Raw genomic sequence first — 57,671 nt, 5'->3', positions numbered from 1 at the left:
ATTATTTTTAGTTATATGCCCTGTTGTTATATCAACAGGAAGTTGTATGCCGAACAAATAAACATCCCCTTATCTAACACTATACTTATATTTTATTCAAGGTGATGAATAAGGTTAATGGAGAATTTAGTATATTTTTTAGATTTTCATTTATTATAAACATAATAGATTAAGGTTAGGTGAATCATAATATCATAATAAAAAATATAGAAGGTAGCAAAATTGGGAAGAAGATTAAATGTTACAAAAAAGTAAGCTATAATTTAAGAATTACAAAATTATAATCTTAAATTATAGCTTATTTTTGTTATATATAACCAAGTATTTCAGATACTTTTAGAATGTTAACTCCTATGTTTTCTAGTTCTGTAATCCCCTTAGGGTATGTGCCTGACATTGCATCAGAAGCCAGCACCACTTTAAAATCTCTTTCGCTTGCTTCATATATGCTTGTTCTAGGACAATTAGGGAAATTGCATCCAGTAAACACTAAGGTGTCAATATTTTGCTCATTAAGAAAGTATTCAAGTTTAGTTTCATAGAATGCCCCCCAACGTGGTTTATACATCAACCATTCGCTATTACTAATTTGTTGGAAGTTTCCTTGCAGCAACTCAGTATAATTGAAATTGTTGGTACAATTTTCAGGCTTTATTAAGCTGACTAATTCAGCTCCATAAGTACCAGGTATAACAATTTTTAAACCTTTCTCAAGGGATTTTTTACGGCATAAATCCGCATTTGAACCATCTTCCTTGTATAGTCGAATTACATGGATTATAGGTAAAGATTTTTTACGATAAGCATCTAATAACCTATTTATATTTGGCAAAATATCTAATGTTCCTTTTATTTCTGAAATGGACCCAGGAAGAGAGAAGTCATTTTGAGTATCAATTGTAATTAAGGCAGAACTGGACCAGTTTGGCGAAGTGTATAAACTCAATTTATTACCCCCTTTCACATTTATTCCATTATATTATAATTTATACGGCTATATTTTTTAATATATTTTTTCTATTTTTATATTATTATAATAGGTATTAAGTATAGTCCTAAAATTTTGTTTGTTTTCACTAAGATACATAGCACCATATTGACTCATACCAACTCCGTGGCCATAGCCTCCACCGTATAGTATAAATTTATCATCATTTTTTTCTATGGAAAAAAATGATGAAGGAAGGGTAGACCAGTTTTCTATAGGTTTTCCACTATGGCGATTTATATATATTTTTTTTATACTTGTACTATTACCAAAGGATCTCCTAATGTAGGAATCTTTCCTTAGATTTACAATTGCATTTTCAAATATAAAGGATAGTTCTAGAAGATTGCCACCACTACTTCTCTTTATAACCTTTATGTCTTTTAAATTTTTAAGCCTTTTGGGGAATCTTTTAAGTTTTTTTTGCTTATCTGTATTTGTATACAAAGTAATATATTCAGGTGATGTTTTAAATATTTTTTCTAAATTTATATTTAGGTTTTCTGTTAAAGTTCTATTATCAAAGGATACATTCCATCTAAAATATGGAGATTTGTTGTCAAAAGATTTAATATTTATGTCTTTATAAAACTTAAGCCAATCTTCTTCAGAAGAGGGAAGAGGAAGTGTATCCTCTAAGTAACTTGATGTTTTAAGATATGGCTTATAATCACTATTACCATCTGCAGTAAACCAAATATCTTTGTAATTAACTCCAGTACCACAGGAGGTAGAGTAGTATTTAGCATCTATTGGCTGATTATTAAAGGTCATTATAAGACCAGAAGTCTCCTTTACTGCTTGGTTAGAAATTTCTTCTGGTTTTGTATTGTTGTAAACTTGACTTTTAGTACTATCATCTACATAAAAGCCTAAGTTTGCATATCGATTTCCTAACATATCAGATATAGCGTATGTTCTTGCAGATACGGCTTGACATTTTAGAGCTTCAAGTCCTCCCCAAATAGGCATTTCAGAAGGAACTACCTTAGTAAGATAATCCTCTATACTAACTTCATTAATAAGTATAATTCCATTCTTAGTTGGATATAGTTCCAAAATACCATTGTAAGTAGGAGAAAAACTAGGATAGCCTCTAGTTATATTTATTATAGTAAAAGGACCACCTTTTAGATAAATTCTTTCTTTAAAGGTTTTCTTTTTAGATCCGATATTTATAAATAATTCACCCTTATGTGAGGTGAATGTTATAGTAGAATTTGCAGGAATATCTAAGGAAAATTTATTAATTAAAGTATAAAGGGTGGAGGGAGAGGTACAACTTATTTTTATATCATTATGATATATTGACTGAAAGTTTGTATCTGATATAGCAACTCTAGTATCCGAATAATCCAATGGATATATAATAAAGGTTTGTAGCTTGTTCTTGTCTATAAAGGAGTGTACATTATTTTTACCAACTATTATATCTTTACTAGAAGCAAGATGTATAGTATTGTTTTTATCAATTTTGTAGTAGACTGTTTTATTTGACAGCGATTTATCGCCAGTAGCTTCTAAATCATAATAGTCATTTTTTTTAATCATAATTCTATTAGTTAAGGGTTTTACTTCTTTAATGCTATGAATTCCGAAGATATTATATCTAAAGTTAACTACTGTGTATTTATTTAATTTCAAGTTGGAAACGTTAATTTTCTTAAGTTTGCCATTTATATACATTATAGAATGGGTTGGATAAGTTTTAACAAATACAGCATGAGTTATTCTTCTGGGATATAGGAGAATTAAAAAGATAACTATAACAGATAAAGATATTAAAAATTTTTTCATGATTCTAACCTCGTTAAACTTATAATTATATTAAAATGATATCCATATAATGTAATATTTATTACAGCTTAATTCTATATAAAATAAATTTTATAATAGGGCAATTAACAAAACAATTGTAATGATATATAATATAGAGTAAGATGTAATTCGTAGAATAGATTGTAAATTTATCCACTTATTTAGGAGGGATGACAATGAAAGGAACTGTAGTTGCTACATGGCTTAAGACATGTAGAAAGATATATAATGATGATGTAGTAAGTGACGCAATGAATTCTGTAGGTTGGAAATCAGGAAGAATTTTTTCACCAGCTGAAAATGTTGATGATGGTGAGGTTAGAAAAGTAATTGGATATATTGCAAAAGAGCAAGATATGTCCATAAATGAACTTTGGAGAACAATAGGAAAGGATAATATATTGTCTTTTTTTAATGATTTTCCAGCATTTTTTGATCATGAAAACCTATATTCTTTTCTTAAATCATTATTCGACATACATGTTGAAATGGTTAAAAAGTTTCCAGGAGCTAAACCTCCAATTGTAGATATTAAGCCTATATCAAGTAACAAGGCTATATTTACCTATAATTCAAACAGAGAAATGTTTGATTATTGTTTAGGATTAATAGATGGAAGTGCAGAATTTTTTAAGGAAAAGTTAGAAGTTAAGGAAGTTGAAAAAAGAGAAGGAATATTGAAGCTAGAATTTACTTTTGAAAAAGAAATATTCTATAAAAAAGTATATAAATTTAATAAGTTTTTATCATTTGGATTTATAAAGAATGTTCCTGGAAAAGTTGGGGTATTTACGGCAATAATCACTGCTTTAATTAACATTCCAGTATTAGGTTTCGGTGATATTCCAAAATACATAATTGTATCTATAGTTCCAGCAGTTATATCTTATTTTGCTACAGCAATGCTAATAAGGCCTAGAAATATTATTGAAAAAGAAATTAAAAAAATAAATACAAATAATTACACAGAAGATGGACAAATAGTCACAGGTGACTTCTTTGAAAACATATATGATCTTCTAAAAGATCATAGAAAAGTTGTTAGAGCTGATTTTGTCGGCTTCAAAGGTGTAACAGATGAAATGAATACTTTTGTTCGTAATATAAATATTATATCAGACTCTATGAAGAGAACATCAGAAGAAATTTCGGGGGTTGTTGAACAGGTAGCTAATGGAGCTGTAAGCCAAGCTGAAAACACACAGAACGCAGCATCCATACTTAATGGAAATATTGAAACTTTAAAAGGTATTGTTGATAGTGAGAATACTAATAAAGAAGAACTTGAAGCTGCACTTGGGAAAATTAATAATAGCTATGAAAATGTTGAAAGTACAAGTAAAAACATTGTAGATAGTCTTCAAAAATTCCAAGAAGTTAAGGATAAGGGCATACAATTAGAAGAGAAGGCAAATAATATTACAAATATTGTATCAATAGTTTCTCAAATTTCAGAGCAAACAAACCTTTTAGCATTAAATGCTTCTATTGAAGCAGCCCGAGCTGGTGAAGCTGGAAGAGGATTTTCAGTAGTCGCAGAGGAAGTTAGAAAGCTTGCAGAACAAACTCAAGGAGCAGTAGAAGAAATTAATTCTAATTTAGCTCAATTTGTAAATGAAATAAATGTACTAGTAGATAGAATAGGAATACAGTATAATATACTTGAGAATGAAACTACTAACCTTGAAAAAGTTAGAGATATAAGCTTAGATGCTACAAAATCAGTTCAAACCGTTGCAGCTTCAATGATAAAAACTATAAATGAACTAGATAAAGAAGCTGATTCTATATCAAAAATATATGAAAATATTGAATCATTATCAGCTATTGCAGAAGAAAATTCTGCATCATCAGAAGAAGTTAGTGCTAATGTTTCAAATTATACTAATGAAATTATGAATTTAATTGGAAATATTGCTGAGTTTAAGAAGCTAACAGAAGAATTTAAGATGGAGTTATCTAAGTATAAGATTTAGTAATAAAGTAACTACTTACTAGGGGGAAAAGTTTATGCAGCAATTAAAAAAAGAAAAAGGTTGTGAATTGCTAGAAATATTAAAGAGGCTATCTTTGTGTCTTGCAATACCTATAGTGAGTATGATATACCCTATATTAAATAGGTATAGAGGAAATCTGCATATTTTAAAACTTCCAATAGATGATTTAATACCCTTTAGTAAGATATTTATACTACCATATGCCTCGTGGTATCCTTTTGTAGCTACATTCTTGATTATTTTATGTATTTTAGATAAGGAAAAGTACTTTAAACTTTTATCTAGCCTAGTTATAGGAATGCTTATTTGTTATTTAATATATTATATTTATCCTACTTATGTTGAAAGACCTTTTGTAGAAAATAGGGATTTTCTAGATAAAGTTGTTTTATGGGTTTATGGAAGAGATAACCCTTATAATTGCTGGCCTAGCATACATGTTTTAAATTCTTTTCTAGTGGCTATGTATACATCTAGTTCAAAGAAGATAAATATACTAGGAAAGACTATTTGTATAACAATAGCTATACTTATAATATTAGGAACTATGTTTGTAAAACAACATTATTTATTAGACGTGGTAGCAGGCATAGCATTAGGAAGTGGCTTATATTTTGGATTAGAAGTGTTTGTAAATTATGTTTTAAGAGATAAGATTAAAGAAAAAGTAAAAACCTTAGCAGAATAATCTGCTAAGGTTTTTTGCTGAATTTTATATACCTCTTAAATCAAAGTCGGGGATAAAGCTTTCAGATGCAGTTCCCTCTTCCTGAATAAAGGCGTTAGTTATTCCAAGAGATAGACAATAGTTTATAAGGGTCTCATAGTGTTTAGAGTTTACAGGACGATTAATTTCTGGGTATTTATATACTTTATTAGTCGGTGTGTATTGATTCATAATACTAATAAAAATTGAATCTCCAAATGTATTATATAGATAATCTATTATTTTTTTTGAATCAAAGAGAAGTCCAGGAAGCAGCATGTGCCTTACTATAACTCCTTTTTTCATCAATCCATTTTCATAAAATTCAGCTTCACCAACCTGCGAAAACATCTCATTAATTGCTTTTGAAGCTTTCTCAAAGTAACCAGGAGCATTAGAATATTTTATGGCATATTCATCTTTATAATATTTAAGATCTGGGAGATATATATCTACATGTCCTTTTAATAATTTAATAGTCTCTATGTTTTCATAACTATTTGTATTATATACAATTGGAATTTTTAATCCATTAAGCTTCGATAGTTTTAGAGCTTCAATTATTTGAGGGACAAAGTGAGTAGGAGTAACCAAATTTATATTATGGGCACCTCTGTACTGTTGCTCTAAGAAAATTTCACTTAGTCTTTCAATAGAAATTTCTTTGCCTATACCATCGTTACTTATAACATGATTCTGACAAAAAATGCATTTAAGGTTGCAATTTGAAAAAAACACTGTTCCAGAACCATTATTTCCAGAGATACAAGGCTCTTCCCAATGATGGAGAGAAACTCTGGCAACCTTTAAATTTTGCGAAGAGTTACAAAAACCAACCTGTCCATTTAATCTATTTACATTACAATTTCTGGGACAAAGAGAGCAGTTATCTAGCATAAATTCACATCCTTCATTAGTACATCCTAATGTTAAATTTAATCTTAATGATTAAGACTGTCAACCATTTAAGGATAGTAGAGTTTATTACTTTGATCTTTCTTTTAATCTAAAAATAATACATTGAAGTATAAAAACTAGACTAATTGCACCAAACGCCGGATAAACATAACTTATTAACTTTACAAAACCTAATCTAGATATTGGTATTGTAAGCAGCATTAATAATATAACACCTACTTTATATGGAATCTTAAATGTATTTTCTAAAGTTTTACTTAGACTGTATATGTCAGAAACTTGTGTTGAGAACATTTCAAGCCACATAATTCCAAGAAGCATTATTTGGAGTAAAGGACCGAATCTATGAGCTATATAAAGTAATGGAATATCATATTTATAGATATTGGGAACACTAAGCAGAAGCATAAAATTAATCATAATTGCTAAGATTGTAAGCCCAATAGCACCTAAAACTATACCAGTTTTTAAGGATTTCTTATTCTTAATTTCGCTGCTTAATGGTACAAGAACTCCACTGCAGGATAATATATTAAATCCACCATATAATAAACATGATATAAACCAAGTGTTTTTATGCGCGGGAATAGCTTTAAAATAAGAAATACTAACTATTTCTTTAGATAAAGATATAAATAAAATGAAAATAGTAGTAACTATAATTACTAAGCATGGAACTACAAGGGAATTTACTTCAATAAGGCCATTTGTATTTCTTAGGAGCACAAATACCGACATAGAGCACATTAAAACAGTACCTAACCATCTTGAAACATGAAAATACTGGCTGACTAATGATCCGCTTCCAGCTAATATTATGGAAGCACTACAAAGCCAAAAAAAGCATGTTACTATGTCAATAACTTGTCCTAAAAAACCGGGACTTACCATCCTAACATATTCATTATAGGATTTTAGATTATATTTCTTAGTTATATGTATTACATTAAAACCCATAAAAATATATACTCCCATGCATATTAAGATTCCTATAAAGCTTTTGTAACCATATCTAGTGAAAAACAAAGTTATTTCTTCACCAGAAGCTAAACCAGCTCCTACTATAGTACCGATAAATACAGCTGCTAACTGAAAAGTTAGGCTTAAGTTCCTCTTCAAGATAATACCTCCATTATATTGATAATAAGTTTCTTTTTATAAATATATAAAATTTATTAAAAATAATGATTATATAAATTAAATTTTTGTTTAGTGGGAAAATATATTTGGGTAATATTATTTTGAATTATAAATTGTAAAGATAGGTGATAAACGCCATGAAAAAATATATAAGCTGTATTTTGAGTATTGCTATGATATTCCTGTTTATAGGATGTACACAAAAAAAGGCTGAAAATGTTAGAGAAAAAGATAGGTTTGATATTAAAGAAGCAAATAAAATTGTAGATGCTTATATTAAAAGTATTACAGATGAAAAATATGATGAAGCTTCTAGGCTATTAACAGAGAAAGTCAAAAGTAATACTGGTGAAATTAAACCAAATGATTTAAAAATTAAAGGTTATAAAACAGAAGAAATGATTGAAAGCGGAGGAGAGGGAAGCTTTAGAGTAAAAGTTGTAAAATCAAATGCAAGTAATCCAGAAACTCAAGTACTAGATTATAGAATTAAAGTAATTAAAGACGGTATAGATTATAAAATAAATGAGATTAAAACCTCAAATTTTAAAGAGGCATTTAAGGATTTTGATTCAATAAGAATAAGAAAAGAAAACTCTGTTGAGACTTATTTGGTAACTAAATTTGATGGACTTCCTAAATATGCATATTCTAAAGATGATAATGCAAAAATGAAAAGTCAGGTAATACCTAAAGATAATTACGGGATTATAACTCTAGATTATACAGGAGATCTAATAGCATTATCTACTGTTGGTAGCAATAATACATTTGTTGGGATTTTAACTTTTGATGATGCAGTATCTACACAAGGAGGAGCTGGAGGATCTAAAAAAGGTGGAGGAGATCAAGGAGATCAACAAGGAGGAAAAGATCAACAAGGTGGTGCAGAAGGTAAGAATTTAAAGGAAAAACCAATAGGTAAAGAATTAATATCCTGCGATATTATAGAAAACGGAAAGTTAGAAAATATGGTATTTTCTAAAGACGAAAAACTTTTAGCAGTCCAATATACTAAGGGAAATAATAAAAGCATTAAAGTCTACAATGTAGGAAGTGGAGATCTTATAAAAACAAAATTTGAAGAAGAATACCCTTTAGGAAAAGTAGATGTAATCTTTATGAGATTTGAAAAAGAAAAAATGCTTTATAGAGTACTTCCTAAAAATGAACAGGATAAAAACAATGAGTATGTAGGTGATTGGGAATTAGATCTTAAAAGTTTTAAAATAAAAAAAGCTGAGTAGAATTTTAAATAAAAGTGCCTATAGTGTATAATAACTATGGGCATTTTTTATTATAAAGTAGGTGTTCTGGTGTAGAGTTTCAATTAAATGGAGTATGGAAGATATATCAAAAGTGACGAAAGAGCTTTTTTATAGTAAGGAGATATAAATGAAAGAGAATTGGGGAAATAAAAGATATTATAGTTTAAATTATTTTTTGAGACAAAATTTTGGAGAGAAAGTATTTAAAATATCCTTAGATGCGGGTTTTTCTTGTCCTAATAGAGATGGAACAATAAGTAACGGTGGATGCATATATTGCAGTGAAAGAGGCTCAGGAGATTTTGCTGGGGACAGAAACTTCTCTATAGATAGTCAATTTAACGATATAAAAGCTGTAATGAAGAAAAAGTGGAAGAGTGGTAAATATATAGCTTATTTTCAAGCTTACACAAATACTTATGGGAGTATAGAAGAGTTGAGAAGTAAGTATGAAGAAGCTATAAATCAAGAAGGAGTAGTTGCTCTTGCAATAGCCACCAGACCAGATTGTTTAGATGACAATGTAATAGAATTAATAGAGGAATTTAGTCATAAAGTTTATACTTGGGTGGAATTAGGACTTCAAACCATAAATGAAAATACTGCAAAGTTAATAAATAGAGGATATAAGCTTTGTGTATTTGAAGATGCATTAAATAGACTTAGAAATAAAAATATAGATGTTGTAGTGCACACTATATTTGGGCTTCCAGGTGAATCAAAGGAAGAAATGCTTAATACTATTAAGTATCTAAGTAATAAAGATATACAAGGGATAAAGTTACATCTGCTTCATTTATTAAAAGGTACTCCCTTAGTTAAACTTTATGAGCAAGGTAAGTTAAAATTTTTAGAGCAGAACGAATATATAGATCTAATATGTGAAGCAATAACACTGCTCCCACAAAATGTAGTAATACATAGATTAACGGGAGATGCTCCAAGAAGTTTATTGATAGGACCAATGTGGAGTCTTAAAAAATGGGAAGTATTAAATGCTATTGATAATAAGTTAGAGAGAGAAGGCTTATATCAGGGAAAAAATTATAAAAAATAGAGGCTGTCTCAAAATAATTTTTAAAAATTATTTTGAGACAGCCTCTTAAATGGCATCCTTTATAAGTTCTGAATATTCATATACGTATCTATCTGCAATACTTGATATATCATCCATTTGATGTTTAGAATTCTCATCATGAATTCCTATAACTTTCATTCCAGCTGATTTAGCACCTATAACTGCAGGAAGTATGTCTTCAAAAACCATACATTCTTTAGGAGAAACCCCTAATCTTTCTGCTGCAAGGAGGTATACATCAGGAAATTGCTTACCTCTTGATACTTCATCTGTTGTTGTAATTGCATCAAAGTAATGGTAAATCCCATTTTCTTTTAGCGCTGTTTCTAAGAGCAATCGGCAATTGCTTGTAGCTAGTCCTATTTTTATACCTGATGCTTTTAATATGTTCAAATAATTTTTTGCACCTGGCTTAAGTTTAACTCTATTTTTATATTCTTCGAAAGCCATGTTATTCCATTCATCACATATTTCCTGAATACTATCAGACAGACCGAATTTCTTTTTAAAGTATACAGCTGTTTCTTCAAAGCTTAGATGCTCTATTTCTTCCTTTAGGTTGTCAGGGCACTCTATATTTCTTTTTGCAAGAAAATCTATATTTATTTTGATCCATACCCAGATTGAGTCAATCAAGGTTCCATCCATATCAAATATGGCTCCTTTTATATTGTTTAACATTAGATACACCTCGTCTAGTATATTAGTTTCTGGATCTATTTTAAATGAATGTTGATTTTTACATTCATTTAAAACTTTCCATTAGTACGTTAGGCTGTTTTAAAGATTGTTGAGTTCATTATAATTTCTTATTATACAAAATCAACAATCTCTTAAAACATGACCTAGTTTTTGCAAATTAAGGCAACGGATTGTTTTATATAACATTATATAATATTATACACTAAAATTGAAGTAATAGATCCAAGAAAACTTCCGGCTAGTACATCTGTAGGATAATGAACTCCAAGATACATCCTAGATATTCCCACCAAACAAGCAAGAATAATACTTATAATGGCTATATTATGGTAAAATAAAGCTGTAGAAATTGCCATAGAAAAAGCAGCTGTAGTATGACCAGAAGGAAAGGAATAGTCATCTATTCCGATTTTTTTTATATTGAGATTACTTAATTTTAAAAAAGGTCTAATTCTATTAACTGAAGTTTTAATTAAGTTAGATATTAAAGTCGTAACTATTAAAGTTATAGAAGTATTAATTCCTAGTGCATGTACAATCTTATTATTATTTAATAAAGTTGCTAAACAAAATAATATGGAAAAACCTATAGACCCTAAATAAGTTATAGGAGGCATAATAAAGTCTAATGTTCTACACTTCATAGAAGTATTAACTAATTTTAATAATGTTCGATCTCTATCGAGAATTTTCTTTAGTATAGTATTCAAAATGGTACCCCCTCAAAAAGCATCAATACAATTTTAACATATTTACTTAACGTATTATAGTACACATAATTTGGTTTTCATATTAATTCTATAAGGCAAGTTTTAATAATACTTTAAGTAAATGTTAAATTCTAAGTTTTAATTTAGAGGGGGGTTAAGGAGAAGATCATATTAAAAATCTCTAAGGAAAATTTTAATTTTCTCTTTATTATTGAAATCTTCTGTGGAGTTTAAGTCTAGCTTTTTTAGAATATCTTTCATCCATTTATTATCTAGGGAAACCGAAATCTCTGAGTCTTCAGCGAATTTATCTAGAAAGTCCTTTCCCATTTCCTTTGGAATAATTACTTTAGGGCCACCAACACATCCTCCAACGCATCCCATACCCTCAATAAAATTTGCATCTAATTCTTTATTTTTTAGTTTCGTTAGAATTTCTCGGCAATCCTTTACGCCATTTCCTTGAATGACCTTTAATACTTTAGCTTTTTCGGGAAATAAGTTTTCGATAGCTTCAGAAATCGCTATTGAAACGCCACCAGTACGGCCATAAAGTCTACCTTCTCTAGAAGCATATTCGGTGGCTAAGTCTTCTTCCATCTCACTAGGATGTACTTCAAGAGCATCAAAAATATCTTTAAGCTCTTGATAGGTAAGTACATAATCTATAACACCTATTAAATCCTCTTCTTTGGCTTCTGATTTTTTAGCAATACAAGGGCCGATAAAAACAACTTTACAATTAGGATTTAGTCGCTTTAGCACTTTGCCTGCTGCTATCATAGGGGATACAGAAGGAGAGAGATATGGAAGTAAATCACTAAATAACTTCTTTAACATACCTATCCACATGGGGCAGCAGCAAGAAGTTATCATAAAATCGTCTACACTATTTACTAGATGATCAAATTCTATTGCTTCTTTTATTGTTAACATATCTGCAAAAAAAGCTACTTCTACCATATCTGCAAAACCAATTTTTTTAAAAGCAGATCTAAGCTGATCTATAGTTACATCATCTCCAAATTGGCCAATAATTGAAGGAGCTACCGCAGCGATTATCATATTTTCCTTATTGAGTAAGTCTATGAGAGGAATAAATTCAACCTTGTCTAATATGCTGCCAGTAGGACAACCATCTACGCAAAAGCCACAATCTGTACACCTATCAAGAGATAAATAAGTTTTTTTTGTATTTTCATCTACTAATACAGCGTCAAAGGGACAGGATTTTTGGCACATGGTTTTACCGCTTTTATCTGCACAATCCATAGAACAATCATTAATTTTATGAACTATTTTATGACGTATTTCATAGCTTGCAATAGCTTTCTTTAAATTTTGTATAAAGTTATCATCATATTTTATATCAACTCCACAAAGGAAAGAAATGATTTTACCTAAATGTTCTTTTTTTGAACTTTCCCCAGAGAGCAAATTTAGTACAGTTTCTTCAAAAGTGTTATCATAATATGATTTTACTAATGTTTTGAATAAAGCATCGTAATTATTATTCATTGAGCAGTCTCCTTTTTTTAGAATTATTTTTTACGATGCATTCAAGTTATATACCAAAAAACAAAAAAAGAGTTGTTCAAAACAACTCTCTGGTCGGGGTAGCAGGGCTCGAACCCGCGGCCTCATGGTCCCAAACCACGCGCGCTACCATCTGCGCTATACCCCGTCAACGAATAATATTATATAATGCTAGTATAAAAAAGTCAATATAGTAGTTATATTATTTTTTAGCTTAAGAAGCTTTAATAAGAATAAAAACATTACATGATATATTTAGAAACCAAGTTATAATAAATAGAATGCAAACCTTAGACAGGACATTTCTTAACAAATATGATTTAGATATTGTAACTATTATAAATAATAGTACACAAGCTAATGTGCCGATAATGTTCATTCCTAAAAGTATGTTAGCAATTATAGTTATTATATCAAGCATTTTTAGTTCTCCTCATCTCAAGTTTCTTATAAAGAGAAAGATTTTTGTAAGTAGAAAAAATGTCATACAATTTATTGTTATAATTAAAATGGTATATAAATAAATTATATACCATAATAAAGTGTTATGGTATATAATCTTTCAATTTAAGTATATTATTTTCAACAATTTAGTAATGATTGAGTTAAATGTTTTTTTCTTTCTTATCACCTGTACCACGGGTTGGAACTAATGAAATTATAAAACCAACAAAAATAGAAACTAGAGATGGGGCTATTACATTGAGATAAACTATGTAACGTGTTTTGTAAAGAATTAAAGCACTAAGCCCTGTTATCAATAAAGTTATAATAAATGCATATATTACGAATTTTGCGAAAGAGCTTAGGTATTTTTCATATATCCTATGCCTAGTAGGACCACTTATTACAGATCTAAATATATAATATGAAACAAATATTAGAACAACATCTATTAATGCAGAAACTAAAAATGTATACATAATAACATCCGCCTCCTAAAAGTATATCATTAATATTTTTGCCCTATTTTCAATTTTTTACACTTTAATTTTATTAATATCTTAAAGTATTACGTGAAAATATTATTACCAAATAATTTTAATGTAGTAAAACTGAGATTAATTTAGAGGCGTTTTAATAGTAATAATTTTTAGAATGAAATTTAGAATAAAAATATAAAAAAATAGAAGAAGATATATAATTGCTTTTTGCAATTATATATCTTCTTCTATTAAACTGCGTTATTTAAAAACATTTCTCCAACTTTATATACATCTCCAGCTCCAACTGTAATAAGTAAGTCTCCATCCCTTAGTTCAGTTTGCAAAAACTTTGTTATGTCATTAAAGCTGTGGAAATTTTTACAGTCAACACCTTTTTCTCTTATCTTAGTTCCTAATGCATCAGAACTTACAATCCCTAAATCTTTTTCTCTTGCTGCATAAATATCTGCTAACAATAAGGTATCTGCATTAGAGAAGGAATCGACAAATTCATTAAATAAAGTTATAGTTCTAGAATAAGTGTGAGGTTGAAACACACAGAAAATTCTTTTATGAGGGAAATTTTTGGCGGCATTCAATGCTGCCTTAATTTCTGTAGGATGATGAGCGTAATCATCTATTACAGTAATACCATTGGTTTTACCTTTAAATTCAAAACGTCTGTGAGTTCCGTGAAATGTAGAAAGTCCATTTAGTATATACTCTTTGTCTATATTTAGTGCTAAGGAACCACCTATACTTGCTAAAGAGTTAAGAATATTATGATCTCCAGGAACATTTAGTGTTAAAGTGAATAGCTTATCTTCCTTATTATATACATCGAAAGTTGGGCATCCATTATTATAAACAATGTTTTTGGCTCTTATATGGCCATTGTTAATTCCAAAAGTAATTATATTGCAATTAACCTTTTCTGCTACTGATAGACATCTCTTATCATCAGCATTAACTACTAAAAATCCATCTTTAGGTATTATCTTAGCAAATTTTATAAAAGTATTTTGGATATCTTCTATATCTTTGTAAAAATCTAAATGATCAGCTTCGATATTTAGAATAATACCTATATAAGGGTAGAATTTTAAGAAAGATGCTTTATATTCACACGCCTCTGTAATAAAGTATTCACTATTTCCTACACGCACATTTCCGTTTATTGCATCTAAGTTACCACCAACTAGAATAGTAGGATCTAGGTTAGCACTTAATGTTATGTGGGAAATCATAGAAGTAGTTGTTGTTTTACCATGAGTTCCTGAAATGGCTATATTATATTTATGACCGTTCATTACATGACCAAGGAATTCAGCTCTATCCATGATAGGAATATTCAATTCTTTAGCTATTACAAGTTCAGGATTATCTTCAGGAATAGCAGCAGTATAAACTACTAGATCAACATTATTAATGTTATCACTACTATGTCCTATGTATATCTCAGCACCTTTTTTTCTTAGATTATAGGTCAATTCTGACTCATCTCTGTCAGAGCCAGATACTTTATATCCATTATTTAAAAGTATTTCAGCGAGACCGCTCATGCTTATACCGCCTATACCTATAAAGTGTATTTTTTTGTTAGTATCTTTTAAAAAATTAAATGACAAATTAATCAACTCCTTAAAGATTGATAAAAAATAACCCCATTTAACCATTATATACAACTTTTCATAAAATCAATACATTAATTATAAATAATAAAATAAATTTTAGTATAAAATATTAATTAAAAGTTATAATACTGAAAATTGTTGTTGATAATATGAAATAATTGGACTAAAATAATGAATAATAAAAGAATTATTATATTTAAAATTCGTAAAATTTTTATATTAGGAGAGAAACATGCAAAAGTTTAATAGAAATCAAAGAATTACAGCTATAACGAAAATTTTAATAGAAAATCCTAATAAGGTAATTAATTTAAATAGATTCACTGAAATGTTTAATGCGGCTAAGTCTACAATTAGTGAAGACATCGTGGTAGTTAGAGAAACTCTACACAGGCTATCTATGGGTAATATAGAGACTATTTCAGGGGCTGCAGGTGGAATAAAATATATTTGCGGAATTTCTGATGAGACAACAAATAAATTTGCGGAAGAACTATGTATAATTTTACAAGATAAGCAAAGAATAGTACCAGGAGAATTCATGTATATTAGCGATATAATGTATAATCCTCAAATAGTTCAAAAAGCAGCTGTTATATTGGCATCTCAATTTATAGGATTAGGAATAGACTATGTAGTTACAATAGAAACAAAGGGTATACCACTAGCATATGAAGTTGCTAAGATGTTAGGTGTTAATCTTGTAATAGTAAGAAGAGACAATAAGGTTACAGAGGGACCAACTGTTTCAATTAACTATGTCTCAGGCTCTAGTAAAAGAATTCAGACTATGTCTCTTTCTAAGAAATCTATACATAGAGGAAGTAAATGTGTATTTATAGATGACTTTATGAAAGCTGGAGGTACAGCTTTAGGTATAATAAACTTGCTAAAGGAATTTGAAAGTGAACTTACAGGAATAGGTGTATTAATAGATAACATTAACACTGATAAAAAATTAGTACAGGATTATGTATCAATTATAAAGTTTAGTGGAATTGATGAAGATGAAAATCCTGTACTATATCCAGATAAAATTCATAAAAAATAAAATTTTCTAAAAATTTATTTCTTTTTTAGAAGGAAAAATATAAGTTATGGAGAATAGTATATGTAAAGCATCTTTGGAGGTGGATTTCAATGCAAATTACTGATGTTAGGATAAGAAAAATTTCCGCGGAAGGAAAAATGAAAGCGATTGTATCAGTAACTTTTGATAATGAATTTGTAGTTCATGATATAAAAGTTATTGAAGGCCAAAATGGTCTTTTCATAGCTATGCCTAGTAGAAAGACTCCTACTGGAGAATTTAAAGATATAGCTCATCCGATTAATACTGATACAAGACAAAAGATACAAAAAGCTATTCTAGATGAGTATGAAATAGTAAAAAATAACGATACAAATGGTGAAAACGGTGAAGAAATAGCAATAGAAGTTGAGTAATAAAAAGGAGGATAACTCCTTTTTGTTACTTTTTTTTGTATTTTTTGAAACTACTTCTCATAATATCATATATTAAAAGATATTAAAGAGTATTATAAGGTTGAAAAATTCATATATATAAAATATAATATAATAGGTGTGAATATTAAAGTGTAACAGATACGTTTTAATATGATATTTTATACCATGCAAAGAGGTGTTGGAATTGTATCAAAGTGCTGTAATACTTGCGGCAGGAAAAGGCAAAAGAATGAAATCTAAACTACCTAAAGTTTTACATAAAGTTTGTGGTAAAGAAATGGTAAATCAAGTGGTAGATACTTTAAGAAGATGCGATATAGAAGATATAAACATAATAATAGGTAATGGAGCTGAGGAAGTAAAGAAAGCTACAGAAAATAGACAAGTTACTTTTTCTTTACAAGAAGAACAACTAGGAACAGGGCACGCTCTTATGTGTGCTAAAAATTTTCTAAATGGTAAAGATGGAATTGTAGCTGTATTTACAGGAGATGCTCCCTTAATTACAGAAGAAACTGTAAAAAAATTTATTGAATTCCATATAAAAAAACAATTCAAGGCTACTGTTCTTACTGCTATAGTTGATGATGCTAACGGTTACGGAAGAATAATAAGAAGTGAAAACGGAGAAGTTGCCAAGATAGTAGAGCATAAGGATTGTACTCCAGAAGAATTAGAGGTTAAAGAGATAAATTCGGGCATGTACTGCTTTAATATAGAAGAATTATTAGAGAACTTAGATGAATTAAATAATAATAATTCACAAAAAGAGTACTACTTAACAGATATAATAGAAGTATTAAAAAGTAAAGGTTATAAGGTAGGTGCTATAAGCACTGAAGCGGATGAAATTAAAGGCGTAAATTCAAGAGCTCAATTAGCTGAAGCTGAAGAAATAATGAGAAATAGAATAAACGAAAAGCACATGGAAAACGGGGTTACCCTTATTGATCCTAAATCTACATATATTGGAGTAGACGTACAAATCGAAAATGATACTATAATATATCCTGGAAATGTACTAGAAGGCAATACAGTAATTAAAAAGAACTGCATTATTTATCCTAATTCTAGGATTAAAGATAGCATTATTGAAGAAGGCGTTACTATTCAAAGTTCAGTTATACTAGAAAGTTACATAGGAAAAAATACTACAGTTGGACCATTTGCTTATGTAAGACCAGAAAGTAAAATAGGAGAAAATGTTAGAGTAGGCGACTTTGTAGAAGTAAAAAAATCTACTATTGGAAATGGTACGAAAGTATCTCATCTAACATACATAGGAGATGCTGAAGTAGGAAGTGGATGTAATTTTGGATGTGGAACTGTAGTTGTCAATTATGACGGAAAACATAAAAACAAAACAATTATAGGAGACAATGTCTTTATTGGGTGTAATGCTAATTTGGTTTCTCCTTTAGAAATAGAGGACGACACATATATAGCTGCAGGGTCAACTATTACAAAAAAAGTTCCAAGTGGAGCTCTTGCAGTTGCAAGGGCAAAACAATCTAATAAAGAAGGCTGGGTATATAAGAGAGACTTAAAGAAAAAGTAAAATATAAAAAGCATTATTTTGGATAAAAATTAAGGAGGTTTACATATGATATCCCATGGTAAAAATATTAAAATCTTTACGGGAAATGCAAATCATAATTTAACACAAGAAATCGCTGATATTTTAGGTGTTAATGTGGGTGATTCAAAGGTAGGAAAGTTTAGTGACGGAGAAATATCTGTAACTACTAACGAAACTGTAAGAGGAGCAGATGTGTTTGTTATTCAATCAACTAATGCACCTGTTAATGACAACTTAATGGAGCTATTAATTATGATAGATTCATTTAAAAGAGCATCAGCTGGCAGAATAACAGCAGTAATACCTTATTATGGCTATGCCAGACAAGATAGAAAGGCTAAAGCAAGAGATCCAATAACAGCAAAATTAGTTGCAGATTTAATAACAACAGCTGGGGCTGATAGAGTTCTTACAATGGATTTACATGCTGCCCAAATACAAGGATATTTCAATGTTCCGGTTGACAACCTAAAAGGTGCACCAATACTTGCTAAATACTTCATAGAAGAGGGATTTAAAGATAGAGATGATGTAGTAGTTGTATCACCAGACCTTGGAAGTGTAACAAGAGCTAGAGATTTTGCGGATAGATTAAATGCACCAATAGCTATAATTGATAAAAGAAGACCAAAAGCTAATGTTTGTGAAGTAATGAACATAATTGGAGATATAAAAGGTAAAAATGTTATTTTAATTGATGATATGATAGATACTGCTGGAACAATAACAAATGGAGCAAATGCTCTAGTAGAAAGAGGAGCAAAGGAAGTTTATGCTTGCTGTTCACATGGAGTTTTATCAGGTCCAGCATTTGAAAGAATAGAAAATAGTGCTATAAAGAAATTAGTTGTACTTAATACAATAGCGTTACCAGAAGGAAAGGTAAGCGACAAATATGAAGTGCTATCAGTAGCACCAATATTTGCTGAAGCTATTAAGAGAATATATGAAGATGTATCTATAAGCAAATTATTTATATAATAGTATAAAAGACTGTATATTAAAAGACATATAGTGTGATGTTTTTCATCACACTATATGTCTTTTGTTTTAAATAAACTTTATTTGGAAATTTATTTTTGTGAATTTTATTAATTGTAACATTTATTTTAATTTATATTGTTAAACATGTAAAATACAATTAAATATGATAGAGTATAATTGAAAGAATTTTAGAAGAAATTAAGATTAATATGAAGAGGCAAATTGGGATCATATACTACTGAATATAGGTATTATTTAGGTTCTATAAAAAATTGGGGGTAAGGTAACTTATGGAAGGAACGTTAGCAAAAATATTAATAGTTGATGATGATGTAAATATATGCGAAGTTATAAAAATGTATTTAGAAAATTCAGGTTATTCTACTAGAACATGTTATGATGGAAAATCTGTTCAAGAAGTCTTTTTAGATTATAAACCAGATTTAGTTTTATTAGATATTATGCTGCCCCATATTGATGGAGTAGATGTATTAAAGTGGATAAGAAGAGAATATGAAACTCCAGTTATAATGTTAACTGCTAAAGGAGAAACCTTTGACAAAGTTTTAGCTTTAGAATTGGGAGCAGACGACTATATAGTAAAGCCTTTTGAACCAAAGGAACTAATAGCTAGAATTAAAGCTGTACTTAGAAGATATAATGTAGAAAGTGAAAACAAGGAAGTGCTTGAATTCCCAGAGCTTTCCGTTGATATAAATTCTTATATAGTTTTATATAGAGGCAATGAAATAAAGATGCCTCCAAAAGAGTTTGAATTGCTATATTATCTTGCAAGTAATAAAAATAAAGTGTTTACAAGGGAACAATTGCTTTGTGAAGTGTGGGGATATGATTATCCTGGAGATTCAAGAACAGTAGATGTACACATAAAAAGATTAAGAGAAAAACTACAAGGAGGCCCTAATTGGCAAATAGAGACTGTTTGGGGTGTAGGGTATAAGTTTGAGGTGAAGTAGATGAGAAAGAAAGGCCTATTTTCTAAGATGGTAGCAACTTATACCTTAATAATTTCCATAAGCTTTATTATTTTGGCTACATTTTTGTCATTTTGGTTTGAAGGATATTTCTTCAATCAGAGGAAAGGTCAAATTTTAGCAGAGGGACAGATAGTTGCAAATGCTGCAATACAGTATTTATATGGAGGCACACCTATAAGTAAGACAAATGATATTTTAGAGTATGTTTCTAACTATTCGTCTACAGATATAATTTTGTTAGATAGTTATGGATATGTTTATGCAACATCAAATCCTAACCATAAAAAGTTTATAGGAAATCAGCTTTTAACAAAAGATTTAGAGATGTTAAGACAAGGTAAGATTATTGAAAAAAAAGATTTTTTTGACGATGTTTTAAAAATGGAAGTACACTCTTATGAAATTCCTATATTGTATAGAGAAGTATTCCAAGGAACAATAGTAATGAATACTCCAATGCAAGAGATAAAAGAGCCTTTAAGGAGAGTTTACCAAATTATATGGATGTCAGCAATTCTAGCTATAGTAGCTTCTAGCATTATCATATACTATTTTTCACAGAGGATAATAATTAAACCTCTAGAAAAGATAAATAGTGTTGCAGGTAAAATATCTCAAGGTGAAGTTGGAAAACGAGTAGATATTAAATCTGATGACGAAATAGGAGAACTTGCTAAGTCCTTTAATTCAATGGCAGATTCACTACAGGAGGTAGAGAACAACAGAAGAACTTTTATATCAAATGTATCACATGAGCTTAGATCTCCTATTACATCTATAAAAGGTTTTATAGGAGGAATATTAGATGGTATTATCCCGAAGGAAAAAGAAACTTATTATTTATCCATTGCTTACGAAGAAATTCAGAGACTGACAAGGCTTATAAATGATCTTTTAGACTTATCAGCTATAGATGCTGGAAAGTTTACTTTAAGTATTCAAGAACAGGATATTAATGAAATCGTACGACTTTCTATTATAAAGTTTGAAACTATTATAAAGTCTAAAAAGATTAATGTAGATGTGTGGCTAGACGATAAGGATGTATACGTGCTGGCAGATAAAGATAAAATAATACAAGTAGTAACTAACCTGGTAGACAATGCCACAAAACATGTTGAAGAGGGAGGAAACATAGATATACGGACAAAGGTTAAGGGGCAAAAGGTTTTTGTATCAATATATAATGATGGACCTAACATCCCTGAGGAAGATGCTAAGCGTATCTGGGAGAGATTTTACAAAAGCGACAAATCAAGAACTACTAAGGTTAGTACAGGACTAGGATTATCTATAGTGAGGAGAATAATTACTCAACATGGAGAAGATATATGGTTTGAGAATAAAGAAAATAAAGGAGTTAAGTTTATATTTACTTTAAAAAGAGCTCATAAATAATGGGGATATCTACAAGTGATAAATTTAAGCTATGGAGGTGATGTATTTGTATGAAGATAATGAAAATGTAAAAGAAGTAAATTGGGAAAGTATAAATGAAGATAAATGTGGTGAAATAAAGTTTAGAAAACGAAGATATACAATAAAAAAATTTTTTAGAGAAATAGCATTCATATTAATAGCGATACTATCTGGAGCAATATCATCGAATTATATTATTGATAAAAAGTATTCTGAAATTTTAGGAGAAAATAATAAGACACCTGATATCAAAGCAATAGATTCTGATAAAGAAAAGGTAGGCTTAGGTATAAATAAAAATGAAATAGCCAAAGTTGCAGAAAAGATTGGACCTACAGTAGTAGGAATAGTAAAAACTTCTTCAAGTCCATTAGGAAATGTGAACAAAGATAGTGGATCAGGAATAATCTTTAATTCTGATGGATATATAGTAACTAATTACCATGTTATAGAAGGGTCAAATGATATTTCAGTAAAGCTGGCAAATGGAAGAAATTATATTAAGGCTAAGTTAATAGGTGCAGATCCTACATCAGATTTGGCAGTAATAAAAATAGAAGCTACTAACCTACCAACAGCTAAGTTTGGGGACTCATCAAAAGTTCGTGTAGGTGATCTTGCAATAGCAATAGGCAATCCATTAGGTGAGGAGTTTGCAGGGACTGTAACATCAGGAATAATCAGTGCAAGGAATAGAAAAATTCAATATGGAGGAGCTATATATAAGGTGCTTCAAACAGATGCAGCTATTAACCCAGGGAATAGTGGGGGAGCCCTATGTAATGCAGATGGAGAGGTTATAGGAATAAATAGTTTAAAACTTGGAGACGCCCAGTTTCAAAATGTAGAAGGAATAGGTTTTGCTATAGCTATAAACGAAGCTAATCCAATTATAGAACAAATTATGAAGTATGGAAGAGTTGCAAGACCGCGTTTAGGCATATATGGAAGAGATGCAGTATCAGAAGATGGCAGTGGAATTAAAGGTGTATATGTTAGTGAAATTATTAAGGGAAGTGGCGCAGAAAAAGCAGGGGTTAGACCTACAGATATTATTATAGAAATAGATGGACAAAGCATTACTAAATTTGAAAATATAACAGAAATTATAGAAAAGCATAAAATTGGAGATACTATTAAGGTAAAGTTATGGAGACGAGGAAAGAATATTAATATAAATATTACACTTACTGATATAAAAGAAATTAAATAGATATTTGAACCCGTGGGAGGTAATCTCATGGGTTTAAGCATTTTACATAATGGATTTATAATAGTTTCTTACAGAGTTTATTAAGTTAAGTTTAACTTTATAAAATAATGTTTTTAAGGTATTATATTTAGGTATAATAAAGATAAAGGCAACTTTGGAGGTATAGTTTTATGTATTTGATAGTGGGGTTGGGCAATCCGGGAAAAGAATATGAGCATACAAGACACAATGTAGGGTTTGATATTATAGATTTAATAGCGGAAGAGTATAATATTGATTTAAATAGGAAAAAATTCAAAGGTATATATGGCGATGGAAGAATAGGATCAGAAAGAGTTTTAATTCTTAAACCTATGACTTATATGAATCTAAGTGGTGAAAGTATAAAAGAGGTTTTGAGTTTTTATAAAATACCTAACGAAAATATTATATTAATATATGATGATATTAGTCTTGAAGTAGGTAGGCTTAGAATTAGAGAAAAAGGAAGTGCGGGAGGACATAATGGAATTAAGAGCACTATAGCCCATTTAGGAAGTGATTTATTCCCTAGAATAAAGGTAGGAGTAGGTCAACCCTCAGGTAATAATCTAGTTTCCCATGTTTTGGGTAAATTTTCAGAAGAAGATAGAGAAAAGCTAAGTAAAACATTTAAAATAGCTAGTAAAGCAGTAGAGAGCATAATAACAGAAGGTACTGTAGAGGCCATGAACAAGTTTAATGGATTTAGGGCAGAGTAGTAATATGAGAGGTGGATATTTTATGAGGTTGAAGGGGTTAATGCAACCTTTAATAGAAAGTACAAAATTTAAAGATATATTAAATAGCATAAGCAATAATAGATTCCCCATAGAGATTACTGGAATTTCGGATTCAGGTAGAAGCTATTTTATAAGTGGATTATATGAGAGTGAGACAAGGCCTATTACTATATTCACCAATAGCGACGTGGAAGCGAAAAACTTATATGAGGATTTGTCATTTTATTTACCTAATGTATATTATTTTCCAACCAGAGAAATAGTTTTTTATAATATATATGCTATATCTGGAGACCTTAGGTGGGAAAGATTAAAAGTAATCAGAGAGATGCTTAGAGAAGGTAAAAAAATTATTGTAACTTCCATAGAATCTCTTGCTGCTGCATACATATCTCCTAAACTTTATAAGGAATATACTTTTAGATTATCTATAGGAGATACAGTTAATCTTGAAGAATTGGGTAGAAAATTAATTCAAAGCGGATATGAGAGAGTAAGTATAGTTGAAGGTAAAGGCGAATTTTCCATAAGGGGAGGTATATTAGATATATATTCTCCAGTATCATCCATTCCTTTTAGAATAGAGTTTTTTGGAGACGAGATTGATTCTATAAGAAGTTTTAACACTGAATCTCAGAGAAGCATAGACAAGTTCAATGAAGTAGAAATATTTCCTGCTAAAGAGATGGTATTAACAGAAAATAATATTGAAAAAGGCTATGAAGGTATAAAAAGTGACCTAGAAAAGGTTTTAGTAAATTTGAATAAAAATAAAGAAGCAAAAGAGAGAATACAGAGCACTACGTTAGCTAATCTGGAGGCTTTAAAAGAAAACTGGAGTTTCGAAAGTATAGATAGCTTCTTGCCTTATTTTTATGAAGAAACCTCTAGTTTTTTAGATTATATGAAAAATAGTTTATTGATATTAAACGATTCACAGAGATGTATGGGCAAGTTAAATAGTATATACTTTGAGTTCACAGATAACTATACTGAATTGCTTCAAAGAGGTAATGTACTGCTAAGACAATCCGAGTTATTGGTTGATAAAGAAGAAATAAATGAGAGATTAAAATCATCTGACCTTATAATTTTAGATATGATAAACAAAGGAGATAAGCATTTCACATCTGACTATAAGGATGAATTTCGTCAGTTAAGCCTTAGTGGATACAATGGTAAGATGGATTTACTTATAGAAGAAATTAAAGATAAAAAATCTAAAGGATATAAAACTATAATACTTAGCGGAACTAGACCAAGAGGAGAGAGATTAGTAGAAACCCTTAGAGATAGAGAGATTGAGAGTGTTTATAAGGATGTAGTAGACAGCATTCAATATGGGGAAGTAGTAATAACCTTTGGTAATCAATTAAAAGGTTTCGACTACCCTGAGCTAAAGCTAAGTGTTATATCAGATAAAGAAGTTTTTGGAAAGTCTAAAAGAAAAGGTACAAAGATAAATAAAAAAGGCGTAGGAAAGATAAAAAGCTTTACTGAGTTAAAGCCTGGAGATTATGTAGTTCATACGAATCATGGTATTGGTGTATATAAAGGTATTAAACAATTAGAAGTACAAGGACATAAAAAGGATTATTTAGAACTTAGTTATAATTCTGGAGACAAGTTATATGTTCCGGTGGAACAGCTGGATTTAGTTCAAAAGTATATAGGAACAGAAGGAAAATCTCCAAAAGTTAATAAGCTTGGCGGAAACGAATGGATTAAAACAAAGAATAAAGTTAAAAGAGCAATAAACGAAATAGCAGAAGATCTAGTAAAATTATATGCTATAAGATCTACTCTTAAAGGACATAAATTTTCAAAGGATACCGTCTGGCAAAAGCAATTTGAAGATGAGTTTCCTTATGAAGAGACTCCCGATCAAGTTGTAGCTATTGAGGAAATAAAAGAAGATATGGAATCAGGAAAGGCAATGGATAGATTGCTTTGTGGAGATGTAGGCTATGGAAAAACTGAAGTGGCAATAAGAGCAGCATTTAAGTCTGTAATGGATGGAAAACAGGTAGCTTTTTTAGTGCCTACAACAATTCTTGCAGAACAGCATTATAATAATTTAGTGCAAAGATTCTCAGATTTTCCCGTAAGGATAGATATGATTAGCAGATTTAGAACATCGGCTCAAGTAAAATCAACTTTAAAAGAGGTTAAAGCTGGTAATGTAGATATTCTAATTGGAACTCATAGAATATTGCAAAAAGATGTTCAGTTTAAAGATTTAGGTCTTTTAGTTATTGATGAAGAACAGAGATTTGGAGTTACTCATAAGGAAAAAATAAAGAATATAAAGAAAAATGTTGACGTATTGACTTTAACAGCAACTCCTATACCTAGAACGCTTCACATGTCGCTTACAGGTATAAGAGATATAAGTGTAATAGAAACTCCTCCAGAAGAGAGATATCCTGTTCAGACCTATGTGGTTGAATTTAATGATCAACTTATAGCAGATGCAATAATGAGGGAGATTGATAGAGGAGGTCAAGTTTATTTTGTTTATAATAGAGTGAACTCCATTAAGGAAATGGCTACTTATTTAGCTAAATTACTTCCAGATGCAAGAATAGGTATTGCACATGGGCAAATGGCTGAAAGAGAACTTGAGAAGGTTATGTTTGATTTTATGAAGAATGAATATGATATACTTGTGTGCACTACCATAATAGAAACTGGTTTAGATATTCAAAATGCAAATACTATGATAATATATGATGCTGATAAATTTGGATTATCGCAGCTTTATCAGCTTCGTGGAAGAGTAGGAAGGACTAATAGAATTGCATATGCATACTTAACTTATAGAAAAGACAAGGTATTAACAGAAGTAGCAGAAAAAAGGCTAAAAGCCATTAAAGATTTTACCGAATTAGGATCAGGATTTAAGATAGCAATGCGAGATCTTGAGATAAGAGGAGCTGGAAATATAATAGGTGCAGCTCAGCATGGTCATATGGCTTCAGTAGGATACGATTTATATTGTAGAATGCTTGAAGACACTGTGAAAATAGTTAGGGGGCAGATAGATAAGGAACCATTTGAAACTACTGTAGATATTAAAGTAGATGCTTATATACCAAGTGGTTATATAAACGATGAAGTACAAAAAATTGAAGTCTATAAGAAAATTGCAAGCCTTGATTCAAAAGAAGGAATTATGGATATACAAGAAGAGCTGGAGGATAGATTCTCTGATATACCACCGTCTGTATATAACCTTATGAATATTGCTTATATTAAGAGTGTTGCTAATAAAATCGGAATAGTAGAGATTAAAGAAAAAATTTCAGAGATAGAAATAAGATTTGAAAGCAGAAATTTTATAAGTCAAGATCTTATAAGAGGTATAATGAAAAAGTATAATAGGAAAATTATATTTAAGATGGGAGAAGAACCAGCACTAGGATATCAATTAAAGGATGTGAAGAGAGAAGAAGTTATTGAAACCTTAAAAGAATTCCTTGAATATATGGAAACTATGGTTGAAACCAAATAAAATTATGATAAAATAAAGTTATGCCAAAAAAATACATGAAAAGCGGGGGAAAAAAATTGAAAAACATAAAAAAGCTTGTTGCAGCTGCAGCAATAATGATATTTGCAGTATCAGCAGTTGGATGTAATATGATAGAGAAAACACCTGAAGCTATAGCAAAGACTGTAGTAGCTAAGGTAGGAGATAAGAAGATAACAAGAGGAGAATTAGATTCAAATTTCCAGACAGTACAGCTTGTAGGACAACTTAAACAACAATACGGAGAGAATTATGCTCAAAATGCAGAAGCTGCAGGTTATTTAAAAGATACAAAACTTAAGATACTAAATTCAATGACTATTGAAGAGGCACTTATTCAAGAAGCAGGAAAAATGAATGTAGTTCCTAAGCAAGAAGAATTAGATAAGTTAGTAAGTAATCAAATAGATGAATACAAGAAATCCCAAGGAATAACAGATGATAAGAAATTTCAAGAACAATTAAGTCAGCAAAATGTGACAATAGATAGTTTAAAAGAAATAATTAAAAGAAATATAATTTTACAAAAGTTACAGGAAGTAGTAGGAAAAGACATTAAAGTGGATGATAAAGAAGTTGAAGCATATTATAATTCTCATAAAGATAAATATCCTGTTAAGGCAGAAGAGCCTACAAAACTTCATTTAGCTCATATTTTAGTTAGTGATGAAGCTCAAGCTAAGTCAATTAAAGCAGAGCTTGATAAAGGTGCTGACTTTGCAGAGCTTGCAAAGAAATATGGTACTGATGGAACTAAAGATAAAGGGGGAGACCTTGGAGTAGTTCCTACATTAAACTCAGGTTTTGACGAAGATTTCATGGATGCAGCAATGCAACTTAAGGATGGAGAAATATCAGGAGTTGTTAAAAGTCAATTCGGATATCATATAATAAAATGTATTAAAAGGGAAAACAAACCTGTTAAATCTTTTGCAGAAGTTAAACAGCAAGTAAAGTCAACACTAGAGAGCAGTAAAAAGAATGATGTATGGAACAAAAAGATAGAGGAAGTAAAAGCAAATGCAAAAATAAAAATATATGAAGATAAAATAGTTTAATTTTCAAAAAAAAGATGATACATAGCGTATCATCTTTTTTTAGTATTAAAATTAAACCTATACATTTGTGTATAAAATTTCATATTAGTACGGATAATATTACTGAAAAATATATTTCTAATAAATAAACAACTTAAATAAGGAGGTAAAAAACTAGATGAAAGCCACAGGCATTGTTAGACGTATAGACGATTTAGGAAGAGTAGTAATACCAAAAGAAATAAGAAGAACTTTGAGAATTAGAGAAGGAGATCCATTAGAAATTTTTACGGATAGAGATGGCGGAGTGATTCTTAAAAAGTATTCACCTATAGAAGAATTAAGCAACTTTGCAAAAGAATATGCTGAGGCATTACAATTAACTACTGGCAATATAGTACTTATTTGTGATAAAGATAATATGATATCTGTAAGTGGAACTTCTAAAAAAGAATATATGGACAAAAAAGTAAGTACAGAAGTTGAAAGAATAATGGAAGAGAGAAAAAGTGTTATTTTAGGAGACGGAGCAAATAAGATGGTTCCTTTAATAGAAGATGAAGATATAGAAGGCAAATATTTTGCTGAAGTAATATCTCCTATAATTGCTGAAGGAGATGCCATCGGTGCTGTAATTATAGCTTCAAAAGAGGATAATGCTAAATTTGGCGAAGTGGAGATGAAACTAGCAGATACAGCTGCTTCATTCCTAGGAAAACAAATGGAATAAACAATGGCAGCTTAGCTGCCTTTGTTTTTTCAGTAATAATATCTCTAAAAAATAAATATAAATATTTATATTGAGTATGCAATTTGGAGGTATTATTTTGAAAAAACAATCATTAATAAAAGGTACCTTTATTCTAGGGGCTGCAGGTATATTTTCAAGATCAATAGGGATGCTTTTTAGAATCCCATTGACAATACTTGTAGGAGATGAAGGATTAGGCTATTATCAAATAGCATATCCCCTTTATATGCTATTTATTGCTATAGCATCAGGGGTTCCGCTAGCAATGTCCAAGATGATATCTGAAAAAAATGCACAAGGGGACGAAGTAGGAATATTTCAAGTTTTAAAGGAAGCATTGTTACTAATGATTCTCTTAGGAGCTGGTACAAGCTTAGCAATGCTTATGTTTTCTCATCAACTAATAACGATTTTTAGATGGGATGAAAAAGCCTATTATTCATTGATAGCTTTATCAGTGGCACCTTTTTTTATAGCTATTATGAGTGTGTACAGAGGTTTCTTTCAAGGACTTCAGAATATGACTCCAACAGCTATATCACAGATATTAGAGCAGATAGCTAGGGTAATTATAGGTATTGGCTTAGTCATAATGCTTATTCCTAAAGGAATAGAGTATGCAGCAGGAGGAGCTACTCTAGGTGCAGCAGCAGGAGGTATATTAGGTGGTCTGTACTTATATAGTAAGTACAGAAAAGTAAGAAAAGAATTTGCAATAAGAAAAGTTAACTTTAATTCTGATGTAATGGAAAAGTTACTTAGAATTGCAATACCAATTTCCCTTGGGGCGGCTGTGGGAACCATAATGAATGTTATAGACTCTGTTATGGTTCCTCAGAAATTATTACAAGCAGGTTTTGATTCTAGACAAGCAGCTATATTGTATGGACAGCTAACAGGAAAAGCAGCAGTTATAGTAAATGTCCCACTTACGCTTTCAGCAGCATTGTGTGCCTCGGTAGTTCCTATTATTTCAGAAGCTTACATACTCAAGGATAAAGTAAGGCTACATAGAAACATAACTTCTGCTATAAAAATATCTATGATTATAGCATTACCATCTCTTTGTGGACTTTACTTTTTAGCCTCACCAGTACTAAATCTAATTTTTAGAGGTCAGGCAGAAGGAGCATTAATATTAAAGTATTCATCATTGTCTATTCCATTCATAATACTAGCTCAAGCAACCACGGTAATTTTACAGGCAACTACATCAAAGAAGATGCCTATAATTAATTTGTTAATAGGATGTATAGTTAAAATGATAGTAACGAATATATTAGTTCCAATACCAAGCATAAATGTTTATGGAGCAATTATCGGTACATTTGCAGCTTATGTAACTGCTGTGGTTTTAAATATGGCACTGCTAAAGAGAACTTTAAGTGTTAAATTTGATTTGTATCAAGGGTTAATAAAACCAGCGTATGCTTCGATTATAATGATAGTAACAGTTGTTTTTATATACGTAAAGGTCTATAATTATACAATGAGTAATTCCATTTCTTGTTTAATTGCTATACTTGTAGGTATAATAGTATATATAATACTAGTTTTAATGTTTAAAGTAGTGGATTATAATGAGTTAGCGAGAAGAAGAAGTAGAAGATAATTTAGAATTGCAAAAGGAGAATAGATATGATTAGGATTGTAGGATTAGGACCTGGAAGTAAAGAAGCAATTACTATGGGAACTTTTAATTTATTAAAAGATAGTGATAATGTTTTCTTTAGAACAGAAATTCATCCTAACGTAGAATACTTAAGAGAAGCCGGAGTTAAGTTTAAAACATATGATAATAGTTATGAAACTTTAAATAATTTTGATGATGTTTATGAAGCAATAGCTAAAGATTTAGTTAATAAGCATAAAGAACTGGGAGATTTGGTCTACGCAGTACCTGGGCATCCTCTTATAGCAGAAAAGTCTGTAAATATTTTAATTAATTTATGTGAAAAAGAAAACATTGATATAGATATATTTCCTGCTATAAGTTTTGTTGATGCTATGATGGAAAGTCTGAGAATAGATCCAATAAACGGTGTAAAGATTATAGATGCTTTTGACATTAATAATCAAATTTTAGATAAAAGGCTAGGCACTATTGTAACTCAAGTATATAATAAGTTTATAGCTTCCGAAGTAAAATTAAGGTTATTGGAATATTTTAATGATGATATGGAAATATACTTTATAAGGGCAGCTGGAGTTAAAGAGTTAGAAAGTATCAGAAAAATACATCTATATGAATTAGACAGACAGGAAGACATTGATCATTTAACATCCATATATATTCCTAAAGCTTTAGAAGCTGCAAAGGACTTTCACGATTTACTTGACATAATGGAGGTTTTACGTGGAGATGATGGATGCCCTTGGGATAGAGAACAAAGCCATGAATCCTTAAAAAAGTATCTGATTGAAGAATGTTATGAGGTTATAGAAGCAATAGATGAACAAGATGAAGATAAGATAATAGAAGAGTTAGGAGATGTATTACTTCAGGTTGTTTTCCATGCTCAGATAGGAAAAGAAGAAGGTTATTTTGATATTTCAGATATAATTAAAGGAATATGTACTAAACTTATAGAAAGACATCCTCATGTTTTTGGAAAAGTCAAAGTTGGTAGTTCTGATGAAGTTCTAGTAAATTGGGATGAAATAAAGAGAAAAGAAAAAGCATTAGAAACTTATACTGATGAATTAAAACATGTAGCTAGAAGTTTACCATCACTAATGAGAGCTGAAAAAATACAAAAAAAAGCTGCTAAAGTTGGATTCGATTGGAATGATGCGAAACCAGCTCTAGATAAAATAATTGAAGAATGTAATGAAGTAAAACAGGTATATAAATCCCAAAACAAGGAAAAAATACTAGAAGAGGTAGGAGATTTAATATTTAGTACAATAAATGTATCAAGATTGCTTGACATTGACCCCGAAGTTGCATTAAATTATACTATAGATAAATTTATAAACAGATTTAGCTACATAGAACAAAATAGTATAAAGTTAGGTAAGAAACTTACCGATATGTCTCTAGAAGAGATGAATAAATTTTGGGAGATGTCAAAACAACAATAAGTTAGTTTTAATTAAAAGTTCACATAAAAAAGAGGATTTTTAATTTTAATGAAGAATTAAATTCTATACTATTTATTGATTAAATTAAGGAGGTAACAAAAGTGAATAAAGCAGAATTAATTACAAGTATGGCAGAAAAAAGCCAATTAACTAAAAAGGATGCAGAGCTAGCTTTAAAAGCATTTATAGAAAGTGTTGAAGAAGCTCTAAGCAAAGGTGAAAAGGTTCAATTAGTTGGATTTGGAACTTTTGAAACACGTGAAAGAGCAGAAAGAAAAGGAAGAAACCCAAGAACTAAAGAAGAAATAACTATACCAGCATCAACTGTTCCAGTATTCAAAGCTGGTAAAGAATTCAAAGATACTGTAAATAAGTAATAATTTAAATAAAAAACCTGGGTGTGAATCTAGGTTTTTTATTTTTATCAATAAGGAGGTAGCTATGAGACTAGATAAATATCTTAAAGTATCAAGAATAATAAAAAGAAGAACTATTGCTAAGGAAGCATGTGAAAGCGGTAGAGTTGTAATAAATGGGAAAGTGGCAAAGCCAAGCACAGAAGTCAATGAAAATGATATAATAGAAGTTAAATTTGCTAAAGGATCATTAAAAGCAAAAATTGTTAATATATCTCATCATGTTACAAAATCGGATGCTAAACTTATGTATGAAATAATTTTTGATGAATCAGAAGAGGCTCAGAAAGAAGAATAATACATTGCTTTTTAAATCACACTTCGCCTAAAGTAGCATATTAGCTATCGTGGTAGCATATATATAGTTACAAAAAGGGAGGGGTGTTCATGGAATTAAAAAGAGAAGGTAACGAAAACAAAAAAAGCAACCTGACTCTTGAAAATAGAAATAAGTTAGTTCTATCTGGAGTAGTTGAAGTTATATGTTTCGATGATAAAACAATAGTCCTCGATACTACCTTAGGCACTTTGACAATAAAAGGACAAGACTTAAAAATGCAAAAGTTAGACGTACAAAACGGTGACGTTGTGATTGTAGGACGTATCAATTCCTGTATATATACAACTATGGAAAGTAAAAAAGATAAAGAAAGTATCATAGCTAAGCTATTTAGGTAAATATTTTATGATAATATCATTAGAGAATCAATTTAACTTAATTTTGCATAGTATATTAGCAGGGATAATTACGGGGATACTATTTGATATATATAGGCTTATTAGAGGATTTGAAAATCCGGATAGAGTATTGACATTCATTGAAGATATACTATTTTGGATTTTTGCAGGATTATCAGTTTTTATTTTTTTAATTTATAGTACTTATGTTTATGTAGGAGTATATTTGTATTTATATATTGCTTTAGGATTATATATTTACCTAAAGCTGCTAAGTAAACACTTTTTAAAGGCTCAGTATAGAAGTATAAAATTTATAACATCATTTCTAAGAGTAACCAGAAATATATTTTTATATCCATTTCAACTGATACTTTATAAGATTATAGATAAAAATAAGTAAAAACTCCTTGAATAAAATCTAAAACGAAACTAAAATATAAATATAAGCTAAAATAAAAGTTTTAGAGGTAAAGATATATGAAAAAGAAATCTAAGGTTAAAGGTATAGCTATTACTTTTATACTATTATATGTTTGCTACATATTAGTGAGTCAACAAATAACTATAAAAAGTAAAAAGGCTCAATTAGGTGAATATAAATCTGAGCTTCAGAAAGTAACAAAAGAGAACAGGCAATTGATAGATGAAAAAAATATGTCTGAGACCAGTAGGTATGTGGAAAAATTGGCTCGTGAAAGGCTAGGCTTTATAAAACAAGGTGAAAGCGTAGTAGTAGAGAAAAAGAATTAAATATTGCTTATTTATAATTTAATATAAACATATCAAGGAGGAATTTTATTAACATGGCCTTAAAGTTAGGGAGTATCTTAGAAGGTACAGTAGTCAACATAACTAAGTTTGGAGCATTTATAGAAGTGGAGGGGAAAACAGGGCTAGTACACATATCCGAAGTAGCAGACTCATACGTTAAAGACATAAGAGAGCATTTAAAAGAGCAGGATAAAGTAAAAGTAAAAGTTATATCTGTAGATGATAATGGAAGATTAAGTTTATCTATAAAGCAAGCTATGGTAAATAAAAAATCATCAAAACCTGCTGAAATCGATTGGACAAAGGAAAAGGCTAAAGCATCTACTACTAATTTTGAAGATGCAATTTCTAAGTTCCTAAAGGATAGTGAAGAAAGATTCCAAGATTTGAAGAAGCATCAAAATGTAAAAGGAAATAAATATTCTAAAAAAGGATGATTAAGAATATTAAATAAAGGGCTATTTATAGTCCTTTTTATTTTTGGTAACTAAACAAATTCAAGTATATCAAGGGTATACATAAGCAAATTGAAGTTTGAAATAAATTTTAAAAAATTAGTTGACAATCCTACAGCATTAATATATAATAGTCTATGTCGCTGAGAGATGCGGCAACAAGCAAATATAGCAAAGTATTTAATTATTAAATGCGCCGGAGTGGCGAAATCGGCAGACGCACAGGACTTAAAATCCTGCGGAGCTAACACTCCGTACCGGTTCAAGTCCGGTCTCCGGCACCATATCGCGGGGTGGAGCAGTTGGTAGCTCGTCGGGCTCATAACCCGAAGGTCGTAGGTTCAAGTCCTGCCCCCGCAACCATTTAAATTATGGCGGAATAGCTCAGCTGGCTAGAGCATTCGGTTCATACCCGAAGTGTCGTAGGTTCAAGTCCTATTTCCGCTACCATTAAAAATTAATATTTATACAATTCATTGAAAAATGGATTGTACGCCGGAGTGGCGAAATCGGCAGACGCACAGGACTTAAAATCCTGCGGGGCTAACACTCCGTACCGGTTCAAGTCCGGTCTCCGGCACCAATATCGCGGGGTGGAGCAGTTGGTAGCTCGTCGGGCTCATAACCCGAAGGTCGCAGGTTCAAGTCCTGTCCCCGCAACCATTTATTTTTTGACTATATGGCGGAATAGCTCAGCTGGCTAGAGCATTCGGTTCATACCCGAAGTGTCGTAGGTTCAAGTCCTATTTCCGCTACCAAATAAAATCCATGAAGTTATACTTCATGGATTTTTTATTTTTTTATTTTCGATACAAATTAAAATGAGTAGTTTGAGATAATGAAGTAGAAAAAAATCGGTGTCAGTAAAATTTTGAACAAATTCTAGGATATATGTCTTACGAAAAAGCAAAGCTTGTCTTACTAAATGACATTTATTTCCATAGACCTCTGATATAATTTTATTTAGTTATTACTGAATCGGAGGTGTTATAAATGCAATATGGGGCAGAAATATTTCCTTATGAAAGAGCTAAAAAATCTAAAATAGATAAAAATGATAAAGGGCGGATAGAGTATATATGGATATTTAGAAATCTAACTTATTTTGTGATATCTATATTAATTAGCAGGGTGCTGCTATTGAATATGGATAATACTACCGCGCCTTTTGGCATAGCATTTTTGATAGTAATGTCTTTTCATAAAGATGAGTACATAATCCCTGCGTCGGGAGGATGCTTTATAGGATACATATCTTTATATAATAAAGTTAGTAATCTACCTGAATATTTAATTGCTATAAGTACTGTAACTGCTCTAAGTTATCTATTAAATAAAAGTTCAAAGAAGTTTGTTATGTCCATTATGTTTAGTGTAGTTTTTTTTGAGTTGCTAATGTGTGAGTTCCTTATAAGAAGTTTAACATTTAAAGTTGCTTTTTTAACTGCTTTTCTTCAAATGATATGTATTTTACCATTATATTTTATTCTAGAGCGTTCTATATTATGCCTAAATGAATTTAAAACAAAGCATTTATTTACAAGTGAAGAGATAATAAGTGTATCTATATTAATATCACTAATTTTATCAGGAACTTGGGGAATAAGTATAAATGGAGTTTCGTTAAGAAATATATTTGCTCTAATGTTTATACTAATATTGAGTTACATAAATGGGAGTACTGTAGGTGCCGCAAGTGGTATAGCAATTGGTACTATAATTGGTATATCATCGAGTAATATACTTATATTTATAAGTGTATATGGCTTATGTGGATTAATTGCAGGGATTTTTAAAGATAGTGGAAAGCTACTAAGTGGTTTTTCTTATTTCATTACTTTTTTAATATTAAAGCTATATTCAAATATAAGTATAGAATTCAAGTTAATAGAAATAATTATTGCTGTAGTGGTATTTTTTATAATTCCTAATAAGATATATGACAAGTTAAATTTAGAACTGGACTGGGAGAGAAAACAAGAATACTTAAATAGAGATTACGTGGATAAGATTAAAGACATGTTGTTAAAAAGGTTAGGAAGTTTTTCTCACGTGCTATACAATATATCCGGAACCCTTAGTGACCTTGCAGACAATGATAAGTTAGTAATGAAAAATAAAAGTGCTGCTCTTATTGAAAATTTGGCGGATAGAGTATGCAGTGGCTGTAATATGAACTCAATGTGTTGGAAAAGAGAAGCATATTACACCTATACAGCTTTTGGAGAATTGATACAAAGTTATGAAGAGGGGAAAAAGAACAAAATGCCTCATGAGATAGAAAGAAAATGCATAAAGAGAACTTTGCTTTTAAAGAATACTGAGGAAATAGTAAATAATTATATAATTAATGAAATGTGGAGAAAAAGACTAAGTGAAGGAAGAGAGACCTTAGCTGGACAAATAGATAATATGGCAAATTCTTTAAAGGAGGTTATGGAAGAATTCAATGCCGATATAAAGTTAAGCAGTGGTGCGGAAAAGAAAATTAGAAAAATATTAGAAAAAAAGAACTTAAAATACGAAGACATATTTTGTTTTCAAGATAAAAATGAAAGGTTAGTAGTTAAGTTATCACTTGATTCTTGTGGTGGATCACAACTTTGCGTTAAAACAATACTTCCATTAATAAATGAAGCTGTTGAAAAAAATATGTGTATAAGTGATGAAGGCTGTGTAATTAATCCTAATACAAGCATTTGTACTGTGACCTTTGAGGAAACTCCTAAGTTCTATGTAGCTTCATATGTAGGGAGACAGTGCAAAAACGGAGAAAAATATAATGGGGATAGCTACAGCTTTGGCAAAGTTAATGATGGAAGTTACATGTGTATAATAAGTGATGGTATGGGATCTGGACCTAGGGCTAGCAAAGAAAGTAAAGCTGCAGTAGAATTAATAGAAAAGTTTACTAATGCTGGACTAAGCAAGTCAACAGCTATAAGCACAGTTAACTCTATAATGTCATTAAAATTTTCTGAAGATGAAAAGTTTTCCACTCTTGATTTAAGTAGTTTAGACTTATATACTGGTGAAATAAGCTTCATGAAAGTAGGTGCAGTAGCTAGTTTTATAAAGTCAGGCAATAAGGTTGAAGTAATAAACTCTAAGAGTTTGCCAATAGGAGTTTTGGATAAAGTTGACGTTGATGTAATAAATAAAAAATTAAAAAATGGAGATATAATAATAATGCTAAGTGATGGAGTATTAGATTATAATAGTAATAACGCTGGAAAGACAGACTGGATTGTAAGTTATCTTAAGGAAACTAAGATTAGTAATCCTAAGGAATTAGTAGATGGAATAATTGAAAAGGCTAAAGAATTAAGTGGAGGGAAGACAAAGGATGACATGACAGCTATAGTTTCCAAGGTATATAACCTTTATTGATGAATTACATTAAATTTTTAGCCTATATTGATTTTAAACTAAATGTTATTTATAGCATTTAGTTTAAGCTGCTTTTAGGACATATAAGCTATGTTTAAAAGTTTGTTGATATAGGTAGATTAATATCAACATCTTTGGAAATATAGCTTATATTTATGTTATAATGAATGAATATAGAAATATGTGGGAGTGTTTAACTTGATAGATAAAGTGCTAAATACAATAAAAACAAATGATATGTTTAAAGCAGGAGATAAAGTAATTGTGGCAGTTTCTGGAGGCCCAGATTCTATATGCCTTTTACATGTGCTCTATTCATTAAGAGAATCTCTAGGTATTACTCTTGTAGTAGCCCATGTAAATCATTGTTTAAGAGGAGAAGAAGCAGATAAAGATGAGGAGTATGTAAAGGAATTTTGTAAGGTTAGAGATATTAAATGTTTTATTAAGAGAGAAGATGTACATAGAATATCAAAAGAGCGAGGTATATCCTGTGAGATGGCAGGCCGTGACGTAAGGTATAACTTTTTTTCAGAGCTTTTAGAAAATGTTAAGGGTCAAAAAATTGCTATTGCTCATAATGCTAATGATCAAGCAGAAACTGTGCTTATGAGAATTATGAGAGGTACAGGTATGGAAGGAATTATCGGTATAAGAGCAGTTAGAGATAATATTTTTGTAAGACCTATAATTAATATTACTAGAAAAGAAATAGAACGTTATTGTGAAGAAAATAAGTTGCAGCCAAGAATAGATAAAACAAATCTAGAAAATATTTATGCAAGAAATAAAGTTAGACTAGAATTAATACCTTATATTGAAAATAACTTTAATCCTGATATAATTGAAGCGCTAAATAGACTATCTCAAACAATAAAAGTTGATAATGAATATATAAATGAAATAGCTCTGCAAACCTACAGAGAATACTGTAAAAGAGACAAAAATAAGGTTATAATTAATAGTGAAGCTTTTTCTCAGCATGAGGCTATACTAACTAGAATTATAAGAGAAGCGTTAAAAGCTGTTAAAGGAAGCTTATATAATTTAGACAAAAATCATATTTATGATATTATCAATATACAGAAAGGTGCTACTGGAAAAGAAATAATGCTGCCTAGAAGCCTTGCAGCTTTAAACAACTATGGTGATATTGAATTGTATGTTTCCAATGAGAAGGACGTTAAAGATAAAAGCAAATCCGAATACATATTAAAAATTAATAATGATAATAATTTAATTGATAATAGACTAATTGTACATATAAGTATAATAAATGTTAAAGAAAAGTCTGATTTTAACAGTAAAGATAATCTAGTTAAATTCTTTGATTATGATAAAATAAATGGAGAGATAAAGTTAAGATATAGAAAAAATGGTGATAAGTTTGTTCCTTTTGGAATGAGTGGAAGTAAGAAGTTGAAAGATCTATTTATTGATTTAAAAATTCCAAAGGATAAAAGAGATGATATACCTCTTATCTTGTTTGGAGAAGAGATTGCGTGGATTGTTGGCTACAGAATAAGTGATAAGTTTAAAGTGGATAAAAACACTAAAAATATATTGCAAATTAAAATCGAAAGAGAGGAATAATATAATGAAAAATGATATTGAAAAAGTATTATTAAGTGAAGAACAAATAAAAGAGAAAATAGTGGAAATGGGAAAGAAAATTAGTGAAGATTATAAGGGGAAAGATCTTATTTTAATTGGTGTACTTAAAGGCTCAGTTCCTTTTATGGCAGATTTGATGAAAAGAATAGATATACCTTGTAACATGGATTTTATGGCAGTTTCTAGCTATGGCAATTCTACAGAAACTACAGGAGTAGTTAGAATACTTAAAGACTTAGATTTTGAAATTGAAAATAAGGATGTACTTATAATAGAAGATATAATAGATTCTGGTACTACTTTAAAGTATCTTAGAAAATATTTAAGATCAAAAAATCCAAATAGTGTTGAGATAGCTTGTCTTTTAAACAAACCTGAAAGAAGAGAAGTAGAAATAGATGTAAAATACTTAGGATTTGACGTACCTAATTATTTTTTAGTAGGTTATGGATTAGATTATGCAGAAAAGTATAGAAACCTACCTTATGTAGGAATACTAAAAGAGAGTGTTTACAAAAAATAAATAATTACTATTATTGTAAAGGAAAAATTGATATGATAGAATCAATTATAAAACTACTAGAAAGATGGGGGGCTTTGATGTGAAAAAAGTTTCAAGTGCAACAGCTTGGATAATAGTATTAATTGTCGTAATACTAGCAGCATTAGCTTTAGTAGAAACAAATAGAAATGCTGGAGTTATATCATATGATCAATTTAAGAAATACTGGGTAGAAAACAATATATCTAGAATACAAGTAAAACAAGATAGAAGAACTGTTATAGGAGAACTTAAAGACAAGAATAAAACTCAATTTGAGGCTGTAGTTCCAGAAGGATTATTGATTGAAGACTTATTTGTTAAAAATCCTAATCCATCAGTAGATGTTAGATTTGAGCCTCCAACTTCTATACCTGTATGGGTAAATTGGTTGCCTACTATAGTTCTGATACTTATGTTGGTTGGTTTTTGGTTTATGTTTATGCAGCAATCACAAGGTGGTGGCGGCAGTAGGGGAGTTATGAACTTTGGAAAGAGCAAAGCAAAGCTAGCAAACCCCGATAAACAAAAGGTTACTTTCAAAGAAGTAGCTGGTGCAGATGAAGAAAAAGGAGAGTTAGAGGAAATAGTAGATTTCCTAAAGAATCCTAGAAGATATTTAGAAATGGGTGCTAGAATTCCTAAAGGAATACTACTTGTTGGACCTCCAGGAACAGGTAAAACATTACTTGCAAAAGCAGTTGCAGGAGAAGCAGGAGTTCCATTCTTTAGTATTTCAGGTTCAGACTTTGTTGAAATGTTTGTTGGTGTTGGTGCGTCTAGAGTAAGAGACCTATTTGAACAGGCTAAGAAGAATGCTCCATGTATAATATTTATAGATGAAATAGATGCAGTAGGAAGACAAAGAGGCGCTGGTTTAGGTGGCGGACATGATGAAAGAGAGCAAACTTTAAATCAGTTACTAGTTGAGATGGATGGTTTTGGAGTTAATGAAGGAATAATTTTAGTTGCTGCAACAAATAGACCAGACATATTAGATAGAGCTCTTTTAAGACCAGGCAGATTTGATAGACAGATATTAGTTGGTTCTCCGGATGTAAAGGGAAGAGAGGAAATATTAAAAGTTCATGTTAAAAACAAACCTCTTTCTGATGAAGTTAATCTTAAGGTTTTAGCTAAGAGAACTCCAGGATTTGTAGGAGCTGATCTTGAAAACTTAATGAACGAAGCGGCACTTCTTGCTGTTAGAAATAATAAAAAGCAAATTGGTATGGAAGAACTTGAAGAAGCTGTAACAAGAGTTATAGCAGGGCCAGAGAAGAAGAGCAGAGTTATCGATGAAGAAGATAGAAGACTTACAGCGTACCATGAAGCAGGTCACGCTATAGTAATGAAGTTTTCACCTAATGCAGATCCTGTACATGAAATTAGTATAATTCCAAGAGGTATGGCTGGAGGATATACAATGCACCTTCCAGAAAAAGATGCATCTTATACTTCTAAATCAAAATTAAAAGATGAAATGGTAGGTCTTTTAGGTGGAAGAGTAGCAGAGCAATTGATTTTAGGAGATATAAGCACAGGTGCTTCTAATGACATACAAAGAGTTTCTACAATTGCTAGAAAAATGATTATGGAATACGGTATGAGTGAAAAGTTAGGAACTATAACTTTTGGAAGCGGTCATGATGAAGTTTTCTTAGGAAGAGATATTGCTAAGGCTAAAAACTATAGTGAAGAAGTTGCTTTTGAAATAGATCAAGAAGTAAAAGCATTAGTAGACGAAGCTTATAAAAAAGCAGAAAAGATATTAACTGATAATATAGATAAACTTCACGCTGTAGCTAAATCACTACTAGAAAAAGAGAAAATTGGAGCTGATGAATTTAAGGCTATAGTAGAGGGGAAACCTTTAGAAATTGATGAATCTGAAGAAGTAACAGAAGAAGTGGATTTAAGTAAAAAAGAAGAGATATAATATAAAAAAGTATAGAGTTATGATAAAACTCTATACTTTTTATATTTTTTTAATTATAATTAATTGTATTAGGGTAGAATTATAGTAATTGTGATGTTTTATGTCAAATATAGCGTAAAACTAAATATTAATAATTTGAAGAGGTGATTACATGGAATTTAATGTACAAGAAGGAACTAAAGGTTTTATGGAAATTGTTGTAGCTGAAGAAAACTCAGCTAAAAAAATAGGATCTGGATTAGCAGATGTATATGCTACACCAGCTATGGTTGGATTAATGGAAAACACAGCACAATCAAGTATTAAAGGTGATTTACCAGAAGGATACTCTACAGTTGGAATCGAAATAAACGTAAAACATATGAAAGCAACTCCTATAGGAATGAAGGTTAGATGTGAATCTGTTCTTAAAAAAGTTGAAGGAAAAAAGTTACTTTTCGAAATAGAAGCTTTCGATGAAGTTGCTAAAATAGGAGAAGCTACTCACTGGAGATACATAATAAATGAAAGTGATTTTATAAGCAAAATTCAAAAGTAGTAATGATGACAGGAAGATATTTTCCGTAAGGAGGTATATTCCTGTTAATTTTTATAAAGGGGTGTTATTAAATGAAAAGTGATATTGAAATTGCACAAAATGCTGAAATGAAGAAAATAGTTGAGATTGCTGATAAGTTGGGGCTTAGTGAAGATGATATAGAACTTTACGGAAAGTATAAATGTAAAATATCTTTAGATGTACTTAAAAGTAGAGCAGATAAAAAAGATGGGAAACTAATATTAGTAACAGCAATTAACCCTACGCCAGCAGGAGAAGGAAAGTCTACAGTTACAGTTGGATTAGGGCAGGCATTGTGCAAACTCAATAAAAATGCTGTAATAGCATTAAGAGAGCCATCTCTTGGACCTGTATTTGGAGTAAAAGGTGGGGCAGCAGGAGGAGGATACGCTCAGGTTGTTCCTATGGAAGATATAAACTTACATTTTACTGGAGATATGCATGCTATAACAGCAGCAAACAATTTATTATCAGCAGCTATAGATAACCATATACATCAAGGAAATATCCTTAAAATTGATTCGAGAAGAATAGTATTCAAAAGAGTTATGGATATGAATGATAGAGCATTACGTCATATAGTAGTTGGAATGGGTGGAAAAATCAATGGATTTTTAAGAGAAGATAATTTTATGATTACTGTTGCATCAGAAATTATGGCCATTTTATGTTTAGCGAATGACTTAATGGACCTTAAAGAAAGAATGGGAAATATACTTGTTGGATATAATCTTGATGGAGGCCCAGTATATTGTAAGGATTTAGGAGTAGAAGGGGCTATGGCATTATTGATGAAAGATGCTATTAAACCTAATCTAGTTCAGACCTTAGAAAATACTCCAGCTATAATACATGGAGGACCTTTTGCAAATATAGCTCATGGGTGTAATAGTATATTAGCTACCAAAATGGCTCTAAAGCTTGGAGATTATGCGATTACAGAAGCTGGATTTGGAGGAGACTTAGGGGCAGAAAAGTTTTTGGATATAAAATGTAGATATGGTGGTTTAAATCCTGACTGCATAGTTGTAGTTGCTACTATAAGAGCATTAAAGCATCATGGAGGAGCAGCAAAAGATCAATTAACAAACCCAGATGTTGATAAGCTTGCTAAAGGAATAGGAAATCTTGAAAAGCAAATAGAAAACATGAAAAAGTATGGAGTTCCTGTAGTAGTTGCTATAAATAAGTTTGTAACTGACAGTGAGGATGAGATACAATATATAGAAAAATTCTGCAAAGAACTAGGAGTTCAAGTGGCACTAACAGAAGTGTGGGAAAAAGGCGGAGCTGGTGGACTTGAATTGGCAGAAAAAGTTTTAGTTGTATTAGAAAATGAAAAAAGTAAATTCAAATGCTTATATAGCACAGAACTTACAATAAAAGAAAAAATGAATATTATTGCAAGAGAAATATATGGAGCTAATGGAGTAGCTTATGATAATGGAGCGGAAAAGCAAATAGCTGATATAGAAAAACTTGGATTAGATAAGCTGCCTATATGTGTGGCAAAAACCCAATATTCCTTATCAGATAACCCAGTTCTTTTAGGAAAGCCAAGTGGTTTTGAGATAAATGTAAGAGAAGTGAGAGTTTCTAATGGAGCAGGATTTATTGTTGTATTAACAGGAGATGTAATGACTATGCCAGGACTTCCTAAAGTTCCAGCAGCTAATAAGATGGATATATTAGAAGACGGTACAATAGTAGGTCTTTTCTAAATTAAGTTTTACTTGACAAATTATCACTAGTTGTTAAAATTAAAGTGTTATAAGTATACCATGTTATTTGACTATAAAGAGCAGTGTGATACTGCTCTTATAATTTTATTAAGGAGTGTATTATAGTGATATTTGTTTTAGATGCAGGAAACACAAATATTGTATTAGGTATTTTTAAAGAAAAAGAACTTATCCTAGAATGCAGAATAGGTACTGATGCTAAAAGAACATCTGATGAATATGGAATTCAAGTATTAGAATTATTCAAACATAATAATATAGATCCTAAGGATATAGAAGGGGTAATAATATCTTCAGTAGTTCCAAATATCATGTATTCTATAGAGCATATGATAAGAAAATATTTTAAAATAAACCCAATAGTCGTAGGGCCAGGGGTAAAGACTGGAATAAATATTAAATATGATAATCCTAAGTCTGTTGGTGCAGATAGAATAGTTAATGCAGTAGCAGCACATGAAATATATAAAAGACCTTTAGTACTAATAGATTTTGGTACAGCAACAACCTTCTGTGCGGTAACTAAAAAAGGAGATTATTTGGGAGGATCAATTTGCCCAGGAATAAAGATTTCAGCTGATGCACTATTTGAAAAAGCAGCAAAACTACCAAGAATAGAACTTATAAAGCCTTCTCATGTAATATGTAAGAATACTGTTTCGAGTATGCAAGCAGGTATAGTTTACGGATATATTGGGCAAGTAGATTATATAGTCTCTAAGATAAAGGAAGAGATGGTGCAATTAGGAGAAGAAGAACCTTATGTTATAGCAACTGGAGGATTAGCAGGACTAATTTACCAAGAATCTACAACTATTGATGAAGTTAGTCCATTTTTAACTTTGGAAGGTCTTAGAACTATATACGAAAAAAATAAAGAGTAGGTATTTTATGAAAATAGGAAATCTAGAATTTAAAAACAATGTGTTTTTAGCTCCTATGGCTGGAGTAACTGATATTGCATTTAGAGGGTTATGCAAAGAAATGGGATGTGGACTTGTATATACAGAAATGGTAAGTGCTAAAGCACTTTACTATGATAGCAAAAACACAAAAGAACTACTTAGGTTAAGTGAAGAAGAGAAGCCCGTGGCAGTTCAGATATTTGGAAATGATCCTGCGATTATGGCAAAGGCTTGTGAGAGCTTTAATATAAATAATGATATATGTTTAGTGGACATTAATATGGGGTGTCCTGCTCCTAAAATAGTTAGAAATGGTGAAGGGTCTGCTCTTATGAAAAGTCCTAAACTGGCAGCTGAAATAGTAAAAGAGATGAAGAAAGTATCTAAAAAGCCTGTAACCGTAAAGTTTAGAAAAGGATTTGATGAAATACATATAAATGCTGTAGATTTTGCAAAGGAAATGGAACAGGCAGGAGCAGATGCTATAACTTTGCATGGAAGAACAAGGGCTCAAATGTATGAAGGAAAAGCAGACTGGGATATAATTAAAAAAGTAAAAGAAAGTGTATCCATACCAGTTATAGGGAATGGTGACGTTTTTTCTGCAGAAAATGCTTTGCAGTTAGCTCAATCTACAAATTGTGATGGGATAATGGTTGCTAGGGGATCAATGGGTAATCCTTGGATCTTCAAACAGATAAATCAGATTTTGAATAATGAAACAGTTACTTTCCCAAGTAATGAAGCAAAGATAGATATGTGTATTAGGCACTTAAAGCTTGCAATTCATTATTATGGAGAAGATAGAGCTGTAAGAGAGATGAGAAAGCATATTAGCTGGTATATAAAGGGAATGAAGAATTGTACTGATATTAAGAATAAAATTAATGTAGAAAGAAGTAGTGACAATGTGTTGAAAATATTAAGTGAATATAAAGATGAATTGTCACAATAATATATAGAGAACCTCTGTAATTTATTATGTAAAAAAGGAATAGACTACTATATAAGTAATAAATGAGAGGCAGTCCATGAACAAAGTTATTTATGTTGATTCTGTATTAAGAAAGGCATATAAAGATGATGGTATTTGGGGAAAGATAAAGGATAAGTTATTTACAAGATTTGAAGGAAAAAGCTTTATAGAGGAGCTTGATACAACAATATATAAAGTAAGACTTTCTCCTAATTTTAATGAAAATGCATTTAAAAGAAATATATATAATATAAATAAAAAAATTGGAAATAACAACTATTGTGCTCTAGCTTTGAGAACCTGTAGATATCTAGACTATATGTTTTACACGGAGTTTCAAAAGAAAGTATTAGCTTATAGTGTTGTAAAGAGTATACAATTATTACTCATGCTTAGAAATAAAAGTATAAAAAGAGATTACATAGCTATATACGACGCAGCTGATGATATTAATAGACATATAATTTTTGAATTATCTCAAAAAGGAAAATGTATTATATTAGTATCGAATAATTTAAAAAAAATTAGGGGATTATGTGATTATATAATTAGCAATTATGGAGTTTCACCTATAGTAACTGACAATATTAATTATGTTATTGAACATTCGGATTTCATAATTTCTTCAAGACCTTTAAATGGGAGTGTGAAATGCCCTCTATGGTGTTTAGATAATATGTATATACCTGAAAATGCAGAAGATATAGTAGTTAATAAAATTACTTACAACACGCCATGGAACTTAATGGGATTAGAAGTAACTTCTGAATTAATAGGTGGCATATTTGATAGAAATAGTGATAAAAATATAGATGAACTTCTAGAGAATAATGGTATTTTATTAGACGAGGCAAAGTTTGAAAATCATATAATATTATGAGATATGGTTGTGTGGAATAAAAAGGAAATGCGTGTTGACATAAGAAAGTTACTGTTTTATAATAACTTAAATAACTAGGTGTTAGAAATATATTTATTTAAATAAATTATGTTTAAAGGGGAGTAGAAAATGAGTGAGTCAAAAAAGTATATAATGACTGCTGAAGGTGTAAAGAAGTTAGAGGAAGAGTTAGAGTACCTTAAAACTGTTAAAAGAAGAGAAATAACTGAAAAAATAAAGGTAGCACTTTCTTACGGAGACTTAAGTGAGAATTCAGAATATGATGAAGCTAAAAATGAACAAGCGTTTGTTGAAGGAAGAATAGTTCAACTTGAAAATATGTTAAGAAATGCTAATGTAGTTGATGAAAGTGAAATATCATTAGAAACTGTAAGTGTTGGTTCTATTGTAAAAGTTAAAGATTATGATTTTGACGAAATAGTAGACTTTCATATAGTAGGTTCTGCAGAAGCAGATCCATTAAAAAATAAAATTTCAAATGAATCACCAGTAGGTAATGCTCTTATAGGAAAGAGAGTTGGAGATATAGTTGATGTACCTGTTCCTGATGGAATCAGCAAATTTGAGATTTTAGAAATAAGAATCTAGTAGAATAAATTCATGTAAGTTACATCTGAGTAAACGGAGGGATGCGCTAATGTCGGAAAAGCAATTGACTAAGGAAGAAATAAAACAAATGAAGTTAGAAGCTAAGCAAGAAGCTGAATTTAACGTACTTATTAAAGAGAGAAGACAAAAACTGGCTGCATTACAAGAGGCTGGTAAAGATCCATTTGATGTATATAAAGTAGAAAGAACTCATACATCATCTGAAATTAAAGAGAACTATGATGAGCTTGAAGGCAAAACAGTAACAGTCGCTGGTAGACTTATGTCTAAAAGAGTACATGGAAAAGCTGGATTTTCAGATATTCATGATAGATATGGAAAAATGCAGCTATATATAAAGATAGATGACGTAGGTGAAGAAAAGCTTAAAGAATACAAAACTTTTGATATAGGTGATTTTGTATCCATAACAGGTAATGTATTTAAAACAAAGACAGGAGAAGTAACTTTACATATTCTTGATTTTCAACTTTTAACTAAGTCTTTAAAACCACTTCCAGAAAAGTTCCATGGATTAAAAGATCCAGATTTAAGATATAGACAAAGATATGTAGACTTAATAATGAATGCAGAAGTAAAAGAAACTTTCATAAAGAGAACTAACATCATTAAAGCTATTAGAGAATTTTTAGATAATAGAGACTTTTTAGAAGTTGAAACACCAATACTATCACCTATAGCTGGGGGAGCTGCTGCAAAACCATTTATAACTCATCACAATGCTTTAGATATAGATATGTATCTTAGAATAGCAACTGAGCTTTATTTAAAGAGACTTATAGTAGGTGGATTTGAAAAAGTATATGAAATAGGTAAAAATTTCAGAAATGAAGGTATAGATATAAGACATAATCCAGAATTTACAGCTATTGAACTATATCAAGCCTATGCAGATTATAGCGACATGATGGAAATAACTGAAAATATGGTAGCTTATGTATGTGAAAAAGTTAATGGAACAACTAAAGTTCAATACGAAGGTACAGAAATAGATTTTACTCCACCATGGAGAAGAATAACAATGGTGGATGCAGTAAAAGAATATGCTGGTGTAGACTTTAATGAAATTAAAACAGATGATGAAGCTAGAGAAATAGCAAAACAAAAGGGTGTAGAGCTTAAGAAAGAACTTACAGATTGCACTAAAGGTGATATATTAATAGCTCTATTTGAAGAATTTGGAGAGGAAAAATTAATACAACCTACTTTTGTATGCGATTATCCAGTAGAAAATTCTCCTCTTACTAAGAAAAAAAGAGGAAATGGAGAATTAACTGAAAGATTTGAAGGCTTTATATATGGTAGAGAAATCTGTAATGCATATTCAGAGTTAAATGATCCTATCGTTCAAAAGGAAAGATTTATGCAACAGCTTAAAGAAAGAGAACTTGGAGATGACGAAGCATATATGATGGATGATGACTTTGTTAATGCTTTAGAAATAGGTATGCCTCCAACAGGTGGACTAGGAATAGGGATAGATAGATTAATAATGTTCCTAACTGATTCTCGTTCAATCAGAGACGTTATATTATTCCCAACAATGAAGCCAACAAAGTAGTATTTTATAAATAGAAGAGAGTAAGTTATAAAATTACATTATAGCTTACTCTTTAATTTTAACTTTAATAGTTTGAAAAATTTCTATGACCCCCTTGTATTTTTTAGTAAATGTGTTATAATAATAGCGTACTAAACGTTCCGCGATAGCTCAACGGTGGAGCACTCGGCTGTTAACCGATAGGTTGAAGGTTCGAATCCTTTTCGCGGAGCCATTTTTATTTTTTGAAAATTTATCTTGACATGTGTTCATATTCTGATAAAATACTTTTAAGGAAAACATATAAGTGCATGATGATAGAGAAGAGTAATAATAAGTTATTTTTTAGAGAGGTTGTGGATGGTGAGAACAGCTAAAGGCTTATTATGAAAGGAGCTTTTGAGTGCAGTGGTTTATAAGGAGGGCTATTTGCCAAGAAGGGTGGAACCGCGGAATTAATTATAAATTTCGTCCCTTTTAGGTAGTTTAGGTCTTTTTTTTATACGCAAATTTAATATAAGGAGGTTATAAAAATGAGTTTTGAAAAAACTATGGATAAAGTAGTTGCACTTTGTAAAGGTAGAGGTTTTATATTCCAAGGATCAGAAATATATGGAGGCTTAGCTAACTCATGGGATTATGGTCCAATGGGAGTAGAATTTAAGAATAATGTTAAAAAGGCTTGGTGGAAAAGATTCATACAACAAAGTCCGTACAATGTAGGATTGGATTCTGGTATACTTATGAACAAAGAGGTCTGGGTAGCATCAGGCCATGTTGGTGGTTTTTCAGATCCATTAATGGATTGTAAAGAATGTAAGGCAAGATTTAGAGCAGATAAATTAGTAGAAGAAGATATGGCTGCTCATGGTATAGATAATGTTAGTGCAGATGGTTGGACTGGTGAGGAACTTTTAAATTACATAAATGAACATAATATAGTTTGCCCTAAATGTGGAAAGAAAAACTATACTGACATTAGAAGGTTCAACTTAATGTTTAAGACTTTCCAAGGAGTAACAGAAGATTCGTCATCAGAAATATACCTAAGACCAGAAACAGCACAAGGTATATTTGTTAACTTTAAAAATGTTCAAAGAACTTCAAGAAAGAAAGTACCTTTTGGTATAGGTCAAATAGGTAAATCTTTTAGAAATGAAATAACTCCAGGAAATTTTACTTTTAGAACTAGAGAATTTGAACAAATGGAATTAGAGTTTTTCTGTGAACCAGGTACAGATTTAGAATGGTTCAAATATTGGAAAGACTATTGTTGGAAATTCTTACTTGACTTAGGCATGAATGAAGCAAATTTAAGGTTTAGAGATCATGAGAAAGAAGAATTATCCTTCTATAGTAATGCAACTTCCGACGTAGAATTCTTATTTCCGTTTGGATGGGGAGAACTTTGGGGAGTAGCTGATAGAACAGATTACGACTTAAAACAACATATGGAGCATTCAGGACAGGATTTAACATATTTAGATCCAAGCACTAATCAAAAGTATGTCCCTTATGTTATAGAACCATCATTAGGAGCAGATAGAGTTGCACTTGCTTTCTTAGTTGATGCATATGACGAAGAGGAACTTGAAAATGGTGAAGTTAGAACTGTGCTTCATTTGCACCCAGCACTAGCACCATTCAAAGCTGCTATATTACCACTATCTAAAAAATTATCAGATAAAGCATTAGAGGTATATGAAAAATTAAGTAAAAAGTTTAATGTAGACTATGATGAAGCAGGAAGTATAGGAAAGAGATATAGAAGAGAAGATGAAATAGGTACTCCATATTGTATTACAGTAGACTTTGATACATTAGAAAATAATACTGTTACTGTAAGAGATAGAGATACAATGGATCAAATAAGAATAAATATAGACGAATTAGAAAAATTCATTGAAGAAAAAATAGAATTTTAGACATAAATAAAAGCTGCTGATATATCGCTGGTATATCAGCAGCTTTTATATAAAATTAATATAATAGATAATTTTATAATTTACTATAGAATAAAAAAACACCGGAAATCTAATCCGGTGAAAATAAGGTTTAATTATGGGGATATGTTATGTGTCTAATTAAATTCGGGGAATCACATTATTAAATGCTTATGACACGTTGAAAGTATAGCATAAACGGGTAAAAAAATTCAATAGATTATGTTAAAGTCTTTATTTTAAATAAATTCAAACTATTTTGAAGATAAAAAAAGAACCAAAAAAACAATAAATATATACAATGAATTATGTAAAGTGTTATAATTGAAAAGAAATATAACGTGACAGAATATTAAAGTGTTTTGGGGGTTCCTTGTATGATGAAAAGAGATTTTAATGAATTTAAAAAATTTATAAGAGATAAAAAAGTAGCAGTAGTAGGTATAGGAATAAGTAATATTCCTTTAATTCATTTTTTGGTTAAGTTAGGTGCAAAAGTAACTGCTTTTGATAAGAAAGATGAAAAGTGTTTAGGGGAAACTGGTATAGAGTTTAGAGAAAAGGGAATTAAACTGGAACTTGGAGAAAACTATCTAGAAAATTTAAATGGATTTGATGTGGTGTTTAAAACACCTTCAATGAGAATAGATAATCCTGCGCTGCTTAGGGCAAAAAAATCAGGCGCTTATATAACTTCTGAAATGGAGGAGTTTGTAAAATACTGCCCTGCTAAAGTATTTGGTATAACAGGAAGTGATGGAAAAACAACTACTACAACTCTGGTTTATAATATGTTAAAAAGCCAAGGATATAAAACCTGGATAGGAGGAAACATAGGAAATCCACTATTCGCCAATATTGAAGATATAAAGAAAGAAGATAAAGTAGTTCTAGAACTTTCAAGCTTTCAATTGATGACAATGAATGTTCATATAGATTGTGCACTAATAACTAATATAACACCAAATCATTTAGACATTCATAAAAATATGGAAGAATATATAGAAGCAAAGAAGAATATATTTAAATTTCAGCAAGTGGAAGATACATTAGTTTTAAATAGAGATAATGAAATAACTAATTCTATAGCAAATTCAAACGAAGCTAAGGGAAGAATAATGGAATTTAGTATAAAAGAAGAAATAAAAGATGGAGCTTATTTTAAAGATAATGAACTTATGTTACTAGGAAAACATGTATGCCAATTAGAAGAAGTTAAGCTAAAAGGAATGCATAATGTAGAAAATCTCTTAGCAGCATTTTGTCTTGTTTCTGAAGATGTAAGCATAGACGTAATGAGAGAAATTGCAATTAGTTTCAGTGGTGTTGAACATAGATGTGAATTTGTAAGAGAGCTTAATGGAGTTAAATATTACAATGATTCAATAGCTTCTAGTCCAACAAGAACACTAGCTGGATTAAAAGCCTTTGAAAAACCTGTAATTCTTATAGCAGGAGGATATGATAAGCATATACCATTTGAACCACTAGCTGAAGAAGGATATGACAAGATTAAGTATTTAATTTTATTGGGGGCAACAAAGGAAAAAATAAAGGAAGCTTTTGATAAAGTAATGGCGGATAAGAATATAGAACTTCCTATTATAGCTGTAAATAATTTTGAAGAAGCTGTATATAAAGCTAAAGAAATAGCAAAAAAAGGAGATATAGTAACTTTATCACCAGCTTGTGCTAGTTTTGATATGTTTCCTAATTTCGAAGTTAGGGGAAATAAATATAAGGAGATAGTTTTTAATTTATCTAACTAATTTTTATGATTAAGTTCTATAAGATTTGAGACTTTAAATCTTATAGAACTTATAGTTTTATTAGAGAGATATACAGCTATAATTTAAGTTTAATTAGGCAGCATATTATATAAATTTAGTTAAATTCATATATACTTCTCCTGGAGTATCATTATAAGAAAAACAAAGAAACATTGAGATATTTGAAATATATGAAGAATAGATTTGATAATTAGACAATATAAAGTTTACATAGGTAAATGCATTTTGATATTATAGACCATGTCGCTACGAGCTAGCGATGAAATATGGTTTGCAAGAACTCATAAAAAGTTCGAAAAAAGTGTTGACTAAATTAATTAGTCATGATAAAATCAAAAAGTCGTTGTAAGAAGTGACGTAAGAAAATGGTCTTTGAAAATTAAACAGAATTAAGGTAAAGAAATGCCAGTCAATAAATTTGAGTAAGATTAAACTTTTAAATTGAGAGTTTGATCCTGGCTCAGGACGAACGCTGGCGGCGTGCCTAACACATGCAAGTCGAGCGATGAAGTTCCTTCGGGAATGGATTAGCGGCGGACGGGTGAGTAACACGTGGGCAACCTGCCTCAAAGTGGGGGATAGCCTCCCGAAAGGGAGATTAATACCGCATAACATTATCTCTTTGCATGAAGAGATAATCAAAGGAGTAATCCGCTTTGAGATGGGCCCGCGGCGCATTAGCTAGTTGGTGAGGTAACGGCTCACCAAGGCGACGATGCGTAGCCGACCTGAGAGGGTGATCGGCCACATTGGAACTGAGATACGGTCCAGACTCCTACGGGAGGCAGCAGTGGGGAATATTGCGCAATGGGGGAAACCCTGACGCAGCAACGCCGCGTGAGTGATGAAGGTCTTCGGATTGTAAAACTCTGTCTTTGGGGACGATAATGACGGTACCCAAGGAGGAAGCCACGGCTAACTACGTGCCAGCAGCCGCGGTAATACGTAGGTGGCAAGCGTTGTCCGGATTTACTGGGCGTAAAGAGTATGTAGGCGGACATTTAAGTCAGATGTGAAATCCCCGGGCTTAACCTGGGAGCTGCATTTGATACTGGGTGTCTAGAGTGTAGGAGAGGAAAGTGGAATTCCTAGTGTAGCGGTGAAATGCGTAGAGATTAGGAAGAACACCAGTGGCGAAGGCGACTTTCTGGACTATAACTGACGCTGAGATACGAAAGCGTGGGGAGCAAACAGGATTAGATACCCTGGTAGTCCACGCCGTAAACGATGAATACTAGGTGTCGGGGGGTACCACCCTCGGTGCCGCAGCAAACGCAATAAGTATTCCGCCTGGGGAGTACGGTCGCAAGATTAAAACTCAAAGGAATTGACGGGGACCCGCACAAGCAGCGGAGCATGTGGTTTAATTCGAAGCAACGCGAAGAACCTTACCTAGACTTGACATCTCCTGAATTACTCGTAACTGAGGAAGTCCCTTCGGGGACAGGAAGACAGGTGGTGCATGGTTGTCGTCAGCTCGTGTCGTGAGATGTTGGGTTAAGTCCCGCAACGAGCGCAACCCCTATTGTTAGTTGCTACCATTAAGTTGAGCACTCTAGCGAGACTGCCTGGGTTAACCAGGAGGAAGGTGGGGATGACGTCAAATCATCATGCCCCTTATGTCTAGGGCTACACACGTGCTACAATGGCCGGTACAATGAGATGCAATCCCGCGAGGGGGAGCTAAACTTATAAAACCGGTCCCAGTTCGGATTGTAGGCTGAAACTCGCCTACATGAAGTTGGAGTTGCTAGTAATCGCGAATCAGCATGTCGCGGTGAATACGTTCCCGGGTCTTGTACACACCGCCCGTCACACCATGAGAGCCGGTAACACCCGAAGCCCGTGAGGTAACCGTAAGGAGCCAGCGGTCGAAGGTGGGATTGGTGATTGGGGTGAAGTCGTAACAAGGTAGCCGTAGGAGAACCTGCGGCTGGATCACCTCCTTTCTAGGGAGAAATGAAAGCACTGCTTTCATAGACTGGTTCTTAATTCTGTTTAATTTTGAGAGACTATAAGTTTCTCTAAGGACGTTGAACACTAACGTGTTTAGCGATTTGTTCTTTGAAAATTGCACAGTGAATATAAAGATTAAACCTAGAACTAAGTAAAACTTAGTAAAAGATTAAATGAAACTCACTCAGCACAGCTGAGGAGTACTGATTTGTTAACAAAATCGAAGATTTTGACAAATCAAGCATGATCAAGCTACAAAGGGCGCACGGTGAATGCCCTGGCACTAGGAGCCGATGAAGGACGTGATAAGCTGCGATAAGCTGCGGGTAGGCGCAAATAGCCTGTGATCCGCAGATTTCCGAATGGGGAAACCCATCTAGCTAACGCTAGATACTATGTACTGAATTCATAGGTGCATAGAGGAACACCTGGGGAACTGAAACATCTAAGTACCCAGAGGAAGAGAAAGAAAAATCGATTCCCTCAGTAGCGGCGAGCGAAAGGGGAAGAGCCCAAACCAGAAACTTTGTTTCTGGGGTTGAGGATAGATCATAACGCCAAAGTTTCTTTAGCCGAATAGAACTGGAAAGTTCAGCCGCAGAGGGTAATAGCCCTGTAGGTAAAAAGGAAATGAGGCAAGATCTAATCCAGAGTACCACGAGACACGTGAAACCTTGTGGGAAGCAGGGAGGACCATCTCCCAAGGCTAAATACTACCTAGTGACCGATAGTGGAGAAGTACCGTGAGGGAAAGGTGAAAAGAACCCCGGGAGGGGAGTGAAATAGAATCTGAAACCGTGTGCCTACAATCGGTCGGAGCACGTTAATGTGTGACGGCGTACTTTTTGTAGAACGGGCCAGCGAGTTACGATATGTAGCAAGGTTAAGCACTTATGGTGCGGAGCCGAAGGGAAACCGAGTCTGAATAGGGCAACTAGTTGCATATCGTAGACCCGAAACCGGGTGACCTATCCATGGCCAGGATGAAGCGAAAGTAAAATTTCGTGGAGGTCCGAACCACGTTGGTGTTGAAAAACCATGGGATGAGCTGTGGATAGCGGAGAAATTCCAATCGAACTCGGAGATAGCTGGTTCTCCTCGAAATAGCTTTAGGGCTAGCGTCGGGTAATAAGTAGTGGAGGTAGAGCACTGAATGGGCTAGGGGCTGACAACAGTTACTGAACCCTATCAAACTCCGAATGCCATATACTCGTACCCCGGCAGTCAGACTACGAATGATAAGATCCGTGGTCAAAAGGGAAACAGCCCAGACCATCAGCTAAGGTCCCAAAGTGTAAGTTAAGTGGTAAAGGATGTGGGATTTCTAAGACAACTAGGATGTTGGCTTAGAAGCAGCCACTCATTGAAAGAGTGCGTAATAGCTCACTAGTCGAGAGATCCTGCGCCGAAGATGTAACGGGGCTCAAACTTACCACCGAAGCTATGGATGTGTCTAACGACACGTGGTAGAGGAGCTTTCTGTACAGGTTGAAGCCATACCGTAAGGAGTGGTGGACAGTGCAGAAGTGAGAATGCTGGCATAAGTAGCGAAAAACAGGTGAGAATCCTGTTGGCCGAATATCTAAGGTTTCCTGGGGAAGGCTCGTCCTCCCAGGGTTAGTCGGGACCTAAGCCGAGGCCGAAAGGCGTAGGCGATGGACAACTGGTTGATATTCCAGTACCACCAAAATGCGTTTGACAAATGGGATGACGCAGGAGGATAGGATGTGCGCACTATTGGATGTGCGTCTAAGCACTTAGGGTGTTGAGTAGGCAAATCCGCTCAACTGAGCCTGAGGTGTGATGGGGAGCCTATTTTGGCGAAGTATCTGATTCCACGCTGCCAAGAAAAGTCTCTATGGAGCAAATTGGTGCCCGTACCGCAAACCGACACAGGTAGATGAGGAGAGAATCCTAAGGCCGTCGGAAGAATTGCTGCTAAGGAACTCGGCAAATTAACCCCGTAAGTTCGCGAGAAGGGGTGCCTGCGAGAGCAGGCCGCAGTGAACAGGCCCAAGCAACTGTTTATCAAAAACACAGGTCTCTGCTAAAGCGTAAGCTGATGTATAGGGGCTGACGCCTGCCCGGTGCTGGAAGGTTAAGGGGAATGCTTAGCGCAAGCGAAGGTGTGAACTTAAGCCCCAGTAAACGGCGGCCGTAACTATAACGGTCCTAAGGTAGCGAAATTCCTTGTCGGGTAAGTTCCGACCCGCACGAATGGCGTAATGATTTGGGCACTGTCTCGGCAGCAAATCCGGTGAAATTGAAGTGCAAGTGAAGATGCTTGCTACCCGCGGTTGGACGGAAAGACCCCGTAGAGCTTTACTGTAGCTTAGCATTGAATTTCGGTATTGTCTGTACAGGATAGGTGGGAGACTTAGAAGCGAGAGCGTCAGCTTTCGTGGAGTCGTCCTTGGGATACCACCCTGATAGTACTGGAATTCTAACTGGCGGCCATGAATCTGGTCACAGGACATTGCTAGGTGGGCAGTTTGACTGGGGCGGTCGCCTCCTAAAAGGTAACGGAGGCGCCCAAAGGTTCCCTCAGCGCGGTCGGAAATCGCGCGTAGAGTGTAAAGGCAGAAGGGAGCCTGACTGCGACACATACAGGTGGAGCAGGGACGAAAGTCGGGCTTAGTGATCCGGTGGTTCTGTATGGAAGGGCCATCGCTCAACGGATAAAAGCTACCTCGGGGA

47 protein-coding genes, 8 tRNA genes and 2 rRNA genes (2 of these 57 cut by a window edge) are annotated in these 57,671 nt (G+C 31.8%); 45 read left to right on the top strand and 12 right to left on the bottom strand.

Features of this window, described 5'->3' with window-relative positions:
* The 3 genes from ACWW38_RS08705 to ACWW38_RS08695 form a co-directional block, all read right to left on the bottom strand.
* Positions 1-57: the 5' end (the start) of a DUF3298 domain-containing protein gene (locus ACWW38_RS08705; RefSeq protein ID WP_456260374.1), read on the bottom strand. 555 nt of this gene lie to the left of the window's left edge; only the first 57 of its 612 coding nucleotides appear in the window; the start codon lies at positions 55-57; its stop codon lies beyond the left edge, outside the window.
* Between the two features lie 250 nt (positions 58-307).
* Complete coding sequence (locus tag ACWW38_RS08700; RefSeq protein ID WP_456260373.1) at positions 308-946, bottom strand: cysteine hydrolase family protein; 639 nt, start codon at positions 944-946, stop codon at positions 308-310.
* Positions 947-1,003: 57 nt separating this feature from the next.
* On the bottom strand, positions 1,004-2,785 hold the full coding sequence (locus ACWW38_RS08695; RefSeq protein ID WP_456260372.1) for a SpoIID/LytB domain-containing protein: 1,782 nt from the start codon (positions 2,783-2,785) through the stop codon (positions 1,004-1,006).
* A gap of 197 nt (positions 2,786-2,982) precedes the next feature.
* Between ACWW38_RS08695 and ACWW38_RS08690 the strand changes: the two genes are divergently transcribed.
* Positions 2,983-4,782, top strand: coding sequence for a heme NO-binding domain-containing protein (locus ACWW38_RS08690; protein WP_456260371.1), 1,800 nt, complete (start codon positions 2,983-2,985; stop codon positions 4,780-4,782).
* 34 nt (positions 4,783-4,816) lie between these two features.
* Entirely contained in the window at positions 4,817-5,491 is a 675-nt protein-coding gene (locus ACWW38_RS08685; RefSeq protein ID WP_456260370.1) for a phosphatase PAP2 family protein, read from the top strand.
* Positions 5,492-5,515: 24 nt separating this feature from the next.
* On the opposite strand, the gene ACWW38_RS08680 is transcribed toward ACWW38_RS08685, so the two are convergent.
* Complete coding sequence (locus ACWW38_RS08680) at positions 5,516-6,406, bottom strand: radical SAM protein (RefSeq protein ID WP_456260369.1); 891 nt, start codon at positions 6,404-6,406, stop codon at positions 5,516-5,518.
* Positions 6,407-6,493: 87 nt separating this feature from the next.
* On the bottom strand, positions 6,494-7,549 hold the full coding sequence (locus ACWW38_RS08675) for a YkvI family membrane protein (protein ID WP_456260440.1): 1,056 nt from the start codon (positions 7,547-7,549) through the stop codon (positions 6,494-6,496).
* Positions 7,550-7,704: 155 nt separating this feature from the next.
* On the opposite strand from ACWW38_RS08675, the gene ACWW38_RS08670 reads away from it, so the two are divergent.
* Both ACWW38_RS08670 and ACWW38_RS08665 read left to right on the top strand, forming a co-directional pair.
* Positions 7,705-8,814 (top strand): hypothetical protein, encoded by a 1,110-nt coding sequence (locus ACWW38_RS08670; protein ID WP_456260368.1) that lies wholly within the window; start codon positions 7,705-7,707, stop codon positions 8,812-8,814.
* A gap of 148 nt (positions 8,815-8,962) precedes the next feature.
* A complete protein-coding gene (locus tag ACWW38_RS08665; RefSeq protein ID WP_456260367.1) occupies positions 8,963-9,892 on the top strand; it encodes a TIGR01212 family radical SAM protein in 930 nt (309 codons plus the stop codon).
* A gap of 45 nt (positions 9,893-9,937) precedes the next feature.
* Here the strand turns inward: ACWW38_RS08665 and ACWW38_RS08660 are convergent, their stop codons facing one another.
* The 7 genes from ACWW38_RS08660 to murC all read right to left on the bottom strand — a co-directional run bounded on the left by ACWW38_RS08660 (position 9,938) and on the right by murC (position 15,415).
* Positions 9,938-10,594, bottom strand: a complete 657-nt coding sequence (locus ACWW38_RS08660) for an HAD family hydrolase (RefSeq protein WP_456260366.1) — start codon at positions 10,592-10,594, stop codon at positions 9,938-9,940.
* Between the two features lie 206 nt (positions 10,595-10,800).
* A complete protein-coding gene (locus tag ACWW38_RS08655) occupies positions 10,801-11,325 on the bottom strand; it encodes a phosphatase PAP2 family protein (RefSeq protein WP_456260365.1) in 525 nt (174 codons plus the stop codon).
* 171 nt (positions 11,326-11,496) lie between these two features.
* Positions 11,497-12,843 carry a [Fe-Fe] hydrogenase large subunit C-terminal domain-containing protein gene (locus ACWW38_RS08650; protein WP_456260364.1) on the bottom strand — a complete coding sequence of 449 codons (1,347 nt, stop codon included), beginning with the start codon at positions 12,841-12,843 and terminating at the stop codon, positions 11,497-11,499.
* Between the two features lie 90 nt (positions 12,844-12,933).
* Positions 12,934-13,009, bottom strand: a tRNA-Pro gene (locus tag ACWW38_RS08645).
* A 66-nt stretch (positions 13,010-13,075) separates the two neighbouring features.
* On the bottom strand, positions 13,076-13,282 hold the full coding sequence (locus ACWW38_RS08640) for a hypothetical protein (protein WP_456260363.1): 207 nt from the start codon (positions 13,280-13,282) through the stop codon (positions 13,076-13,078).
* Positions 13,283-13,466: 184 nt separating this feature from the next.
* Entirely contained in the window at positions 13,467-13,784 is a 318-nt protein-coding gene (locus ACWW38_RS08635; RefSeq protein WP_456260362.1) for a hypothetical protein, read from the bottom strand.
* A 251-nt stretch (positions 13,785-14,035) separates the two neighbouring features.
* Positions 14,036-15,415 carry a UDP-N-acetylmuramate--L-alanine ligase gene (murC, locus tag ACWW38_RS08630; RefSeq protein ID WP_456260361.1) on the bottom strand — a complete coding sequence of 460 codons (1,380 nt, stop codon included), beginning with the start codon at positions 15,413-15,415 and terminating at the stop codon, positions 14,036-14,038.
* 238 nt (positions 15,416-15,653) lie between these two features.
* Between murC and purR the strand changes: the two genes are divergently transcribed.
* The 41 genes from purR to ACWW38_RS08425 form a co-directional block, all read left to right on the top strand.
* Positions 15,654-16,472 carry a pur operon repressor gene (purR, locus tag ACWW38_RS08625; protein WP_456260360.1) on the top strand — a complete coding sequence of 273 codons (819 nt, stop codon included), beginning with the start codon at positions 15,654-15,656 and terminating at the stop codon, positions 16,470-16,472.
* An 89-nt stretch (positions 16,473-16,561) separates the two neighbouring features.
* Positions 16,562-16,867: a septation regulator SpoVG gene (gene spoVG / locus ACWW38_RS08620; protein WP_456260359.1), complete on the top strand. Its 306-nt coding sequence runs from the start codon at positions 16,562-16,564 to the stop codon at positions 16,865-16,867.
* Between the two features lie 205 nt (positions 16,868-17,072).
* Positions 17,073-18,446: a bifunctional UDP-N-acetylglucosamine diphosphorylase/glucosamine-1-phosphate N-acetyltransferase GlmU gene (glmU, locus tag ACWW38_RS08615; protein ID WP_456260358.1), complete on the top strand. Its 1,374-nt coding sequence runs from the start codon at positions 17,073-17,075 to the stop codon at positions 18,444-18,446.
* A gap of 45 nt (positions 18,447-18,491) precedes the next feature.
* Entirely contained in the window at positions 18,492-19,448 is a 957-nt protein-coding gene (locus ACWW38_RS08610) for a ribose-phosphate pyrophosphokinase (RefSeq protein WP_456260357.1), read from the top strand.
* 293 nt (positions 19,449-19,741) lie between these two features.
* Positions 19,742-20,428 carry a response regulator gene (locus ACWW38_RS08605; RefSeq protein WP_456260356.1) on the top strand — a complete coding sequence of 229 codons (687 nt, stop codon included), beginning with the start codon at positions 19,742-19,744 and terminating at the stop codon, positions 20,426-20,428.
* Entirely contained in the window at positions 20,429-21,847 is a 1,419-nt protein-coding gene (locus tag ACWW38_RS08600) for an ATP-binding protein (protein WP_456260355.1), read from the top strand.
* 46 nt (positions 21,848-21,893) lie between these two features.
* Entirely contained in the window at positions 21,894-23,081 is a 1,188-nt protein-coding gene (locus ACWW38_RS08595) for a S1C family serine protease (protein WP_456260354.1), read from the top strand.
* A 170-nt stretch (positions 23,082-23,251) separates the two neighbouring features.
* The gene (pth, locus tag ACWW38_RS08590; protein ID WP_456260353.1) at positions 23,252-23,821 is read left to right on the top strand and encodes an aminoacyl-tRNA hydrolase; all 570 of its coding nucleotides are present in this window, start codon (positions 23,252-23,254) and stop codon (positions 23,819-23,821) included.
* 22 nt (positions 23,822-23,843) lie between these two features.
* The gene (gene mfd, locus ACWW38_RS08585) at positions 23,844-27,356 is read left to right on the top strand and encodes a transcription-repair coupling factor (protein WP_456260352.1); all 3,513 of its coding nucleotides are present in this window, start codon (positions 23,844-23,846) and stop codon (positions 27,354-27,356) included.
* 56 nt (positions 27,357-27,412) lie between these two features.
* Positions 27,413-28,432 carry a peptidylprolyl isomerase gene (locus ACWW38_RS08580; RefSeq protein ID WP_456260351.1) on the top strand — a complete coding sequence of 340 codons (1,020 nt, stop codon included), beginning with the start codon at positions 27,413-27,415 and terminating at the stop codon, positions 28,430-28,432.
* A 157-nt stretch (positions 28,433-28,589) separates the two neighbouring features.
* Positions 28,590-29,141, top strand: coding sequence for a stage V sporulation protein T (gene spoVT / locus ACWW38_RS08575; protein WP_456260350.1), 552 nt, complete (start codon positions 28,590-28,592; stop codon positions 29,139-29,141).
* A gap of 97 nt (positions 29,142-29,238) precedes the next feature.
* The gene (locus ACWW38_RS08570; RefSeq protein WP_456260349.1) at positions 29,239-30,774 is read left to right on the top strand and encodes a putative polysaccharide biosynthesis protein; all 1,536 of its coding nucleotides are present in this window, start codon (positions 29,239-29,241) and stop codon (positions 30,772-30,774) included.
* Positions 30,775-30,800: 26 nt separating this feature from the next.
* Positions 30,801-32,246 (top strand): bifunctional methyltransferase/pyrophosphohydrolase YabN, encoded by a 1,446-nt coding sequence (yabN, locus tag ACWW38_RS08565; RefSeq protein WP_456260348.1) that lies wholly within the window; start codon positions 30,801-30,803, stop codon positions 32,244-32,246.
* 101 nt (positions 32,247-32,347) lie between these two features.
* Complete coding sequence (locus ACWW38_RS08560) at positions 32,348-32,623, top strand: HU family DNA-binding protein (RefSeq protein ID WP_456260347.1); 276 nt, start codon at positions 32,348-32,350, stop codon at positions 32,621-32,623.
* 64 nt (positions 32,624-32,687) lie between these two features.
* On the top strand, positions 32,688-32,960 hold the full coding sequence (locus ACWW38_RS08555; protein ID WP_456260346.1) for an RNA-binding S4 domain-containing protein: 273 nt from the start codon (positions 32,688-32,690) through the stop codon (positions 32,958-32,960).
* Positions 32,961-33,049: 89 nt separating this feature from the next.
* Positions 33,050-33,340 (top strand): sporulation protein YabP, encoded by a 291-nt coding sequence (yabP, locus tag ACWW38_RS08550; RefSeq protein ID WP_456260345.1) that lies wholly within the window; start codon positions 33,050-33,052, stop codon positions 33,338-33,340.
* A gap of 7 nt (positions 33,341-33,347) precedes the next feature.
* Positions 33,348-33,743: a spore cortex biosynthesis protein YabQ gene (gene yabQ / locus ACWW38_RS08545; RefSeq protein ID WP_456260344.1), complete on the top strand. Its 396-nt coding sequence runs from the start codon at positions 33,348-33,350 to the stop codon at positions 33,741-33,743.
* Between the two features lie 77 nt (positions 33,744-33,820).
* Positions 33,821-34,093, top strand: a complete 273-nt coding sequence (locus ACWW38_RS08540; protein ID WP_456260343.1) for an FtsB family cell division protein — start codon at positions 33,821-33,823, stop codon at positions 34,091-34,093.
* Positions 34,094-34,146: 53 nt separating this feature from the next.
* Positions 34,147-34,551 carry a S1 domain-containing RNA-binding protein gene (locus ACWW38_RS08535; protein ID WP_456260342.1) on the top strand — a complete coding sequence of 135 codons (405 nt, stop codon included), beginning with the start codon at positions 34,147-34,149 and terminating at the stop codon, positions 34,549-34,551.
* A gap of 213 nt (positions 34,552-34,764) precedes the next feature.
* Positions 34,765-34,853 (top strand) — tRNA-Leu (locus ACWW38_RS08530).
* Positions 34,854-34,856: 3 nt separating this feature from the next.
* Positions 34,857-34,932: transfer RNA gene (locus ACWW38_RS08525), tRNA-Met, on the top strand.
* 10 nt (positions 34,933-34,942) lie between these two features.
* A tRNA-Met gene (locus tag ACWW38_RS08520) sits at positions 34,943-35,019 on the top strand.
* Between the two features lie 44 nt (positions 35,020-35,063).
* Positions 35,064-35,152: transfer RNA gene (locus ACWW38_RS08515), tRNA-Leu, on the top strand.
* A gap of 4 nt (positions 35,153-35,156) precedes the next feature.
* A tRNA-Met gene (locus tag ACWW38_RS08510) sits at positions 35,157-35,232 on the top strand.
* An 18-nt stretch (positions 35,233-35,250) separates the two neighbouring features.
* Positions 35,251-35,327: transfer RNA gene (locus tag ACWW38_RS08505), tRNA-Met, on the top strand.
* Positions 35,328-35,562: 235 nt separating this feature from the next.
* Positions 35,563-37,959 carry a stage II sporulation protein E gene (gene spoIIE / locus ACWW38_RS08500; protein WP_456260341.1) on the top strand — a complete coding sequence of 799 codons (2,397 nt, stop codon included), beginning with the start codon at positions 35,563-35,565 and terminating at the stop codon, positions 37,957-37,959.
* Between the two features lie 198 nt (positions 37,960-38,157).
* Positions 38,158-39,552: a tRNA lysidine(34) synthetase TilS gene (gene tilS / locus ACWW38_RS08495; protein ID WP_456260340.1), complete on the top strand. Its 1,395-nt coding sequence runs from the start codon at positions 38,158-38,160 to the stop codon at positions 39,550-39,552.
* Between the two features lie 4 nt (positions 39,553-39,556).
* The gene (gene hpt / locus ACWW38_RS08490) at positions 39,557-40,096 is read left to right on the top strand and encodes a hypoxanthine phosphoribosyltransferase (protein ID WP_456260339.1); all 540 of its coding nucleotides are present in this window, start codon (positions 39,557-39,559) and stop codon (positions 40,094-40,096) included.
* Between the two features lie 79 nt (positions 40,097-40,175).
* Positions 40,176-42,053 (top strand): ATP-dependent zinc metalloprotease FtsH, encoded by a 1,878-nt coding sequence (gene ftsH, locus ACWW38_RS08485; RefSeq protein ID WP_456260338.1) that lies wholly within the window; start codon positions 40,176-40,178, stop codon positions 42,051-42,053.
* Between the two features lie 151 nt (positions 42,054-42,204).
* Positions 42,205-42,591, top strand: a complete 387-nt coding sequence (locus tag ACWW38_RS08480) for a thioesterase family protein (protein WP_456260337.1) — start codon at positions 42,205-42,207, stop codon at positions 42,589-42,591.
* A 71-nt stretch (positions 42,592-42,662) separates the two neighbouring features.
* Positions 42,663-44,333: a formate--tetrahydrofolate ligase gene (locus ACWW38_RS08475; protein ID WP_456260336.1), complete on the top strand. Its 1,671-nt coding sequence runs from the start codon at positions 42,663-42,665 to the stop codon at positions 44,331-44,333.
* A gap of 125 nt (positions 44,334-44,458) precedes the next feature.
* Positions 44,459-45,238 carry a type III pantothenate kinase gene (locus ACWW38_RS08470; RefSeq protein ID WP_456260335.1) on the top strand — a complete coding sequence of 260 codons (780 nt, stop codon included), beginning with the start codon at positions 44,459-44,461 and terminating at the stop codon, positions 45,236-45,238.
* Positions 45,239-45,245: 7 nt separating this feature from the next.
* Positions 45,246-46,214 carry a tRNA dihydrouridine synthase DusB gene (dusB, locus tag ACWW38_RS08465; RefSeq protein ID WP_456260334.1) on the top strand — a complete coding sequence of 323 codons (969 nt, stop codon included), beginning with the start codon at positions 45,246-45,248 and terminating at the stop codon, positions 46,212-46,214.
* 76 nt (positions 46,215-46,290) lie between these two features.
* Positions 46,291-47,115 (top strand): hypothetical protein, encoded by an 825-nt coding sequence (locus ACWW38_RS08460; protein WP_456260333.1) that lies wholly within the window; start codon positions 46,291-46,293, stop codon positions 47,113-47,115.
* A gap of 129 nt (positions 47,116-47,244) precedes the next feature.
* Positions 47,245-47,724 carry a transcription elongation factor GreA gene (gene greA, locus ACWW38_RS08455; RefSeq protein WP_456260332.1) on the top strand — a complete coding sequence of 160 codons (480 nt, stop codon included), beginning with the start codon at positions 47,245-47,247 and terminating at the stop codon, positions 47,722-47,724.
* A 49-nt stretch (positions 47,725-47,773) separates the two neighbouring features.
* Positions 47,774-49,306, top strand: a complete 1,533-nt coding sequence (gene lysS / locus ACWW38_RS08450) for a lysine--tRNA ligase (RefSeq protein ID WP_456260331.1) — start codon at positions 47,774-47,776, stop codon at positions 49,304-49,306.
* A 139-nt stretch (positions 49,307-49,445) separates the two neighbouring features.
* Positions 49,446-49,520, top strand: a tRNA-Asn gene (locus ACWW38_RS08445).
* A 298-nt stretch (positions 49,521-49,818) separates the two neighbouring features.
* Complete coding sequence (locus ACWW38_RS08440; protein WP_456260330.1) at positions 49,819-51,210, top strand: glycine--tRNA ligase; 1,392 nt, start codon at positions 49,819-49,821, stop codon at positions 51,208-51,210.
* A 398-nt stretch (positions 51,211-51,608) separates the two neighbouring features.
* Positions 51,609-52,997: a UDP-N-acetylmuramoyl-L-alanine--D-glutamate ligase gene (murD, locus tag ACWW38_RS08435; RefSeq protein WP_456260439.1), complete on the top strand. Its 1,389-nt coding sequence runs from the start codon at positions 51,609-51,611 to the stop codon at positions 52,995-52,997.
* A gap of 458 nt (positions 52,998-53,455) precedes the next feature.
* Positions 53,456-54,967, top strand: a 16S ribosomal RNA gene (locus ACWW38_RS08430).
* Positions 54,968-55,219: 252 nt separating this feature from the next.
* Positions 55,220-57,671: ribosomal RNA gene (locus tag ACWW38_RS08425) — 23S ribosomal RNA — on the top strand (it continues 451 nt past the right edge of the window).
* Together the 16S and 23S rRNA genes form the textbook arrangement of a ribosomal RNA operon.

The sequence above is a fragment of the Clostridium sp. JNZ J1-5 genome, from assembly GCF_053901425.1.
This window is presented reverse-complemented; position numbering and strand designations above follow the sequence as displayed.

What these genes read in the sequence shown, in the direction of transcription:
- ACWW38_RS08695 (WP_456260372.1), bottom strand. Translation starts at nt 2,785, where the DNA reads ATGAAAAAATTTTTAATATCTTTATCTGTTATAGTTATCTTTTTAATT.
- ACWW38_RS08690 (WP_456260371.1), top strand. Translation starts at nt 2,983, where the DNA reads ATGAAAGGAACTGTAGTTGCTACATGGCTTAAGACATGTAGAAAGATA.
- ACWW38_RS08685 (WP_456260370.1), top strand. Translation starts at nt 4,817, where the DNA reads ATGCAGCAATTAAAAAAAGAAAAAGGTTGTGAATTGCTAGAAATATTA.
- ACWW38_RS08680 (WP_456260369.1), bottom strand. Translation starts at nt 6,406, where the DNA reads ATGCTAGATAACTGCTCTCTTTGTCCCAGAAATTGTAATGTAAATAGA.
- ACWW38_RS08670 (WP_456260368.1), top strand. Translation starts at nt 7,705, where the DNA reads ATGAAAAAATATATAAGCTGTATTTTGAGTATTGCTATGATATTCCTG.
- ACWW38_RS08665 (WP_456260367.1), top strand. Translation starts at nt 8,963, where the DNA reads ATGAAAGAGAATTGGGGAAATAAAAGATATTATAGTTTAAATTATTTT.
- ACWW38_RS08660 (WP_456260366.1), bottom strand. Translation starts at nt 10,594, where the DNA reads ATGTTAAACAATATAAAAGGAGCCATATTTGATATGGATGGAACCTTG.
- ACWW38_RS08650 (WP_456260364.1), bottom strand. Translation starts at nt 12,843, where the DNA reads ATGAATAATAATTACGATGCTTTATTCAAAACATTAGTAAAATCATAT.
- ACWW38_RS08640 (WP_456260363.1), bottom strand. Translation starts at nt 13,282, where the DNA reads ATGCTTGATATAATAACTATAATTGCTAACATACTTTTAGGAATGAAC.
- ACWW38_RS08635 (WP_456260362.1), bottom strand. Translation starts at nt 13,784, where the DNA reads ATGTATACATTTTTAGTTTCTGCATTAATAGATGTTGTTCTAATATTT.
- purR (WP_456260360.1), top strand. Translation starts at nt 15,654, where the DNA reads ATGCAAAAGTTTAATAGAAATCAAAGAATTACAGCTATAACGAAAATT.
- spoVG (WP_456260359.1), top strand. Translation starts at nt 16,562, where the DNA reads ATGCAAATTACTGATGTTAGGATAAGAAAAATTTCCGCGGAAGGAAAA.
- ACWW38_RS08610 (WP_456260357.1), top strand. Translation starts at nt 18,492, where the DNA reads ATGATATCCCATGGTAAAAATATTAAAATCTTTACGGGAAATGCAAAT.
- ACWW38_RS08605 (WP_456260356.1), top strand. Translation starts at nt 19,742, where the DNA reads ATGGAAGGAACGTTAGCAAAAATATTAATAGTTGATGATGATGTAAAT.
- ACWW38_RS08600 (WP_456260355.1), top strand. Translation starts at nt 20,429, where the DNA reads ATGAGAAAGAAAGGCCTATTTTCTAAGATGGTAGCAACTTATACCTTA.
- pth (WP_456260353.1), top strand. Translation starts at nt 23,252, where the DNA reads ATGTATTTGATAGTGGGGTTGGGCAATCCGGGAAAAGAATATGAGCAT.
- mfd (WP_456260352.1), top strand. Translation starts at nt 23,844, where the DNA reads ATGAGGTTGAAGGGGTTAATGCAACCTTTAATAGAAAGTACAAAATTT.
- spoVT (WP_456260350.1), top strand. Translation starts at nt 28,590, where the DNA reads ATGAAAGCCACAGGCATTGTTAGACGTATAGACGATTTAGGAAGAGTA.
- yabN (WP_456260348.1), top strand. Translation starts at nt 30,801, where the DNA reads ATGATTAGGATTGTAGGATTAGGACCTGGAAGTAAAGAAGCAATTACT.
- ACWW38_RS08555 (WP_456260346.1), top strand. Translation starts at nt 32,688, where the DNA reads ATGAGACTAGATAAATATCTTAAAGTATCAAGAATAATAAAAAGAAGA.
- yabP (WP_456260345.1), top strand. Translation starts at nt 33,050, where the DNA reads ATGGAATTAAAAAGAGAAGGTAACGAAAACAAAAAAAGCAACCTGACT.
- yabQ (WP_456260344.1), top strand. Translation starts at nt 33,348, where the DNA reads ATGATAATATCATTAGAGAATCAATTTAACTTAATTTTGCATAGTATA.
- ACWW38_RS08540 (WP_456260343.1), top strand. Translation starts at nt 33,821, where the DNA reads ATGAAAAAGAAATCTAAGGTTAAAGGTATAGCTATTACTTTTATACTA.
- ACWW38_RS08535 (WP_456260342.1), top strand. Translation starts at nt 34,147, where the DNA reads ATGGCCTTAAAGTTAGGGAGTATCTTAGAAGGTACAGTAGTCAACATA.
- spoIIE (WP_456260341.1), top strand. Translation starts at nt 35,563, where the DNA reads ATGCAATATGGGGCAGAAATATTTCCTTATGAAAGAGCTAAAAAATCT.
- hpt (WP_456260339.1), top strand. Translation starts at nt 39,557, where the DNA reads ATGAAAAATGATATTGAAAAAGTATTATTAAGTGAAGAACAAATAAAA.
- ACWW38_RS08480 (WP_456260337.1), top strand. Translation starts at nt 42,205, where the DNA reads ATGGAATTTAATGTACAAGAAGGAACTAAAGGTTTTATGGAAATTGTT.
- ACWW38_RS08475 (WP_456260336.1), top strand. Translation starts at nt 42,663, where the DNA reads ATGAAAAGTGATATTGAAATTGCACAAAATGCTGAAATGAAGAAAATA.
- dusB (WP_456260334.1), top strand. Translation starts at nt 45,246, where the DNA reads ATGAAAATAGGAAATCTAGAATTTAAAAACAATGTGTTTTTAGCTCCT.
- ACWW38_RS08460 (WP_456260333.1), top strand. Translation starts at nt 46,291, where the DNA reads ATGAACAAAGTTATTTATGTTGATTCTGTATTAAGAAAGGCATATAAA.
- greA (WP_456260332.1), top strand. Translation starts at nt 47,245, where the DNA reads ATGAGTGAGTCAAAAAAGTATATAATGACTGCTGAAGGTGTAAAGAAG.
- lysS (WP_456260331.1), top strand. Translation starts at nt 47,774, where the DNA reads ATGTCGGAAAAGCAATTGACTAAGGAAGAAATAAAACAAATGAAGTTA.
- ACWW38_RS08440 (WP_456260330.1), top strand. Translation starts at nt 49,819, where the DNA reads ATGAGTTTTGAAAAAACTATGGATAAAGTAGTTGCACTTTGTAAAGGT.
- murD (WP_456260439.1), top strand. Translation starts at nt 51,609, where the DNA reads ATGAAAAGAGATTTTAATGAATTTAAAAAATTTATAAGAGATAAAAAA.